Origin of the sequence: Limosilactobacillus agrestis (genome assembly GCF_014145585.1) — a bacterium.
Classification (GTDB): domain Bacteria; phylum Bacillota; class Bacilli; order Lactobacillales; family Lactobacillaceae; genus Limosilactobacillus; species Limosilactobacillus agrestis.
Genome location: NZ_JACIVF010000003.1, coordinates 1 through 57,671 on the forward strand (window position 1 = coordinate 1; position 57,671 = coordinate 57,671).

The 57,671-nt window shown below is 37.3% G+C and carries 50 protein-coding genes (1 of these 50 running past the window's edge); 18 read left to right on the plus strand and 32 right to left on the minus strand.

Features of this window, described 5'->3' with window-relative positions:
* Positions 1-113 precede the first annotated feature (113 nt).
* The 3 genes from H5R88_RS00015 to H5R88_RS00025 all read right to left on the minus strand — a co-directional run bounded on the left by H5R88_RS00015 (position 114) and on the right by H5R88_RS00025 (position 3,652).
* Positions 114-425, minus strand: a complete 312-nt coding sequence (locus tag H5R88_RS00015; RefSeq protein ID WP_182599962.1) for a hypothetical protein — start codon at positions 423-425, stop codon at positions 114-116.
* 122 nt (positions 426-547) lie between these two features.
* Positions 548-706: a hypothetical protein gene (locus H5R88_RS00020; RefSeq protein WP_153705211.1), complete on the minus strand. Its 159-nt coding sequence runs from the start codon at positions 704-706 to the stop codon at positions 548-550.
* Between the two features lie 141 nt (positions 707-847).
* Positions 848-3,652, minus strand: a complete 2,805-nt coding sequence (locus H5R88_RS00025) for an SEC10/PgrA surface exclusion domain-containing protein (RefSeq protein WP_182599963.1) — start codon at positions 3,650-3,652, stop codon at positions 848-850.
* Positions 3,653-3,954: 302 nt separating this feature from the next.
* Here H5R88_RS00025 and H5R88_RS00030 point away from each other — a divergent pair, with 302 nt between their 5' ends.
* From H5R88_RS00030 to H5R88_RS00040, 3 genes are all read left to right on the plus strand, one after another.
* Positions 3,955-4,281 (plus strand): helix-turn-helix domain-containing protein, encoded by a 327-nt coding sequence (locus H5R88_RS00030; RefSeq protein ID WP_182599964.1) that lies wholly within the window; start codon positions 3,955-3,957, stop codon positions 4,279-4,281.
* A 185-nt stretch (positions 4,282-4,466) separates the two neighbouring features.
* Entirely contained in the window at positions 4,467-4,676 is a 210-nt protein-coding gene (locus tag H5R88_RS00035) for a hypothetical protein (RefSeq protein ID WP_182599965.1), read from the plus strand.
* A 224-nt stretch (positions 4,677-4,900) separates the two neighbouring features.
* Positions 4,901-5,326 (plus strand): DUF1643 domain-containing protein, encoded by a 426-nt coding sequence (locus tag H5R88_RS00040; protein WP_375138894.1) that lies wholly within the window; start codon positions 4,901-4,903, stop codon positions 5,324-5,326.
* Positions 5,327-5,484: 158 nt separating this feature from the next.
* Here the strand turns inward: H5R88_RS00040 and H5R88_RS00045 are convergent, their stop codons facing one another.
* The 4 genes from H5R88_RS00045 to H5R88_RS00060 are packed head-to-tail and all read right to left on the minus strand — an operon-like array spanning position 5,485 to position 9,083.
* The gene (locus H5R88_RS00045) at positions 5,485-6,111 is read right to left on the minus strand and encodes a hypothetical protein (RefSeq protein ID WP_182599966.1); all 627 of its coding nucleotides are present in this window, start codon (positions 6,109-6,111) and stop codon (positions 5,485-5,487) included.
* 12 nt (positions 6,112-6,123) lie between these two features.
* Positions 6,124-7,464 (minus strand): hypothetical protein, encoded by a 1,341-nt coding sequence (locus tag H5R88_RS00050; protein WP_182599967.1) that lies wholly within the window; start codon positions 7,462-7,464, stop codon positions 6,124-6,126.
* Between the two features lie 2 nt (positions 7,465-7,466).
* Complete coding sequence (locus H5R88_RS00055) at positions 7,467-8,471, minus strand: hypothetical protein (protein ID WP_182599968.1); 1,005 nt, start codon at positions 8,469-8,471, stop codon at positions 7,467-7,469.
* Positions 8,472-8,486: 15 nt separating this feature from the next.
* Positions 8,487-9,083 (minus strand): hypothetical protein, encoded by a 597-nt coding sequence (locus H5R88_RS00060; protein WP_182599969.1) that lies wholly within the window; start codon positions 9,081-9,083, stop codon positions 8,487-8,489.
* A gap of 331 nt (positions 9,084-9,414) precedes the next feature.
* Here H5R88_RS00060 and H5R88_RS00065 point away from each other — a divergent pair, with 331 nt between their 5' ends.
* Positions 9,415-10,164 carry a LytR/AlgR family response regulator transcription factor gene (locus tag H5R88_RS00065; RefSeq protein WP_182599970.1) on the plus strand — a complete coding sequence of 250 codons (750 nt, stop codon included), beginning with the start codon at positions 9,415-9,417 and terminating at the stop codon, positions 10,162-10,164.
* Positions 10,165-10,199: 35 nt separating this feature from the next.
* Here the strand turns inward: H5R88_RS00065 and H5R88_RS00070 are convergent, their stop codons facing one another.
* Entirely contained in the window at positions 10,200-10,949 is a 750-nt protein-coding gene (locus tag H5R88_RS00070) for a zinc ribbon domain-containing protein (protein ID WP_182599971.1), read from the minus strand.
* Between the two features lie 63 nt (positions 10,950-11,012).
* On the opposite strand from H5R88_RS00070, the gene H5R88_RS00075 reads away from it, so the two are divergent.
* Complete coding sequence (locus tag H5R88_RS00075) at positions 11,013-12,365, plus strand: sensor histidine kinase (RefSeq protein WP_182599972.1); 1,353 nt, start codon at positions 11,013-11,015, stop codon at positions 12,363-12,365.
* A gap of 189 nt (positions 12,366-12,554) precedes the next feature.
* On the opposite strand, the gene guaA is transcribed toward H5R88_RS00075, so the two are convergent.
* Positions 12,555-14,108: a glutamine-hydrolyzing GMP synthase gene (guaA, locus tag H5R88_RS00080; protein WP_182578680.1), complete on the minus strand. Its 1,554-nt coding sequence runs from the start codon at positions 14,106-14,108 to the stop codon at positions 12,555-12,557.
* 515 nt (positions 14,109-14,623) lie between these two features.
* Between guaA and H5R88_RS00085 the strand changes: the two genes are divergently transcribed.
* On the plus strand, positions 14,624-15,814 hold the full coding sequence (locus H5R88_RS00085) for an ATP-binding protein (RefSeq protein WP_182599973.1): 1,191 nt from the start codon (positions 14,624-14,626) through the stop codon (positions 15,812-15,814).
* Here H5R88_RS00085 and coaA read toward each other — a convergent pair.
* Positions 15,811-16,734 (minus strand): type I pantothenate kinase, encoded by a 924-nt coding sequence (coaA, locus tag H5R88_RS00090; protein WP_182599974.1) that lies wholly within the window; start codon positions 16,732-16,734, stop codon positions 15,811-15,813. The genes H5R88_RS00085 and coaA overlap by 4 nt on opposite strands.
* 190 nt (positions 16,735-16,924) lie before the next feature.
* The gene (locus tag H5R88_RS00095; RefSeq protein ID WP_182578677.1) at positions 16,925-19,021 is read right to left on the minus strand and encodes an LTA synthase family protein; all 2,097 of its coding nucleotides are present in this window, start codon (positions 19,019-19,021) and stop codon (positions 16,925-16,927) included.
* Positions 19,022-19,231: 210 nt separating this feature from the next.
* Here H5R88_RS00095 and H5R88_RS00100 point away from each other — a divergent pair, with 210 nt between their 5' ends.
* The gene (locus H5R88_RS00100; RefSeq protein WP_182599975.1) at positions 19,232-20,101 is read left to right on the plus strand and encodes a DMT family transporter; all 870 of its coding nucleotides are present in this window, start codon (positions 19,232-19,234) and stop codon (positions 20,099-20,101) included.
* 133 nt (positions 20,102-20,234) lie between these two features.
* Here the strand turns inward: H5R88_RS00100 and H5R88_RS00105 are convergent, their stop codons facing one another.
* The 3 genes from H5R88_RS00105 to helD form a co-directional block, all read right to left on the minus strand.
* A complete protein-coding gene (locus H5R88_RS00105) occupies positions 20,235-21,593 on the minus strand; it encodes an FAD-dependent oxidoreductase (protein ID WP_182578675.1) in 1,359 nt (452 codons plus the stop codon).
* Positions 21,594-21,668: 75 nt separating this feature from the next.
* The gene (locus tag H5R88_RS00110) at positions 21,669-23,012 is read right to left on the minus strand and encodes an FAD-dependent oxidoreductase (RefSeq protein WP_182578674.1); all 1,344 of its coding nucleotides are present in this window, start codon (positions 23,010-23,012) and stop codon (positions 21,669-21,671) included.
* A gap of 89 nt (positions 23,013-23,101) precedes the next feature.
* A complete protein-coding gene (helD, locus tag H5R88_RS00115) occupies positions 23,102-25,411 on the minus strand; it encodes an RNA polymerase recycling motor HelD (protein WP_267905357.1) in 2,310 nt (769 codons plus the stop codon).
* A gap of 217 nt (positions 25,412-25,628) precedes the next feature.
* On the opposite strand from helD, the gene H5R88_RS00120 reads away from it, so the two are divergent.
* The 3 genes from H5R88_RS00120 to hflX all read left to right on the plus strand — a co-directional run bounded on the left by H5R88_RS00120 (position 25,629) and on the right by hflX (position 28,312).
* Positions 25,629-26,279, plus strand: a complete 651-nt coding sequence (locus H5R88_RS00120) for a DedA family protein (RefSeq protein WP_182578672.1) — start codon at positions 25,629-25,631, stop codon at positions 26,277-26,279.
* Positions 26,280-26,351: 72 nt separating this feature from the next.
* On the plus strand, positions 26,352-27,005 hold the full coding sequence (locus H5R88_RS00125; RefSeq protein ID WP_182599976.1) for a histidine phosphatase family protein: 654 nt from the start codon (positions 26,352-26,354) through the stop codon (positions 27,003-27,005).
* A gap of 29 nt (positions 27,006-27,034) precedes the next feature.
* Positions 27,035-28,312 carry a GTPase HflX gene (gene hflX, locus H5R88_RS00130; RefSeq protein WP_182599977.1) on the plus strand — a complete coding sequence of 426 codons (1,278 nt, stop codon included), beginning with the start codon at positions 27,035-27,037 and terminating at the stop codon, positions 28,310-28,312.
* A 41-nt stretch (positions 28,313-28,353) separates the two neighbouring features.
* Here the strand turns inward: hflX and H5R88_RS00135 are convergent, their stop codons facing one another.
* The 5 genes from H5R88_RS00135 to H5R88_RS00155 all read right to left on the minus strand — a co-directional run bounded on the left by H5R88_RS00135 (position 28,354) and on the right by H5R88_RS00155 (position 33,702).
* Positions 28,354-28,605 (minus strand): GlsB/YeaQ/YmgE family stress response membrane protein, encoded by a 252-nt coding sequence (locus H5R88_RS00135; RefSeq protein ID WP_182578669.1) that lies wholly within the window; start codon positions 28,603-28,605, stop codon positions 28,354-28,356.
* A 2-nt stretch (positions 28,606-28,607) separates the two neighbouring features.
* Positions 28,608-28,793 (minus strand): CsbD family protein, encoded by a 186-nt coding sequence (locus H5R88_RS00140; protein WP_182599978.1) that lies wholly within the window; start codon positions 28,791-28,793, stop codon positions 28,608-28,610.
* Positions 28,794-29,008: 215 nt separating this feature from the next.
* Positions 29,009-30,001 carry a D-2-hydroxyacid dehydrogenase gene (locus tag H5R88_RS00145; protein WP_259393950.1) on the minus strand — a complete coding sequence of 331 codons (993 nt, stop codon included), beginning with the start codon at positions 29,999-30,001 and terminating at the stop codon, positions 29,009-29,011.
* Positions 30,002-30,261: 260 nt separating this feature from the next.
* Entirely contained in the window at positions 30,262-33,129 is a 2,868-nt protein-coding gene (locus H5R88_RS00150) for a YhgE/Pip domain-containing protein (protein ID WP_182599979.1), read from the minus strand.
* 36 nt (positions 33,130-33,165) lie between these two features.
* The gene (locus H5R88_RS00155; RefSeq protein ID WP_182578665.1) at positions 33,166-33,702 is read right to left on the minus strand and encodes a TetR/AcrR family transcriptional regulator; all 537 of its coding nucleotides are present in this window, start codon (positions 33,700-33,702) and stop codon (positions 33,166-33,168) included.
* 316 nt (positions 33,703-34,018) lie between these two features.
* On the opposite strand from H5R88_RS00155, the gene H5R88_RS00160 reads away from it, so the two are divergent.
* Complete coding sequence (locus H5R88_RS00160; protein ID WP_182578664.1) at positions 34,019-34,270, plus strand: PspC domain-containing protein; 252 nt, start codon at positions 34,019-34,021, stop codon at positions 34,268-34,270.
* A gap of 158 nt (positions 34,271-34,428) precedes the next feature.
* Here the strand turns inward: H5R88_RS00160 and H5R88_RS00165 are convergent, their stop codons facing one another.
* From H5R88_RS00165 to H5R88_RS00185, 5 genes are read right to left on the minus strand one after another with little or no spacing between them, the layout of a single operon-like run.
* Positions 34,429-35,268 carry a DUF6681 family protein gene (locus tag H5R88_RS00165; RefSeq protein WP_182578663.1) on the minus strand — a complete coding sequence of 280 codons (840 nt, stop codon included), beginning with the start codon at positions 35,266-35,268 and terminating at the stop codon, positions 34,429-34,431.
* An 18-nt stretch (positions 35,269-35,286) separates the two neighbouring features.
* Complete coding sequence (locus H5R88_RS00170; protein ID WP_182578662.1) at positions 35,287-35,772, minus strand: hypothetical protein; 486 nt, start codon at positions 35,770-35,772, stop codon at positions 35,287-35,289.
* Between the two features lie 59 nt (positions 35,773-35,831).
* The gene (locus H5R88_RS00175; protein ID WP_182599980.1) at positions 35,832-36,269 is read right to left on the minus strand and encodes a Fur family transcriptional regulator; all 438 of its coding nucleotides are present in this window, start codon (positions 36,267-36,269) and stop codon (positions 35,832-35,834) included.
* Between the two features lie 40 nt (positions 36,270-36,309).
* Positions 36,310-36,882, minus strand: coding sequence for a guanylate kinase (locus H5R88_RS00180; protein ID WP_182599981.1), 573 nt, complete (start codon positions 36,880-36,882; stop codon positions 36,310-36,312).
* Between the two features lie 2 nt (positions 36,883-36,884).
* Positions 36,885-37,298: a bis(5'-nucleosyl)-tetraphosphatase gene (locus H5R88_RS00185; protein ID WP_182599982.1), complete on the minus strand. Its 414-nt coding sequence runs from the start codon at positions 37,296-37,298 to the stop codon at positions 36,885-36,887.
* Between the two features lie 128 nt (positions 37,299-37,426).
* Between H5R88_RS00185 and H5R88_RS00190 the strand changes: the two genes are divergently transcribed.
* Complete coding sequence (locus tag H5R88_RS00190; RefSeq protein WP_182578658.1) at positions 37,427-38,818, plus strand: APC family permease; 1,392 nt, start codon at positions 37,427-37,429, stop codon at positions 38,816-38,818.
* 151 nt (positions 38,819-38,969) lie between these two features.
* Here H5R88_RS00190 and H5R88_RS00195 read toward each other — a convergent pair whose 3' ends face one another.
* From H5R88_RS00195 to H5R88_RS00220, 6 genes are all read right to left on the minus strand, one after another.
* A complete protein-coding gene (locus H5R88_RS00195) occupies positions 38,970-40,577 on the minus strand; it encodes an APC family permease (RefSeq protein ID WP_182578691.1) in 1,608 nt (535 codons plus the stop codon).
* A gap of 352 nt (positions 40,578-40,929) precedes the next feature.
* Positions 40,930-42,225 carry a hypothetical protein gene (locus H5R88_RS00200; RefSeq protein ID WP_182578657.1) on the minus strand — a complete coding sequence of 432 codons (1,296 nt, stop codon included), beginning with the start codon at positions 42,223-42,225 and terminating at the stop codon, positions 40,930-40,932.
* A gap of 120 nt (positions 42,226-42,345) precedes the next feature.
* The gene (locus H5R88_RS00205) at positions 42,346-43,419 is read right to left on the minus strand and encodes an ABC transporter substrate-binding protein (protein ID WP_182599983.1); all 1,074 of its coding nucleotides are present in this window, start codon (positions 43,417-43,419) and stop codon (positions 42,346-42,348) included.
* The gene (locus H5R88_RS00210; protein WP_182599984.1) at positions 43,416-44,234 is read right to left on the minus strand and encodes an ABC transporter permease; all 819 of its coding nucleotides are present in this window, start codon (positions 44,232-44,234) and stop codon (positions 43,416-43,418) included. Before H5R88_RS00210 ends, H5R88_RS00205 begins: the two co-directional genes overlap by 4 nt.
* Positions 44,234-45,040: an ABC transporter permease gene (locus tag H5R88_RS00215; protein WP_182578654.1), complete on the minus strand. Its 807-nt coding sequence runs from the start codon at positions 45,038-45,040 to the stop codon at positions 44,234-44,236. Before H5R88_RS00215 ends, H5R88_RS00210 begins: the two co-directional genes overlap by 1 nt.
* Positions 45,040-46,131: an ABC transporter ATP-binding protein gene (locus H5R88_RS00220; protein WP_182599985.1), complete on the minus strand. Its 1,092-nt coding sequence runs from the start codon at positions 46,129-46,131 to the stop codon at positions 45,040-45,042. The genes H5R88_RS00215 and H5R88_RS00220 overlap by 1 nt, the downstream gene beginning before the upstream one ends.
* A 138-nt stretch (positions 46,132-46,269) precedes the next feature.
* Between H5R88_RS00220 and H5R88_RS00225 the strand changes: the two genes are divergently transcribed.
* The 4 genes from H5R88_RS00225 (at position 46,270) to H5R88_RS00240 (ending at position 53,349) form a co-directional block, all read left to right on the plus strand.
* A complete protein-coding gene (locus tag H5R88_RS00225) occupies positions 46,270-48,672 on the plus strand; it encodes a Xaa-Pro dipeptidyl-peptidase (RefSeq protein WP_182599986.1) in 2,403 nt (800 codons plus the stop codon).
* Between the two features lie 106 nt (positions 48,673-48,778).
* Complete coding sequence (locus tag H5R88_RS00230; protein ID WP_182578651.1) at positions 48,779-49,690, plus strand: proline-specific peptidase family protein; 912 nt, start codon at positions 48,779-48,781, stop codon at positions 49,688-49,690.
* A 383-nt stretch (positions 49,691-50,073) separates the two neighbouring features.
* Positions 50,074-52,737: an HAD-IC family P-type ATPase gene (locus tag H5R88_RS00235; protein ID WP_182599987.1), complete on the plus strand. Its 2,664-nt coding sequence runs from the start codon at positions 50,074-50,076 to the stop codon at positions 52,735-52,737.
* 144 nt (positions 52,738-52,881) lie between these two features.
* Positions 52,882-53,349 carry a Dps family protein gene (locus tag H5R88_RS00240; RefSeq protein WP_182599988.1) on the plus strand — a complete coding sequence of 156 codons (468 nt, stop codon included), beginning with the start codon at positions 52,882-52,884 and terminating at the stop codon, positions 53,347-53,349.
* A gap of 57 nt (positions 53,350-53,406) precedes the next feature.
* On the opposite strand, the gene H5R88_RS00245 is transcribed toward H5R88_RS00240, so the two are convergent.
* Positions 53,407-54,762, minus strand: a complete 1,356-nt coding sequence (locus H5R88_RS00245) for an APC family permease (protein WP_220477521.1) — start codon at positions 54,760-54,762, stop codon at positions 53,407-53,409.
* 175 nt (positions 54,763-54,937) lie between these two features.
* On the opposite strand from H5R88_RS00245, the gene H5R88_RS00250 reads away from it, so the two are divergent.
* The gene (locus tag H5R88_RS00250; RefSeq protein WP_182599989.1) at positions 54,938-55,594 is read left to right on the plus strand and encodes an HAD family hydrolase; all 657 of its coding nucleotides are present in this window, start codon (positions 54,938-54,940) and stop codon (positions 55,592-55,594) included.
* A 325-nt stretch (positions 55,595-55,919) separates the two neighbouring features.
* Here H5R88_RS00250 and H5R88_RS00255 read toward each other — a convergent pair whose 3' ends face one another.
* Positions 55,920-56,918, minus strand: a complete 999-nt coding sequence (locus H5R88_RS00255) for an NAD(P)/FAD-dependent oxidoreductase (RefSeq protein ID WP_182599990.1) — start codon at positions 56,916-56,918, stop codon at positions 55,920-55,922.
* 164 nt (positions 56,919-57,082) lie between these two features.
* On the opposite strand from H5R88_RS00255, the gene H5R88_RS00260 reads away from it, so the two are divergent.
* On the plus strand, positions 57,083-57,671 hold the 5' portion of the coding sequence (locus H5R88_RS00260; protein ID WP_182578645.1) for a nucleoside hydrolase. Its footprint extends 374 nt past the window's final position; 589 of the gene's 963 nt are visible here — the first part of the coding sequence; it begins with the start codon at positions 57,083-57,085; its stop codon lies off the right edge, out of view.

The window sequence follows — 57,671 nt, forward strand, 5'->3', positions numbered from 1 at the left end:
ATATTCTTCAACAGCTTTAAGTTTAGTTTTAACGCTAATTTTGGTCATATAAAATACCCCCAGAGTTGATTTCCAACTCTGGGGGTACACGTCAGTCACTAAGTGTTTTTTGCTTATTCAAATGGAGCGTTGTTAGTTCTATTTAATTTTTCTAACAATTCAAGACGAGCTTTAAGAATTTCATTTTCTTTTCTTAAATGCTTAATCTTAAACTGGTCTGCTTGATGAGTTGCTTCCAACTTCTCAATCTCGGCATCAGTTTTTTCAAAAGTATAAGGAGTAAATACGGTAGCAACAATTTTGTTACCTCGCTTAAGAGTGATTGTCTTTTTTGCTTTGTCGTTCATAGCTAACAGATATTCCCAATTTTTTAAGAATTGGATTAATGAAACCATATAGGTTTCGTGTAAATGTTTTCGTAACATTTATCTTACCTATCCTTTTTTAAATTTTTTGTTAAAGTTATTCACCTCAACAAACTTATTCTAATTAAAAAAGATTTATTCAAAAAAATTTTTTAGCGTGAACACATAAAGCAGTAATATTTTTAACCTTTTTTAGGTTTATGAGCACAATCATCAATTTTAATCTGTTGACTACTAACCATATCAAATATTGATATATTCTTATTTTCTAACTCTGTAACTGGAACATCTATCTTATCAGTATTTTTAATAGTTAATTTTTCTTCACTAATTTTATTCATTACTAGTTATCCACCTTACTGAAAACTTGTATTAAATAAAAGCAATGAGATGTAGTGAAAGAACACATAATTCAACATCTCATTGCTCTATTTTAAGAAAGAATAAGTAAGTATATTAAGCCTAATACTTTATTAGTCTAATTAAAATTCCTTTTTGCCTTTAGTCACTAATCCAAAGCCAAACATACCAGCTAATACTCCTAATGCAATCACTGCTTTACTGTCATTATTACCTGTTTGTGGCAATTTAGCTTGTTGCGCTTTGTATTGTTCACGAGTCATAGTTGTATTTTGTCCTTGTGCACCAGAAACTGCTGAATCGTTTTCCTTATCAGTAGTTGGTAATACAATTGTTGGCTTAGTAGCAGTGTTATTAGATACTTCACTACTCTTGTCTGATGTAGCAGGCTTATGACCAGCTTGACCACTAATTGATGCGTTACCGGTATCTGGTTGTGCAGGTGTTGTTGGGTTAGATGGTGTAGTAGGATTGGTAGTTTCACTATCCTTATTTGGATCAGATGGTGTTACATTACCCTTGTTGCCATCGCTTGGCTTAGATGGTTCAACTGGAGTAGTTTGATGATCCTTTTGATCGTCACCCTTTGATGATTCAGAAGGCGTAGTGGTACCTTTGTTACTTTCATCTTTATCAGTATCAGGCTTAGCAGGTTTTTGACCATTCTTGATGCCAGTAATCTTTTGGTTATCCTTATCAAGTTGTACTTGAGCATTACTGATAGTTGCCTTAGTAGTTGCAATAGCATTTTGCAAATCAGCAATCTTACCATTAATAGTATCTAACTTCTTTTGTGCTTCCTTAACTGCTTGATTAGCACTTGCATTAGCTGTTTGTTCTGCATTATCAAGTGCAGATTGCTTGGTAGCTAATATTTGGGTCAAACTAGTTAAACCATCCTTGGCTTGTTGTAAATTAGTTTCATCTTCTGCCTTAATGCTCTTTGCACTTTCAAGGTTACTCTTGGCTGAACCTAACTTGTTCAAGGCATCTTGAACATTACTGTTGCTATCAAGGTTAGACAATTGTCCTTGCTTCCAATCGTTTACTGTAGCTAATGTTTCCTTAGCATTATTGTATTCAGCTTGTTGATCTGAACTCAATTGGTTTAAGTTAAATTGAACATTAGCTTTTTGTGCTTGCAAGTTTTGCAGTTGACTTTGTAAACTTTGGAGCTTAGAAGTTTGACTAGCTAAAGTGTTTTGAAGATTAGTAATTTGGTTATTCAAATCGTTAATCTTAGCACTATTATCAACAGCCTTTGCATCACCAGTAATTGGTCCCATTGCTTGATATTGTGCAATACGATCCATCATGTTTGGAGTATTATTGCGTGCAGGGCCATCGTAATCAAACGTCAGATAATACCTAAGTTCTCCATTATCCATATAAGGTGCGAATCCAAATGCGGCATCATAGTTTAAATCACCAGTATCTTCAAGGAAATTTTCACGGTGCCCACCATGTGCTCCTTCATTATTAAGCATGTCATTTACAGGTTCATCAGCGTCCATCAATATAGCAAACATAGTTAATGGATCATTATCATCGGTATTTACATAAGCATCCGTGGGATTTTCACCTTTATCAAGAGCTTCACGTGAATTCCATCCCCATTGAATATTTGCGGGATTAGTATCAAAAGATCCTAAATTTTCATATTGGTCACGTCCAAACGCAGTAAGAATGTCGTCCTCATTATGACTCCACCTACTTGCACTTAATTTTGCCCTAACTTGTGCCTGTTGATACTTCTGTTCTGTCATAATAAATGGTTTTAGACCACGTTGTTGACGCGCATGATTAATTTGATTCATTAACAGAATTGCTAGCTCTTCCATTTGAGCATCCGTCATGCCTGATTGTTTGTTAACTATATCAGTTTTACGTGCTATAGTCTCATAAAGCTTCCATTCTTGTAATAATTGGGTCTTTGAATAACCGTCATTAGCAGTAGCAAAACTGTCAGCATCTTCATCTGGTGTCACAAAAATATTCTCTGGAACAAACTTACCATCCCAATCACCATCAGAAACATAAGTAGTCTTTTTCCACAGATTATTTCGGGCGGCATTTTCTAATAGACTCTTTGAAGTATCAACGGTCTGTCCATTGAGATGAACAAGATTTGGATCCGTATTTCCTTGGTTTTCTTGATCCTGTAAATCCTTTACTTGGTCTTGTAAATCACTAATCTTTGAATTGGTATTATTTACATTATTTTGTGCGTCTGTTACTTGACCACTAACATTATTAATCTGATTATCTAAGTTTTGACTAGCTTGAGCCTTTCCTTGGTTTTCAAGTTGGTCAATTTTATTTTGGGCTTCATTAGCTTGTTGTGCTGCAGCTTGGTTAATTGCATCTGTAGCAGTTTGGCGTGCTTGATCCACTGCTTGACTAGCTTGACTTACAGCACTCGTAGCACTTTGGATATTTTGGCCATCGTTGTTTAGTGCAGTTTGTGCATCATTAACTACTTGTTGTTGATTATCAACTTGTTGCTGTGCTTGGTTCACATCTGCTTGAGCTTGCTTAACTGCTGGATCATTTTTAGTAGCAGCTTGTTGTGCTTGCTTAGCTTGGTCAAGTTCTTGTTGAGCAGAACTTTGTTGACCTTGCGCTTCACTCAATTGGTTTTGTTGATCCTTTAATTGAGCATTAGCACTATCAATAGTTGATTGTTGCTTTTGGGCATCTGATTGTGCATTAGCAAGTTCTGGATCAGTTGCTTGTTGACTAGCTTGAATGGTACCTGCACTTTGAACTGGTGTTACTTCATCAGCGTTAGCAGTTGTTCCTGATAACATTGCTCCACCAGCAAGTCCTACTGTCATTAATGTGGCGGCCATCCATGTCTTACCTGACTTGTATAGCTTCTTATGTTCCTTAGCAACAGTGTTGAAATTAATGTGTTCTTTCATCATACTAATTACTCCCCCGCCTTCAGAATGAAGGTGTTTTTTTATTTAATTCGTTAATAATTCTACAATTTTCCTAAAAGCTACGTTGCATTGAGTGTAGATATAATGTATTCAACGTAACTTTTTCTTGAATATATCAACTTAATACAGGAGTAATTATAACACCTTTTACCACTATGATTACATTATTTTTGGACTTATATTTATATATGCGTATAAATTGATATAAACAATAAGTACAGTGCCTTATTTTATTAGTATTTCTTCAATATGCTAGAAATAAACAATGAAATGAGGGCTTCAAAATGAATAATCTAGGAGCTAACATCAGAGCCAGGCGTCATGAGCTTGGCATTACTCAGGAACAACTCTCTAATAACACTGGATTGTCAATTAATTACATTTCAAGACTAGAAGTTGGAACAGCTAATAATGTCAGTGCTAAGACGCTATCACATATAGCGGAGGTACTTAAGACAAGTATGGATAAACTAATGCATGGCTCAACTGATGAAGCTGAAATGGGATTTTATCAAAAGAAACTTTGGCAAGCATTAAATGCAATGGATGAAAAACAAGCTGAACAAGTTTCAAAAAATGTTTTAGGATTAATAAACCTTAACATAGAGTAATAATTCCACTAATAAAGCAGGTACTACACTTTTCGAAATTATGTAGTACCTGCTATTATTTTTATCTCGTTAAAGTTAACCATCCCTATTATGCTTATTCAGGTATAAACATAGTGTGATAAGATAATGGCAGTAAACGAGATGGATGAGTGTATAGGACTTTTACTGGAGGCGGAAAAGAAGAAATGGATTGTAAAAAGATAGACATCAATAGAAATGAATTATTTTCGAGCTGGTGGTATATAAACTCATTACCAGGCAAAAATCCAGCGGCAGAAAAATGGCTTAAAATATTAGAATCAAAAGTTAATGATAAGGCCATTTCTATTATGCCCTTAAAAGATAGTGGAGTAACTATTTTAAGCGTAGGAATTAATCCCAGTACTTATAATTAGAGAAGATTACAGACACAATTAGAGAAGAAGAAGGTAACCCAAATTCTAAGAAAATTTATATCTATGAAAAGATTCAACAAGATCAAGCAAGATATCATCGTAAAAATGAGTATAAAGTAAAAAACGGAGGAGGTCTAGATCCCACCCGTTCTAATGTACTTAGAGCCTTTCTAAATAATCGATTCGAAGATGATCAAAAACACATAAAGAATATTAAAACCTTTATTCAAATAGATATTATTCCTACACGGACGAATAAGATAAGCTCACTAACTAATAAAGAAATAGATATAGAGTCAATGGAAACTAACTTATGCCTATTAGAAGCATATTTCAAAAAAGCAGATTATATTTTCCTAGGTTGGGGCAGTAAGGTCAAAGGATTAGGAAATAAGAGGAGTAAAGAGCGATATAAGATGTGTAATAATAAGCTTAAGAAACTGATAAAAGATAATTATGAAAAATGCTATTGTTTCTGGCTAAATAAGGATCATATCCCCGTTCACCCAGTAGGAGGAGGGTTCAAAAAAGCATGTAATCCTAGAGTTCATGCTGCAAGGACATTACGACGATTAGACTCAAAAGAATTAAGATATGGAATAGAAAAAGAAGAGGTAATGACAAAGCTACATACTACTGAAAAATCATAATACAGGCTTAAAAAGATATTCAGGTAAAGCATAGAAAATTCACTACGTAAAAACCACTTGGTAATAATCGGTTATTATTACCAAGTGGTTTTATTTTAGGCCTTTAGTGTCGATTATTAACAAATAAGGCGTTCAAGTTGTAGCACTTCTTTTATTATCTATTCTTTATTACTGTCATCATCTTGAGAGTTTGAGACATTTTGTTGGTTCTGATTAATTTTTTGAATCGCTTCATTCAATTGACTCTTGTAACTATTATATTTTTCTTCAATATCTGATTTATTAAATGACTTACTTGAATCTTGCTCTCCATGTGTAAAATGCTCAACATCAATTGAATCTTCATTAAAACTAATAACATACCAAGCAAATCCCATGTCACCTTCATTTATTTGAAAGGTAGGATCATTATGTTGTTCAAAAGATGTTGGTTGTTCAGTAGCTGGATTAGAGCTTTCCCCATTCACACATTCATTAAAGGTATTTATCTTCTCCTCAATATTATCTCCTCGCAAAGTATTAATATATGCGGCTACCGCTAATTGTTGATAGCTTAATTTTTCTTTTTTAGGCTGAGATGATGAGCTGCTAATAACTGACTCATTGTTTTCTTTTGTGGACGAAGCTGCTTTTTGTGATACTTGTGTCGTCTTAGTTTCTCTTATATTTTTATCACTTTTAATAGCTTTTTGTTGTGTACTGCTACCTAATATGAAAAATAAAGCTGCAACTAAAATAACAATTATTCCAGATAAACTCCAAACAATTTTGTTGTGTTTTTTCATAGTAATCCCTCATTACCGATAATACCCTTGACGAGGATGATTTCTACTCCATTTTGGATGCGTACGACGATATTGTTCTTCCTCTTCTTTAGTTCTAAATCCCTTTTCTACCCAACGATCATGATCTTTCTGTTCTTTATGAATATCATTAAGTTGAATATTTTGAAGAATGGATGAAGCGCCAATGATCTTACCAATCCTTGTATGTTTCCGTAGCTCATCAAGTTGTTTTCCTTGGCTAGCAGTTTGTTTACGAGCTTCGTGTAATTGATCTTTCTGTATTTTAGATTGATTAGCCATCTCATCAAGTTGCTGGTGCTGAAGAGTAGACTGCTTAATATTTTCATTAAGCTGTTCTTGTTGAATAGCAGATTGTCTAACACTTTCGTTAAGCTGTTGCCGTTGAAGATCTGATTGATGACGTTGTTCCCATAGTTCTTGTTGTTGAAGTTCACTCTGTTGACGATTATGCTCTTCTTGCTCACGATGATGACGAATATTTTCATCAAATTGAACATCTTGATGATATAAATTCACACATTCTTTCCAAGAGTCTGCACGTCCATCTTGTAAAAATGTTTCAAATAATTGTAAAAACTCTAGACTTCTAAATTTAACTGGAATAAGTTTCAAACCATCTAAATCAATTGTCGCCAACTGTTCACGAATTTTTTCAGTATTTTCTTTTGCCTCTTTCATTATCTCAATATTATTTGGATCATTTTTCCACTCATTTAGGGCTTCATCAAACATCTTCTGTAAATATGGTAAACTTATCTTCTTCATTTCAGAAGCGACGGTATCTTTTTCCTTCATAACCTCTTCAGTTTTTGTCTCATATTTTTTGAACTTATAAGTACAATAAAGCAAATATATAGAACTGATAAAGAAGAGCATCATTAAAATCTTTAAAAGGGGAATCCAGTTATATAGAAACGACATAATTAAAAAAGCTGTACTCAAAATTAGCAGAATAATTGATCCAAAGTTCTCATATCTTGAACCAAAGCTAAAATCAGCTTGTTTTTGAATATAGTTATTCTCTAATTGATCTAAAAGGTTAAACTTTTTAAGTAACAATCTATATGTCGTAGAAGTAGGAGATTGCTTAAAAGTAGTTGCAAAATGACTATTAAAAAAACTATCTTTATCTCCATTTAACATTCCCTGAAAAGTAATCATTGATTCATCGTATTTATCACAAAAGCGCTGATTTAATTCTTCTTGAGCTTCATTAATATAAATATTATTATATAAAATTTGTTCTAATTCATTTTTATCGTTAATGTTACTAATTAGACGTTTGAGAAAGTCATTTAGCTCTTCCCGTTTCATATCAAATAAATCTTGCATTTCTAATCTCCCATTGCTTCTGAATTCTCTGCAACTTTCTTAACTTGCTCATATGCACCATTTTGATTAACTAAATCACATATTTCTTGCCAAGTTGTCGTTAATACTGGCTGATCAGAATCATCGCTTCCTTCTCCAATCGCCTCTGATGGCATTGCACTTGGAACATAGAAATAAACATTATCGTTGTCTGTAGTATAGAAAGGTACTGCCCCCGACCCAGTATGGAGAGGCATTAAACTTACCGGATCAGTTCCTTCTTGATAATCTGCACCAGTTTCTTTTCCAATTGCTAAACCATTTTGTTGAACTGCCATTTTAAACTCAAACATTTTTTGATGATGTTCAGAGGCATAGTAATAAGCGGACGCTGCTTTCAGCTTATCATCCATATTTGCTGGCGAAAGTTGTTGTGTGTGTTGCGTAGTAGATACAGGCTTTTTATTGCTTGAACTAATTTTCTTTTCACTAGAACTTCTCTGAACAGTAGTTGACTGGGCATGAGAATGAGCTGAGTTAGTTGATTTTGTTGAGGTAATAAAAAAGATAATCAAAGAAATAAGAATTATAATCACTATGATTAATGCTGAAACAATGATTTTATCCTTATTTGGACTTGGCTTTTTTGAATGCTCCGTTTCTTGCTTATCCTTTAACTTTTCTTTTGTTTTGTGAGAATGATGGTTTCTTCTTAAATATTTTTCCCATGGATAATAACTATGATTAGACAATAATGGATAAGCATATGTAACTAAGACAATTAAAACAATTGCATACCACCGAATAGCTGAAAAAATAATAGCAATTAGTATTAGAACTACGGTTGTTATTAAATTATGTGTTAAAAATCGAAATACTTGTGCAAGGTGATCCTCAGTAAAGGCCAAACGATGAATGATATTAATATCTTTGTTTTTTTCTTCATCTTGAAGCCTATTTTCTAATTTTTCAATTTCTTGTTCTAATTCTTTATTTTCATTAATATGTTGGTTCTCAGGTTCTTTCATTTTTCTCTCCCATTATTATTGCAAGTGAATATGTTGAGCCTTATCTTTTATCTGGTCTACTGCTCCCTGATCGTTTACATAGTTAATAATGTCACGTAGATTTACAGTAGCATATGGATCTTTATCGTCATCTTTATTTACTGCAGAAACATCATAAAAGGCAACCTCTCCATCAGCTCCTACTGTATAAGTGGCCATGTGACTTCCACCTTCTTGACTTGGATGAAGCATCCACGAATTTCCTCGACCCTTAACATTTAGCCCATCAGCATTATCATTTTGATAAATATCTAAATCATCTGCACCATCAAAAATATCTTTCCAAATTGTTTTTCCAACTTTATGTTGTCCATAATAAGCAATAGCTGCTGCTGTTTGCATCGGAGTAATAGTCTCGTAATCTAGTTTTTCTTCACTTTTACTAGATGAAGAAGCAACTGACTTTGTCTGACTGGAAGACTCAGAAACTCTATCCTTATTTTTGGCCATCTTTTTCGAACTAACTTGTTCAGTTTGTATTGATGACTGCTTGAATACTCTCCCAGCAAAATATGAACAAATAAATAGACACAGAACTACAATAATTAATAAGATCCATTTAATCTGTTTCATTTATATGACACTCCTTCCCAAATAAAAAGGCTTCTCTCCATCAAGGGAAAGAGACCTTTAGTTTTTATAGCCCAATAGTAAACCAAAATAGTAATTAACTATCGAATGCCAATTACTTTGTTATTTTATAATTTTTCATTTTTTTGCGATGCATTGAATGTCGCTATTTGGGAGCGAACGAAATAATATATATTTATTTTTAATGACTATAAAATTTAATCAAAATTCATTACATTGAGCGTCGATATATTGTATTAAATGAAAATATTTTCACACACTTATCAATATTACTTATCTTTTTTAGTAATATTGACTATCGAGAGGTGACAATATGCTAAATATAATTACTTTAGAAGATCATCTTGAAGAACAAAAGTTATTAACCAATGTTATCCATAATATTCAAAATAAATTACATATTCGTAATATCAACATTCAAACATTTAATAATTTAAGAGACCTTAATCGGAATCTTCTTTTTCCGTCTCCTGACAATATCTATATCTTAGATCTTGAGATAAACGGAGATTTAAAAGCTGGTCTTAGAGTTAGCAAATTGATTAGAGAAAATGATGATTTAGCCTCCATCATTTTTCTTACTGTTCATGAAGATCTTCTATATACTACTTATAAGTATCAAGTTGAGGCCCTTGATTTCATTAACAAAAATTATCATACAATTGAAGAGGATTTAACTAGAGATTTTCGTAAGATTTTAAGTAAACAAGCCACTAATCGTGATGAAATAATTACTATTAAAAGCAATAATCTTTATACAAGGATTTCTACTCGAAAGATATTATTTTTTCAAAGTAGTCCCACTAGTACACGCCAGTCTTTAATGTATACGATTGATAACCGTCAAATAAATGTTAATTCCTCTCTAAAAGAACTCGAAGAAACTTTTCCAAAACTATTTCGTCCACAAAGAAGTTATTTGATAAATCTTAACAATATTCAAGATGTCGACATTAAGAAAAAAGAAATTCATTTTCTTAATAGCCAGCTGATTGTCCCAATTTCACGGCTAAAACTTCATAAACTTATTAGCATTCTTGATTCACAAAATATTAATTGGTAACTAAAAACCACCCTTACAAAAAATAAGGGTGGCTTTTAGTATTGGGACAAAGTATTAAGCTGGTAATATCGAATTTGCGGATTATTGGGAAAATAGCACTGACCCCAATCTCTATATTGGTCTATAAATTTTACTGGATCTTTTTGAGATGAAATAAGTTGAATCGTGACTTTTGGTTTTTCTTTTTTTATCTCTATTAAATTTTCGCTCTTCTTAATACGTTGGATCATTATATATTTTGCTAAAGGTTTAGTGTTATTTTCTTTCCACAAGCGATTATAACCATTTTGATTCTTTCCATAATAATAAGCCTCTTCCCTAAAAGATTTGTTCTTATGCCACAAACTCTCCTTTCCACCAAAATAATTTGCATAATTCCGATTCAATGGCCGGATATCGTAATATTCACTAAAAATTGTTTCATGATCACTATTTTGATAATTAATTTGAACTTTTCTGGAGGCAGATGCATGGTATAAGTAAGTAGTAGACTTTAAAGAAGCAACAATACAAAAAGTACTAATTATTGCTATTAAAATAATACCGAGCCTTATCATTAACTTTTTGTTTCCTAACCAACTTTTAGGATAAAAAGTTAATGATAATTTTTTATTTATTATTGGTAATTTTGCTCCACAATTAGGACAATATTTTCTATCTAAAGAGCATAAACGCCCACATTTAGGACACTTAATAGTTAAATTTTGATAGAGTTTATTTCCGCAAAAATGGCAATATTCTGCTTTATTATCATTAATTCCATTACATTTAGGACATATTTTCATTACTCTTTGATCTCCTTATGGTTTACACTAAAAAGGTATTTCATTGTTCATAGGAGGATTTTTATGCAATTTTTTAACGTTCCTGCATTACTACCACAATTTTTTCCATCGCCACTATACTGGCTTTCAAGCGGACTTATTTGGAATCTATTGTATGGTAGTGCTTATTTATTACTTTTTAGTCGTTTAAGCAATATTCACTTTAAATGGTGGTATTTTATTATTGCTGGCTTTATTTATTCTTTTGCAATCAGTTTAGTCGGCAATATTTTAGTTATCTTAATAATGCTATTAATCATATATTATTTTGTTGTCCATCGACAAATTTCTTTTAACATTATCGGTAATCAGTTTATCTATGCCAATTTTATTCTTTTGATAACGTTTGGCTGCTTCGGTTCTCTTATTACTTTTCTATATAATCTTCTAGTTAAAGTTCCAAACTATAATTTTGTCTATTATGTACTCGGAAATTTAAAAATTATTGTCTCATTCTGCGTTGCATACGGAATAATAATATGGACAAAGAAGCTATTCAACAGTTACATTAACAATGTCGTTATTCCTTATCCTATTTTAGCTTGGATTATTAGTATATTAATGCTCACATTCTTACTTTACGAATTTAGAGTAAATGGAGGAGGACACCCTAATAAGCTTCCTATAACAATTGCTGTCACCCTCTCTTATGGTATTATCGCATTAATTGCCATTAAAGGATTTACAAATTATTATCGACAAAAAGCACTTGCCACTACATTAAAATTTGAAGTTGATAACTTGCAATATTATACTAGTCACATTGAAGAAATGTATGATGAACTACGTCGTTTTCGTCATGACTACAAAAATGTTTTATACAGTCTGACTGGTTCTTTAGAAAATAATGACGTTACAGAAGCGAAAAATATTTTAAACCGTGTTCTGATTCCATCGAAAGATAGCATTACACAAAAGACTAGTGTATTAAGCCAACTAGAAAACGTCCAGAACTTAGATCTTAAAAGTTTAATTTACAATAAAGCAATGACCGCTTTAAAAGATAATCTTAAACTCACAATAGAAATTGACGAACCAATTAAGTTTTCTAATGTAATTGAACCACTTGATTTAATTCGAATTTTATCAAATCTCTTAGACAATGCTATTAAAGCTGCTAAACAATCTAAGGATCGTCAAGTAAGTATTTCCTTATTCACCAAAGATAATAATCAGTGGATCATTGTTGGTAACTCTACAAAAACTAAATCCTTTAATTTACAGCAACTTTCAAATAACCACAATAATTTAGAGAGTACTCATGGACTAGGATTAAAGAATTTACGAATGATTCTCGCTCGTTATCCTCAATTACAACATGAATTAAGCTCAAAGAATTATTGGTTCCAACAAGTAATTGTTATCCCAAGTAAATAAAATATTAAAATCAGTTACAAAAAAGGTACTACGTAGTTTGAATTTACGCAGTACCTTTTTCATAATATCCTTAACAATTTTTGGTAGGATTTTGGTAGGGAACAATATTACTTTCACTTATTTTTAGATTGAATTTATTCCATTAAATACCGTTATATTGGCTTTCCGCAACCATATTAAAAAGTAACATTATTCGTATTCAATCGTCGAAGGTGGCTTACTCGTGACATCATAAAGGATCCGGTTAACATGGTCTACCTCATTAACGATTCGAACTGAAATCTTTTGAAGAACATCCCATGGAATCTTAGCAAAATCGGCTGTCATCCCATCGATTGAGGTAACGGCCCGAATTGCAACTGCATAGTCGTATGTCCGCCCATCACCCATAACACCGACTGAACGAATACCTGGTAATACAGTAAAGTATTGCCAAATTTCTTCATCAAGCCCAGCCTTCTTAATCTCTTCACGAAGGATTGCATCACTTTCCCGGACAATCTCAAGCTTTTCTGGTGTGATTTCACCAATAACCCGAATTCCAAGACCTGGACCTGGGAATGGTTGACGCCATACTAATTCATGCGGAATACCAAGCTTTTCACCAAGTTCACGGGTTTCATCCTTAAAGAGTTTCCGTAATGGTTCAATTAACTTGAAACCTAGCTTCTTTGGCAATCCGCCAACGTTATGGTGAGACTTAATTGTCTGGGCAGTATCCGTTCCAGATTCAATTACATCTGTATAAAGTGTCCCTTGAGCCAAGAAATCAGCGTCATTAATCTTCTTGGCTTCTTCGTTAAAGACTTCGATAAATTCCTTACCGATAATCTTTCGCTTTTGTTCTGGATCAGTAACCCCTTCAAGCTTACCTAAGAAGCGATCTGCTGCGTCAACCTTAATGATGTTAACACCAAGGTCGCGACTCAACGCATCCATCACTTGGTCAGCTTCGTTCTTCCGTAACAGTCCGTGGTCAACAAAAATACAAGTGAGTTGGTCACCAATTGCCTTATGGATCAAAACAGCGGTAACACTGGAATCAACCCCACCAGAAAGGCCTAGAATGACCTTTTTGTCACCGACTTCTTTGCGGATTTCATCAATCTGCATATCAATGAAATCATCCATCGTCCAGTTTGCTTTAGCGCCACAAACATCAAAAGCAAAGCGACGTAAAATGTCTAATCCGTATTCGGAATTACGAACTTCTGGATGGAATTGAACACCATAAAACTTACGGTCATTATCAGCAATCGATGCGATTGGACAGTTCTTACTAGTAGCAGTAACTTCAAAACCAGCTGGGGCTTGCGTTACTAAATCACCATGACTCATCCATACATATTGCTTCTTTGGCAAACCTTTGAATAATACAGCCTCGTCATCAAGTACTTCAATATCTGCTCGTCCGTATTCAGAGTTATCAGCTTTTTCAACTTTTCCACCAAGATCGTATGACATTAACTGCATTCCATAACAAATACCTAAGATTGGAATACCAAGCTTAAAGATTTCCGGATCGACCTTGAATGCGTTGGGGTCATAAACACTGTTAGGACCACCAGAGAAGATAATCCCTTTAGGATTAATCTCTTTGATCTCATCAGCAGTCAACTTATGAGAAAGCAGCTCAGAATAAATCCCGAAATCTCGAAGCCGACGAGTAATCAATTGATTGTATTGGCTACCAAAATCCAAGACAATAATCTTATCAAACGCATCTAAATTGATGTTTGCCACAATGACACTTCCTTTGCTCAAATTTTTATTCTTAAAGGCTAGTTTACAGGCTGAGTATTGCATGGTCAATGATTATTTAATATTCCATAACAAAAAAGACGGGAGCATATTTTCTCACGCCTTTTTCATTAGATGGAATTTTATTGAGGATATTTAATTAGTGTTCTAAGTCAATATTTAATAGACGTAATTCTTCATCAACCGCTTGTGTCTCAAGTGTTTTAGTATCTTTATCAGTTTTTATCATTTCGCCAGCCTCCTCATCTCATTTAATCTGTATCTTTCTTAAGTGGTCTGGGAATAATTGTCAATAAAAATGAGTCATAAATATTATGCGCAACCGTTTCGAACACTGATAAATTAGGATTAAAAAGGTTCATTTTTTTTACTTTTACTAAGAACTTTAACTAAATTTTCTAGTGCAGGATTTGTAATCCATTCCAAATTCGGTTAATTTGAATGCGCTTTCTACATTTGATAAAATTTAAATAATTATTTTTTACTTGAGGTGCGATATGTTTATTCGGACAAAATATCTTAACCAACTAATAAACAACATGGACCAACCAACAATTAAAATCCTCGTAGGGGTTCGTCGGTGTGGCAAAACGACTATCCTTGACCAGTTCCGAGCAACTCTCCGGCGTCAAGAAATCTCCCCAAGTCAAATTCAGGTGATCAACTTTGAATATCTTCTAGAAAATGAATTATGCAATCCTGAATACCTTTTACAATTTATCCTTGATCGCCTTAGTAAGCACCAAATGAATTATATCTTCCTTGATGAAGTCGAAGTAGTTCCTCAGTTTGCCCGCGTTGTAAATGCCTTAAATTCACTTCCGAATACTGATATCTATATTACAAGTTCCAACAAAACTATTTTGGAGAAAGAAAATCTTCAACAAATGACTCCTTACACCATCATTCCGGTTTTCCCTTGTAGTTTCCGTGAATATATCAAAAGGAACCAGCAAGAAGCTGATTCCCAAACGTTATATCAATATTTAAATGATGGCGGTTTTCCTTACACTCACGAAGTTCATGGCCCAATTAACCTCCGTAATTATGTAAATGGAATTATCAATACGATTATCATTACTGATTTCACCCAGCAAGCGACCCTTTGTAATCCCGGACTGACTAAGCAACTTGCCCATCACCTAGCTCATCATGCTGGTACCACGCAAAATATTTCCCAGATTGTTGATAGTCTTAAATGTCACCACATCACTACTTCTAATAAGACGGTCAATTTCTATTTACAATTCTTACAAACATCCTTTATTTTTTATCCGTGCAAGGAATATGATTTTTCTCGTCGCCGTGTCAAAAGTACCAATATTCGTTACTACCCTGTTGATCCTAGTATCCGGCAGGCACTTATCCTTAAAAAGAATGTCCTTTCTCAACGGATCCTTGAAAATATCGTTTTTATTGATTTGCTGAGTCAAGGCTACCAAGTATATAGTGGTCGCATCAAAGACAATGAGATTACTTTTGTAGCAATTAAAAATGAGATCTTTACCTGTATTCAGATTGCCTATTCACTCACTGATGATGCCGGATATCGTCGGGCGATCAATGGATTACGCCAACTTGCTCCAAAATATAGAAAGCTCCTCATTACAGTAAAACCAGCGCTCAATTACGCTGGTTTAGATCCTGATATCGAAATCATTGACTTGTATAGTTGGCTAACCAATTAGCCGCGTCGTAAGTAAAGCTTATCCACAATATGTCCTGTTGTTTTATGTAAAATTACGTCCGCGCGACTCTTAGTTGGTAAGATAAATTCTCGTAAATTAGGAAGGTCGACGCGTTGCCAAACATCCTTTGCCATTTTAAATGCTTCTTGACGGTCACCCTTCGAATAAGGATAGTAATAGTTTGAAGGATCGGTAAAGGCTGTCTCTAGTAGCATTCCAAACCGTTGAAGATACCAATGCTCAATTAGATCGGGATTTGCATCAACGTACAATGACCAATCGAAATAATCACTAACATACAGTTGCTGATTACTTGGTAATTGCAGAGTATTGATCCCTTCTACAATTAATATATCCGGGTGTTCAATCACTAGAGGCTTATCTAGTTGAACATCATACACTTGATGCGAATATGTAGGGGCCTTAATAACTGGTTCACCCGCCTTGACATCATTAAGAAATTTAAGAAGCCTTTCCATATCATATGATTCTGGGAAGCCTTTTCGATCCATGATTCCCCGCCGTTTTAATTCCGCATTAGGATATAAAAAACCATCTGTCGTCATCAATGCTACTCGCTTATCTGGTAGCATCTTATTTAGTAAAATACTAATCAACCGAGCAATTGTGCTCTTCCCCACTGCAACTGATCCCGCAATTCCAATGATATATGGAATGCGGATCGTTGAACGCTGTAAAAAGTTTGCCTTTTGCATCTGCCATTCCAAAAAATTCTGATAGCGCAGTTGAATTAATTTTATTAACGGTAAATATACATCCTGCACGTCCTCAATTGAAATTCGGTCATTCAATGATTTAATCTCATCCAAGTTTCCTTGAGTTAACCGAACTGAATCAGTTGGAAAAAAGCCGTGCCATGTTTGCCGATCAAATTGTTCATAGTTCATCCATTCATCCATTACGCAAAATCCTTTATTTCACCCGTTAATGAAAACGGTTACTCACGTTTAATAGTAACATATTATAAACATCATTAAAGCTTAATTCAACTTGTGAACACCTAAACATTTTACCAGATAATTACTGCAACGCAACTATTTGAAATAAAAATGGAGACTAGTGTTACTACTGGCCTCCATTTTCATCTTATTATGGTTTAGGGAAGTTTAATTTCGGATAATCCTTTAACTCCGGTGCATCGGTGGTGTAATCGTTGATGGTACTTTGATTATCATTTTCCGACTTTAAACTTGTCTTCTGTTTCTTTTGCTGCTTTTGTAAATTCTTCAAGCTCTTCTTAAGGTTATAAGTATATTGTTTTTTATCAACTTTCTTAAAACCTGGAAGTTTGTAGAAACGAAGCAAATCACCGTTAACCACCTTGTCTGATAGTCCAAGGTCAGTTGTAACGTATTTTTGAATCTTTTCAAATTCTTTACGTTGGGCCGCAGTTTGATGCGTAATTTGCTTACCATTCTTCGTGTAATAGTAGTCACCATTATACTTAGTGTATTTTGGTGTTACCCAATCACCATTTCTAAACGGTACAATTTGTTTATTTTCAGGTGAAAGCAAGTCTTGGCCGAATTGAATATAATTCTTAGAACTAATTCCTAGCAAGTCCTCCAGCGTAGGTAAAACATCAATTTCACCACCATAAGTATGATCAATTCCACCCTTTAGGCCAGGCATATTAATCATAAATGGTACTTTTTGGAACATTGCTAAATCATAATTAGTTACTTTCTTCTTACCTAAGATTTGAGCAATGGCTGGTTGGTGGTTGTTAGAGATTCCATAGTGGTCACCATAAAGGACTAACACACTATTCTGCCGTAACCCCGTCTTATCAAGGTAATCAAGAAATTCGCCAAGTGATTCATCTAGGTAATGAGCTGTTTGAACGTACGGATCAACAGTATCATCCCCTGTTTTCCAGGCTTCAATATCTTTATTTTGCTTATCAAGAATATATGGGTAATGATTAGTAACTGTAATGATCTTTGCGTAGAAAGGCTGCGGAAGTTGCTCGATATAGTGAGCCGATTCTTTCATAAAGATCTTATCCTTCATTCCATAGCCGGCATCATAATCCTTGGTTTTTGGATAATATTCTTTACTAAAGAAGTATTGATAACCAAAAGATTTATAAGCATTATCACGGTTCCAGAAACTAGGAACGTCCCCGTGGAACGATGCTGTAGTATAACCTAGTTTTTGATGAAGAAGTGCTGGTGCTGATTGGAAGGTATTAGTCGTCCCATCAGTAACCATTGCTGATCCTTCCGGAAGACCAAATAGCGAGTTCTCTAGCATTGTTTCCGCATCCGCAGTCTTCCCTTGACCAACTTGGTGGAAGAAGTTATCAAATGCCAGAGTATCATCGGCATGGTACAACTTATTCAAGTTTGGCATTACTTCTTGACCATCCTGCTTATAGTCGATCATGAACTGCTGGAGACTTTCAAGGTGAATAATAAAAATATTCTTTCCCTTAGCCTTACCATAATATTCAACATTTGGCGCAGCATAATTACTATGAATGAAATGCAAAACCGGTTTTAATTCATCACGGTTAGCACGCGCTTTTACTACACTGTTATTAGTTGTCTTAACTCCATCATAAATTGTATATGCTTCGAGTCCCAGATACTTAACAATATAGTTATTATCAAAAGTTCGCGTAAGCAATTGTGAACGATCACTTTCTGCCATTCCTAAGTTAGCTCCAAATAGAACAAAGCCAAGGGCAGTAATTGTCATCGCGTATCTAATCTTAAACCGTCGCATGTCAACACGGACAAAGTGGAAAAGTAAGATAAGTGCTAAAATGACAACATCCAAGTAAACTAAAAAGTCTTCGGGACGTAATATTCCCATTAAACTTTTACCAAGATTATTTGAAGCCGCTCCAGATCCTTTTATTACGTTAAAGGTAATAAAATCTGAAAATTCTCGATAGTACAAAATATTTGCAAAAAGCCATGTTGATAATGCTGCATTAATTATCAACATCATCCAATAGGACAAGCGTCCCCGGAAATATAATGCAATTCCCAAAAATACAAGGGCACTTGGAATCGTATTAAATGCTAAAAGGAACTGTTGCATACTTCCTTTTACACCTAAATTAAATTCATTTTGATAAGCCCAATAGCTCTTTAAACAAAATAAAAGTACAACAAGCAGAAAAAAACCGAGCTTGGTATTCAAGACACGGCGGAGCTTCTGCAACGCTGTTTTCATAGTCGTTCCTCCATAAAAAAATATCATCATTAACAATAATACACTAACTGGCTAACCGCAACCGTACAATCTTATTTTTCCAAAAAGTTAAAAATTCTGTCACTTTTTTGTCGTAGTTGAGCTTTTACAGACAGATCTTAAATGTTATGATTGAGTATCATCAATTAACAGAAGGGACTGAGCACCATTTCAAAGAAAAAAGCAAATTTAATGCTACTGCTAGTTGCTATTTTATGGGGAAGCAGTTACGTATTTGCCAAACTAACGATTCAAGCCGGAATGCATTCTGGAGTCATCAATGCTTGCCGGGGAACGATGTGTGTAATTGCCGGCTATATTATCTTTCACAAACAAATCAACCAAATGACCTGGCAAGATTTTAAGCTCGGGGCCATTATGGGAACAATTAATTTCCTTGGTTATTTTTTGCAGACTGATGCGCTTCGCTACACTACCCCGGCTAAAAATGCCTTCCTGACGACCTTATATGTTGCAATTACTCCTTTAATCTTGTGGTTGTTTTGGCATGAGCGTCCCCAGCAGAAGACGTATTTTGCGGTTGCCCTCGCTATTATTGGGATGGCAGTCATCACTAATGTTGCTAATACCGGTCTACAATTAAATTTTGGTGACTTTCTAACCGTTGTTTCTGCCGTTTTTTGGGCCTTACAACTAATCTTCTTTGGAAAGTACGCGCCGAAAGTTTCCAGTCCCTGGGTGGTAATCTTTATGATTGGTTTATGTCAAGGTACGTTCGGCTGGATTACGACTGGATTATTTGAACGAACCAACCTGACACAAATCCATTGGGTTCAAGCTTTGATTCCCTTAGCTATTTTAGCTATTGTCGTAACTTTCTTAGCGCAAGGAATGCAAATTACAGCCCAACAATATACCGATGCAACATCAGCGGGCTTATTATTGATGCTGGAATCATTTTTCGCCAGTACCATGTCAGTCATCATGGGTTATGATCCCCTTACACCTCAACTAATTTGGGGTGGTTTGATCCTACTTCTTGCCAACGCAATTATGCAAGTTAATTTTCAAGATGTGCCATTTTTAAGAAAGCAACATTAAATACAGCGAGAGGCTGAGAGAAAACAAATGTTTTCTCTCAGCCTCAACTGCTTTCACTAACAATAGTAAGATAACATGGGGCCAGCTTTGCATCATCACAAAGCAGTTATTTTCCCACACTCTCTTCCACTTTCTATTTATTTACTTGCTTATCTTCTTTTGCAACCGCTGCTTGGGCAAGCAAGTTGACATAGTTAAATGGCCGATCAAAGTTTGGTTGGAATAACGTATCAACATAAGCAAGAAAATCAATTGAATTACGATTTTGAATACATACAGACACAAGGTTAGCAGACTGAGAAACATCATGCTTACTCATAAATTGTGCTCCAAGGATCCGCCGGGTACCCTTTTCCCATACTAGGGTCATAAAGACTGGCGTAGTCGTAGGCATAAATTCTGGACGGTAATTATCCTCAATCGTGACTGAATCGGCATCAATTCCCATCTCTTTTGCTCGCCGTAATGTTAAACCAGTACATACCATGGTATTGCCAAACAAGTGTAAACCAGTTGTTGATTGGGTTCCCATGTACTTCATCGTATTACCAAAAACATTAACCCCCGCAATCGTTCCTTGACGAACAGCATTAGTAGCTAATGGCACGTAACGGTCAGTATTAGTTGGGTTAAAGTGGACAGAGGTTACATCCCCACCGGCATAGATATCAGGATTAGATGTTTGCATATATGCATTAGTTTTAATCGTACCATCAGGATGAAGTTCAATTTTCCCACGAACCAGGTCACTGTTTGGGCGGAACCCAACACAAAGAACCGCCATGTCAGCATCATAAACTTTACCATTATTGGTAATAACCTTAACACCGCCATTACCATCATCTTCAAATCCAGTAACTCGTTGCTGTAATTCAAGATGGGCGTTGTGGTCCTTAAAAATTCGACCAATTCGTTCGGAATACTGCTTATCAAAATACTTGAGCAACATTTGATCCGAGCTATCAATTAATGTTACTTCACGTCCCTGACGAAGATACGCTTCTACTAATTCAACACCGATATATCCACCACCAACGACGACAATCTTTTTTGAATCCTTGGCAACATTAAAAAGTTTCTTAGCGTGGTAATAAGTTTTACACAAGTATAAATTCTTATTTTCCAATCCAGAAACAGGTGGAATAACTGGCCATGATCCAGTTGTAACAATTAATTTATCATAATAATCTGCCGTTAATTCACCAGTTTCTTGGTTTTCAACTTCAATTGTCTTTGTATTAGGATCAACACTTAAGACATTATGCTTAACTTTAACAGTGGCCCCCATTTCTTCTAGTTGCTTAGGGCTAGAGTAAAACATTGCATCTGGATCTCCAACTTCACCACTCAAATAAACGGCAATTCCACAAGAAAGGAAAGAAACATTATCATTTCGTTCATAAATTACTACTTCGGTATCCGGATGCGCGTTTAAAATCTGGGTTGCTGCTATCGTGCCCGCGTGCGTACAGCCAACAATAACTACTTTCATATCTACACCTCATTTTATCAGGGTAAGCTTTTTACTCCCATAATCAATTAGCTAGCTACCTATTATTTTAACAGATTATTCAGTCCCTGCTTTAGCCATTGCTGCTTGTCCCAAAATATTAACGTAATTGAAAGGACGATCAAAGTTAGGCTGAAACATAGTATCATACATTCCAAGGAACTCAATTGTATTTTTGTTCTGAATACATAACGAAATTAGACTTAAGGTTTCTGAAATATCGTGCTTACTCATCAGCTGTGCACCCAAAATCTGTTGAGTATTCTTATCCCAAATCAACGACATCAGGACAGGCGTAGTCGTTGGCATAAATTCCGGACGATAATTATCCTCAATTGTCACAACATCAGCATCAAAGCCAGCTGCCTGCGCCCTTTCAAAGGTTAACCCTAAGGAAGCCATATACGTTCCATCAAGGTTCAGACTCATACTAAGTTGCGTTCCTGAATCTTTCACCTGTCCCCCATTGACATTCTGGGCAACAATTGCCGCTTGACGAACGGCTTCAGTCGGCTGAGGCTGATAAATATCCTCATTAGTAGGATTATAGTGAATCGTCGTTGACCCACCAATCGCATATATTGCAGGATCAGATGTTTGGATAAACTCATTGACCGCAATTACCCCATTTTCATCCATATCCACTACACCATTAAGAATCGATGTATCTGGCTTTTGACCAGCAGCAACAATTGCTCGACTAACGCTATATGAGCCACCATCAGTAACAACCGTAATGCCAACCCCATTATCATCTAATTCAGTCACATGTTCAGCAGTAACGACTTTAATATTATCTGCCGTTAAAATATCAAGGGCTCGTTTAGAATACTCTTCTTCAAAATTATGGTGCAAAACTGGCTCACCATTTGTAAAAAGAGTCACTTCTTTCCCTTTTTGCCGATATGCATCAACTAATCCTAAACTAAGGGGATCATTCCCGATCACAGCAATTCGTTGGTCAAGGGTAGAGAGCAAAAGGGCGGCTTTGGCATCTTGTGGATCCTTTATTAAGGTTACATTGCTACTGTCAATTCCTTTTAAGGTTGGTGCTTCACTTTTTGAGTCGGTAGCAATAATCAATTTGTCGTAATGCTCTTCTGAAGTAGCATCATCTAACATCTTCATAACTTTAACCAATTTTTGCTCTGGATCAATATTCATTACAAGAGAGCCCATTTTTATGTCAGCACCCATAAGGGATAATTGATCCGCGCTTAATTCAGTTCGTAGACAAGGTTGTTCCGCTCCTTGGTCAGCATAATCATTGATATCATACGTTATTGAGGGAACGACTGCATTGCGGTCATAAATTGTAACCTCTGTCTCTGGATGACTTCTTAAAATCTGTGACGCGGCTGTCATCCCCGCAAAGGTACAACCGATAATAATAACCCTCATATGAACTACTCCTCATCGAACTTATTCTTCACTTTTTTATACATAATTAAATTATAAATCTAATATGATAAAGTGCAATATTACTCTTACTATTTATTATCAACATTAACCTTTTCATATTCATCTGTCGGTACTTGGTCTAGCAAACTAGTTATTCTGCCAACCGACACTAAGCTTAATTCATGCATTGCTCGAGAACAGATTGTATAGAGTAATTGCCGCTCATCATTCCCGTGATATTGCTGAGCATTAGTATTCCAAACAATCACTGCATCAAATTCTAATCCCTTTGCCAAATACGACGGTACAACAATTGGTCCCTTTACTAACCGTTGATTTTCTGTCCGAATAAGGGTGGCCTTGACGTTGTTAGCATTTAACTTTTGAAATAATTTTTCACTATCTTTGAGATCTTTACCAATAATTGCAACGGCATCATGGTCATTCTGATACTTATTAAGGATATTAGTAACTGTCGCCACCCCTTCTTGCTCATCCTTAGTTTGATAAACTAGGGGCTTATTACCTTCTCGCTCAAATGCCTCAATTGCTTCCCCGTCAATTAAAATATGTTTAGTAAAATCTGTAATTTGTTTTGTGGACCGATAAGACTTAGTTAATTGAACAACCTTCGTCTTTTCAGGATCAAACATTGTTCCTAATTGTTTTAATAATGACCGGCTATTTTCGTGAGTAAAAATTGCCTGGTTAAGGTCTCCTAACAGGGTAAACTTGGCACGTGGAAAACGATACTTAAGGTAAGCTAACTGATAAGCATCATAATCCTGAACCTCATCAACAAAAACATAGCGGATATCACGTTGACCACGTTTTCCAGTAATTAAATCGTATAGGTACAGGTAGATAGTGATTCCGTTAGCACTGATATTCCCCTTCTTTAATTCTTCTTTGACCCCATCAACATAATTTTTCCACTGTTCGGTAGAGATCCCATATTCAGTAATATTGACAAGCTTAGGCGTTACCCGGAGAAGATGTAAAAATTGCCCATTGATATTAAGCCATTGATTATGATCAATCGCCTTTTTTATTGGCATAAATGCCCGCATAACTATTTGACGCGCAAGAAACTTGTATTCTTTATCTTCATCCTCAAATTCACGTGGTTGATTATTGAATAGATTATCGATTTCTTCTTTGCTTAGGCTTTGAATTTCATCTTCTACCCATTTATTGCGCATTTCAGTGCTTACACGGTGATTAAGGTATTTGATCAATTCTTCCTTGGTCCCATCCAGTCTATTTCCCAGGTTATAGTTATTGTTAAATGAGTAGTAAATTTCCTTAATCTTTTCTTTGCTCAAAAAGACTTTACCATTAAACATAAGATTGCGGAAACGCATATTAGCATGTCCAAGATGGTTGGCATAACGCTCTGTTGCTTTGAAATATTGCAAGCTAGTTAATAGTTGTTGCGCATTCTTGGCCGTTTCATCTTGATGACTTTCAAATCGTTGTTCTAGGTTCTGGACATGCAGCTTTGGTACCCGCCGATTAGCAAACTGGAAGTAAGTCATCTGGACCATATTATGCTCACCCAATTCTGGTAAAACCTGGTCAATGTAATCATTAAATAATTGGTTAGGCGAAAACAAAACAACTTGCGAAGATGTCAAATTACCACGATAACGATAAAGAAGCCAAGCAACACGCTGCAGAACCGCAGCCGTCTTTCCTGATCCAGCAGCCCCCTGAACAAATAACAATTCATTTTTCGTATCACGAATAATCTCATTTTGTTTTCGCTGAATTGTCGTCACAATACTCTTCATCTTGGTACTTGAATGGTTGCCAAGAGCATCAAGAAGCATCTGGTCCCCCACTTGTTCATCGGTATCAAAGATCGTTACAATTACCCCATCTTTAATTTGGAATTGACGCTTAAGGGTAAGTTCAACTTCTTGCTCGCCCACTGGGGTCTGATATTTGACTCTTCCAAGTTTTCCTTCATAGTAAACAGACGAAATCGGTGCTCGCCAGTCATAGACAAGAAAGTGATCTGGCTTATCGGTAAAGGAAGCGAGCCCGATATATACACTTTCAGATTCGCTGGCCCCTTTTTCACGAAAATCAATTCGCGCAAAGTAAGGTTTCTTTTCAAGTCGCTGTAAAGTTGCGAGCCGATCCGCAGCATGTTGCCAACTATTTTGCCGTTCATCTAACATCTGTTGTTGAGCACGAAAAGACATGGCTGTATCCATCATGCCTGAATAAGTAGTAGTGTTTAAGTGAATATCATCAATTTGCTTATTAATCCCCTTAATATCATGCTGAGCCGTTTTAATCTTTTTTTCGGCTTTTTGTTCGGCCTGTTTTACTTTATCAATCACATTATTAAGGTACTTCTGCTCTAATTCTTTTTCATTTTCTGTAGACATTCTATACTCCCTACCTTTCATCTTCAGGTCGACCTATTTACTAATTTTTCTTGAAATCATCAAATTATTATATCATTTTCGTTAATTAGTCTGTTAACTTTCCGCCCGCTATTTTCAAATTATTAAATGTCGCTTAATTTTAATCCTAAGATCATCAAAATAATTAAAATGACGCTACAATATATTGAAGCCATAGTACAAAAGGAGGAAAGCAACAATGAGCCATATCTTTTATATCCTAACTCATATTGCTGAAACGATCATTCCAATGTTTGAGTGGATGGGCGCTTGGAGCTATATTCTCCTTTTTATCCTAATTTTTATGGAAACTGGATTAGTGATCTTCCCCTGGCTTCCTGGTGAATCACTCGTCTTTTTAACTTGTTCTTTTATTGCCTTTAACCCCATCCTAAAAATGGAAATCGTTATTCCCGTTTTCTTTTTTGCTGCGCTAAGCGGTGATACGGTTAATTATTATATTGGTCATTCCCTCTCGCATTGGCAGTGGCTCAAAAAAAGAATGGTCGGTCCCCGTTTTGAGCAAGCTCAAAAATTTTTGAACCATCATGGAATCAAAGCTGTTGCGTTAGGACGATTTGTGCCGCTTATCCGAACATTCGTCCCCCTAATTGCTGGAACAATGCAGTTTCCTTTTCATCGTTTCACAGTCGGTAATATTATTGGTGTTACATTATGGGTAGCGATTGGCGCTGGATGCGGTTATTACTTTGGAACAATTCCATTTGTCCGGGAGCACTTCTCACTTATCATCTTAGTATTTGTTGGGGGTTCACTGTTAGGAGTGGGCCTATTGGCACTTATCAAAACGATTCGTCAACGAATTATTAAACGAAACCGAATGCTATAATTGCTTTTTCTTCAGCAAAATCATGTTAAAATATAATAAGTATTTTATTTCGCTTAAAGGAGTGCTGTAACTATGGCAATCAACGTTTATTTTGTACGCCACGGACAAACCTATCTTAATCTCTACAATCGGATGCAAGGTTGGGCTGATGGTCCGCTAACGCCAAAGGGTGAAGAAGACGCCAAACGAGTAGGACGGGCGCTTGCTCCTATTCAATTTGATTATGTATTTTGCAGCGACCTCGCACGAACAGTTTCAACTACCCGTTTCTTGCTTGCTGAACATCCGGGCAACAACCCTAAGCCAATCCCAGAGCCAGCATTTCGTGAAGAATTTTTTGGCTACTTTGAAGGAGAAGATGGCCAACATTTTGCTGACTTTCTTGGTGGGCCAGAGGGTTATCATAGTTTTGCAGAAATGGTTGCCGGTTGGGGACCAGACAAATTAAAAGATAAGATTGCAGCAGCGGATAATTATGGTACTGCTGAAGACCACGTTGCTTTCTGGAAACGGGTTGATAAAGGCTTTGATCGCTTACGGGCATTGCCAGATGGATCAGAAGTACTAGTAGTTTCACATGGAGCCACTATTCGCTCAATCGTCCAACGGTATTCTGACGCTTACGATCCGGGTGACTCACCACGTAACGGAAGCATCACTAAGCTAACTTTAGATAAAGATAATACTACTGTCGATTTTTACAACAAACTTGAATTACCAGAATAATATCCATAAAGGGGGAACACTATTCTTCAATGGAGACTAACATACAAACTGTAGAACCAGTAATTATAGCTGGCTTAAATACCGGGCAAGAAGACTTTGACTACTCAATGGTTGAACTTGCTGAATTAGCACAAGCAAATCACATGGAAGTTATTGATCGGATTGATCAAGTCATCGATCGTCCTAATCCTGCTACTTACTTTGGAAAAGGAAAAGTAGAAGAAATTCGCGATGTGGCTGATGCTAATCACATTCCTACTATTATTACTAATGATGAACTATCACCAAGCCAATTACGTAACCTTGAAGAAGGAACTGGATGTCGTATCCTAGACCGAACTGCTCTTATTTTAGAGATTTTCGCCACCCGTGCTCAATCTAAAGAAGCCAAACTCCAAGTACAAATTGCTGAACTTCAATACCGCTTGCCACGCTTGCAAACTAGTGCAAGCGAGCGTTTAGATCAGCAAACTGGTGGAGGGAGTGGCTTTACTAACCGGGGTGCTGGGGAAACCAAACTTGAAATGGATCGGCGAACAATCCAACATCAAATTTCTCACCTTCGTCAAGAATTAGCAGACATTGATAAGTCCGAACAGACAAAACGAAAGCAAAGGGCAAAAAGTGCTATCCCAACAGCGGCCCTCGTTGGTTACACTAATGCTGGTAAATCAACTATTATGAATGGCCTTGTAAGAAGGTATGGAGCTGCTGAAGAAAAAACCGTTTTTGAAAAGAATATGTTATTCGCCACCCTTGATACAAGTGTCCGACAACTAACGCTTCCCGATCAAAAACGGTTTTTACTAAGTGATACGGTTGGATTTGTTAGTAAGTTACCTACTCACCTTGTTGAATCATTTAAGTCCACACTTGCAGAAGCCGCTAATGCCGACTTACTAATCCAAGTTATTGATTATTCTGATCCACATTACAAGGAAATGATGGAAACAACTAACGAAACCTTGAAACAAATTGGGATTACTGATATTCCAATGATCAATGTATTTAATAAGGCAGATAAAACTGAGATTGAATTTCCTATTCTCGAAGGTGACGATCAAGTTGTTATTTCAGCTAAACAGGATGCTTCATTAGACCTTCTTGTTGATGTTATTAAGAAACACTTATTTAAAGACTATGTCACCACTACTCTTTTAATTCCATTTACTGATGGTCATGTTGTTTCTTACCTTAATGAACATACTAATATTTTAGAGACGAAGTATGAAAGCAATGGAACATTATTAACAGTCGAAATGTCAGTTCAAGATTATCAACGGTTGGGAAAATACGAAAAAAATTAACAAAAAGCAGCGACTAAAATAGTCGCTGCTTTTTGTATTATCTATCTCTCTGCCTTTACCCCGAAAATCAAAGAGACGATCATTACTAAGATCACTGCTCCAATAATCGATGGAACAATTGCCATTCCGGCCACTTGTGGTCCCCATGCCCCTAATACTGCTTCACCGATTGACGATCCTACTAGTCCAGCTACAATATTACTGATAACACCCATTGATCCACCACGACGGGTTAATGCACCAGCAACAAGGCCGATTAATCCACCAACAATTAAAACCCAAATCCAATACATAATCATCCCTCCTTATTATCTTTCAACGTTTCTTTAAGGTCAGTTGCCTTATCCTTAGCTTTCTGTAATTTTCCTTCAGTTTCGCGGGCCTTATCGTTAGTTATTTTACCTTCAACTTCTTTTAATTTACCCACTAATTTATCTTTGATTCCATGTTTATCGCTAGCCAATATCATCAGTCCTTTCATCTATCTTTGGCTACTAGTGGCTGACAACAATTTATTGCTTTCGCTCCCTTCTGTAGTGACTAGTGTTTTTCGATAATTTAATTCTAACAGTTATCTCATAAGAAAGCGATATCTTAGTTGCTTGTTTACGTTTTCTTTAATAATTTTATTTATATCTTAATCAAAAAGAAACTTTACCGTCAAAAATTGGTAGAGTTTCTCTTGCTTAAAATCAATTACATTCTAATTTCATTACGTGAATGTTTTCCTTCTAGGATAGTCACCGCATCATTCAAACTAATCTCAACCATATTGCGAATAGATGTTTCAGTTAGAAATGCAACATGGGGAGTAACAAGAACATTGGGCATTGCCACTAACTTCTTATAATCATCTGGAATTTGATCTGGGGTAACTTTCTTACTAAAGAAAGAAGTTTCATCAGCTAATGTATCTAATCCAGCACCTGCAATTTCTTTATTCTCCAAAGCAAAAATTAAGTCTGCAGTATTTACCAGTTTTCCCCGAGCCATGTTAATCAAGTAGGCACTGTCTTTCATCATCCTAAATTGTGGTGCTGCAATCATATTTTCCGTACTTGGTAATAACGGTGTATGTAATGATAAAATATCCGCATTCTTAACAACGGTATCAAAATCCGTATATTCAACGTATGGTTCATATTCAACATTTGATGATGGATCATAAGCAAGAACTTTTGCTCCTAATGCTTTATAAATCTGAGCGGTGGCCCCGCCAATATTACCAAGACCAACAATTCCCACAGTTAAATTATAAATTTCATTACTAATTAGGTCATCACTCCATCGAAAGTCACCATGACTCATTCGTTGTTCAAATTCGCCAATCCGCCGCAATAAGTACATTGCCTGTGCAACACCCATTTCCGCAATTGCCCGTGGTGAATAAACAGGGACATTAGTTACAATAATGCCATTTTCTTTACATGCATCTAAATCAAAAATATCAATACCAACCATTCGAGCGGCTAATTGCTTTATTCCCATGGCTGCTAATTGCTCATATAGTTTTTTATCCCCCAATTTAGTTGTCTGTTGAAGAGATACCCCATCATATCCTTCTGCAAGCTTAACTGTATCAGCATTTAACGGTTTAGTAACCATCTTGACGTCATTACCTGTCTTCTTTGCCCATGCTTCAACATAAGGCTTTTCAGCGTCACGAACGCTATACATAATTAATTTCATCAGTTTTCCCATTCCTTTCATAAAAACTGCTTACATTAATAGCTTAGCACTCTCTTAATTAATCATCATTAATTTCAGGATGATATAAGTCCAGTTCCTTTCACAAAAGACAAATAGTGCAGTACAACAATGGCCTCCAACGCTCGATAAAAAGCCGAGCATTGGAGGCCTATTGTTGCTTGCGAGAGTTCCCAGAGACTAGCTTTGCGTCGAAAAACGAAGTCACAACTAACTTCTGTCGCTCTCGCTGTTATTTTTAATTATTGTTCACCGTTATCTCCTTGGTTTGGGCGACGTTCTTGAAGGTGCATACCGTCATAATCGCCTTCCGGTCCAAGCAGTTCTTGATTATTATCCAATTCGGATCGGCCGGCATAATGATGATGTTGCAGCCAAATCATACCGACTAATAACAATGCATAGAAGACAATTGCGATTACGATAAGAACCGTATTACAGAACATCGTGTAATGTGCTCCCAAACCACCAGAAATTGAATCACGGAGTCCTAAGATTGAGTAAGTCATAGGTAAGTACCAGTGAATTACGTTATAGAACTTCATTGTAATTTCCATTGGGAAGGTACCACCAGATCCACCTAATTGAAGCATCAAGAGGACCATGGCAAAGAATCGACCTGGGTTATCAAAGAGCATTGAAAGGAACATAACAATTGCCATTGAAGCTAACCCGAAGCATATCGTCGTCACAAAGAATGAGACCGGGTGAATAACTGTAAGTCCACAAGCCATCATAATTGCGTCTTCTGCGATCGCCATTGCGGTTACCACAAGTGAGCCAACTGTTACCTTACTTGCCCACCAAGCAATTGGAGCTTTACCAAATTCAGCAATCCGGCGAATTGGGTAAACAAAGTTAAATACAAGTGCCCCAACATAGATTGCTAATGATAGAACGTATGGTGCTAAGGCATGACCATAGTTTGGTACATAACTGTAATCTGTATGCTTAAGAGCGGTTGGTTCTGCAAACATCTTGGCAGTCCGTGGTGAAGTCTTAATACCATTGATTTGCTTTGCACCACCTGCAAGAGATGTAGCCAGTTGAGAAGCACCAGCATTCAACCGTGCAATCCCTGAAATAAGAGCAGGAGAATTATCTTGAAGTTGTTGAGTTCCAGCAGCCAATTGGTTTACACCAGCAACCAACGCAGGAACTTGACCGTTTAGTTGACCAAGTGCTCCAGCTAATTGAGCTGCCCCAGAATTTAGGGCCCCACTATTAGCATTAAGTTGGGCAATTCCGCTACCTAATTGACCAACACCGGCTGTATATTGACCGATTCCACTAGCCAATTGACCGGCACCGGCTCCAGCTTGGGCTACACCAGCTGTGTATTGACCGATTCCGCTAGCTAGTTTATTGGCACCGGCTCCCGCTTGAGCGACACCAGCTGTGTATTGACCAATTCCTGAATTAAGCGTACCAGCACCGGCAGCAGCACTATCAACACCATTAGTGTATTGATTTACACCACTATTAAGCGTGCTTGCTCCAGAAGAAATCTGACTTGTTGCTTGTTTAAGTTGATCAACAGCACCTGGCATTGCAGCTAGGGTCCCTTTGTAACCATTTAAGGTTGCTAATAATGAGTTAGCTTGACGAATAGTTCCATCTGCATTATCCAACACAGCGGACATTTGCGAAAGTTGACCCAATTGTCGCTGCATGCCACTCAAGCTTCCCTGAAGGTTACTCAATTGGCCAAGCGTGCCACTTAATCCTTGAATAGTAGAAACATTAGCACTAGCTTTTTGTGCAATTTGTTGAGCAGCCTGCTTAGATTGTTCACTGGCTTTATCATCACTAAGAATTTGTTGTGCTAATCCAGCAATTTGACCATCGTTAGTTGCAACACCCTTAAGCTTGTCACCAGCACCAGCAGCACCAGATAATGCTCCCGAAGCTTGTTGAAGACTAGTGGCACTACTTTGAACGCCAGCAAGCGCACTCTTGGCAGTTGCCAAACCGGTCTGAAGTTGACCTAATCCTTGCTGAAGATTTTGCGCTTGATCCATGGCACCCATAATACCGTTAAAGTTAATATTTCCTAATTGACTGTTAACGGTTGAATTTAGCTGGTTAGCACCAGATGCCAATTGACCGGAACCGTTTCTTAAGTCCGTCGAATTACCACTTAACGTATTCAAACCAACACTTAATTTGTTAGCACCGGAACTCAACGTACCAGAGTTAGCCATTAACGTATTTAATCCCGCATTCAACTGACTAGCGCCGGAATTTAACGCACCAGAATTAGCCATCAAAGTACCTAATCCACTACTTAACTGGTTAGCACCAGAATTTAATGCACCAGAATTAGCTATTAATTGACCAACGCCACTGCCAAGGAGACTAACACCACCAGTATATTGCATGATACCATTTGCCAAGGTTTGGCTCCCGGTAGCAAGTTGTTGAGCCCCAGAAGCTAATGGTGCAACACTAACACGCAAGGTTTGAACCCCGTCATTTACTTGGGAAACCCCTGCCACATAGCGATTTACACCATCACTTAAGGTCACCATTCCAGTACCAATTTGTTGGGCACCATCAGCAGCCTTGTCCATCCCTTTGCCTACAACATGTAATTGTTTAAACATTACCGTTGCATACGCATTAGTAACCTGGGCACGAATTTTTTCATTTAGTCGTGTCATCCCAGTTTGAACAATTACCTGACCAATGAAGTTTAAAGAACCATTAGTTTGGTAATGTAACTTCATCGTCTTAGGATGCTTTTGTAAAACAGTCGTTGCATTTTCAGAAAAATCTTTAGGAATCGTAACAACAGCATAGTACTTACGATGACTCATACCATACTTTGCTTCTTTAGCTGATACGAATTCCCATTTTAATTGATGATTTTTCTTCAATTCATCAACGGTCTGTTTCCCGACATCCATTTTCCGGCCTTGATATTCAACCGGAATGTCCTTATTTACCACCGCAACCGGTAAGTTTCGTGTACTTCCATACGGGTCCCATACGGATTTTAAGAAGAAAATACTATATAGGAAAGGTATAAAGCAAATAACCGTCACTGATAAAAGTAGTAGACGGTTATGAATAATATGACGAAATTCGCCTTTAATCATGCTCCACATTTAATACTTCACCTCAAAATTTATCCTTTCGTAATTTTAGTTTGTTAATGATTTAGTAGCTGCTCTTGCGAACTTAATGACGTCTTCAGTTGGCACATCATAGTTATTACCTTGCCACCAATAAAAAGTCCCGATAATAGCCCCACTCAATACATAAGCAAGCATCTCAGGATTATCAGACTTTTGCAACGCTATTACAATCGGATCATTAGTTTCAAGATTACGCCGCTCTAAAAGAACCTGACTTAGAATATTTAAAATTTCGGTATACAAAGAGCTTCGTGCACTATTAGGTGCTAAATGACGGATAACATCTTTATTTTTATCAATGTATGATAATAATTGCTTAATAATGTCATCTTCAGAATCTGTATTCTCCGTCAATTTATTAATTTGTGCATTTAACGTTTGCTCTAAGAGGTCGTACTTATCACTAAAATAGCGGTAAAAACTACTCCGGTGCATTAACGCTTCTTTACAAATTTGATCAACAGTCAAACTTTCAAAAGCATTTTTCTCTAACAACGTTATCAATGCATTCTCAAAGTCACGAATAGTTCTCGTAACACGCATAACTCTTCCCTCCCCAAATAATACAAATTTAACATGATTATTCTAACTTGTTGCAATTCAGTACAACAGGGGTAATTAAAGATGATCATTTCACAATAAGACAAAAACAGGATTTTGTTCGCAAAAAAACTTCTATCTGTATCTTAATCAAACGAAAACTATCATATGCTCCTAGATTTAAATAGTCAAACGCGTCGGTAACAAGTTTATCTATCTTTTAAAAGTCAACGTATTAAATAATTATTAACTTTCCAAATTTTCTTTCTAAAATACGGTATAATAAAGATACTAAAGTTATACGATTGGAGGCTTCGTAATGGCAAAACCTAAAAAATATTTAACTAAATCCAAAGATAAAGTATTTCTTGGTGTCTTTGGAGGTATCGCTGATTACTTTGGACTTGACGAAACTCTCGTTCGGGTAATTGGAATCCTTATCTTCGTCTTTACCGGCTTTTTTCCACTAGGAGTCTTCTACCTCTTAGCCGCCCTCGTAATACCTGAATATAATGGTAATAAGACTAATAATGATGATAATATCGTCAACGGTGAATTCAGAGAAAAATAATATTGATTGCGAAAAAAGAAACTCTGAAATAAAGCGGGTTACATTCATAGGCTCGAACAACATAGTACAACAATGAGGCTGGGAGAAAGCAAAAGTTTTCTCCCAGCCTCATTGTTATTTGCGGGGGCGCCGAGTAACTAACTTCACGTTCCCCTTCATTAAGCGTTATTTCGTTGTTTATATGCTACTTGAACTTGGAGTCCATAGTCTTCTTCCGTCAAGATTGTTGAACCACTTCGGCCAGCAATCTTATTCGGACCACCAGTAACAACCACCGTTGCCAAATATAATTGATACTTATCATGAGCAGTATGGACATCAGTTAGGCCGATTTTTGTAATATGACCAACCGCGCGCCGTTCCATTTGGTTTATACCAATATATATTTCAAGGCGATGACGCAATTCATCATGAACTAACTCAAAGTATGGTGGAACAGATTGTGAATTCAGGGCAGTAACTGGCTTGTCAGTTGCCTGATATTGTTCGACGATCTCTTTTTCACTCAAGCCATTATAGCCATTAACAAATACGCCTTCCATCAATAATTGATCAACAACACGCTGTAAATTATGTTGCTCATATTCATCAATCGCTACTACTGCTGGTATCACGTCTGCATTATCAAATAAGCCATTTGACCGGTTTGCTAATTCTGCTGCTAACCGTTGTTGTGCATTGAGTGGGATCTTAATATTACCATCATCAAATTTTTGACCAGTAATCTTAGCTAGACGAGGTGAAACAAAATCAAATTTTGAGGTTTTCTCAAGAAAATAAAAGACAAAATTAAGATAAATAAAATATGTTAATGCGATTACTGCTAAACAGTATAGCAATCCCCGTAACCAAACATGATTCATAAAGAGTCTGAAAGTAACGTAAATTAAATAAATATCACCTAAGGAGGCAATAATAATATAAATACGACTCTTTAATTTTGCATCAAGATTAAAATAACTCAATGACGAGTTAATCATATCAAGAAAACTAAACATTAATAACCCACCTCCTTATTATTCAGTCGTAGTTGTTCCGGTAGTATTACCACCGGTCGTATTTTGTGTTGTTGCATTATTGTTAGTTGTTGTACCGGTCGATTGTGATGTACTATTTCGATTAGCACTCGAACTTTCATTTGTATTTGCTGATCGATTAGTTGATGTATCGGTATCAGTGCCTCCTGCTGGCCGTGTAGTCTGATTTGCGTCTCCAGTATTCCCAGTACTGCCCGTTATATTGTTGCTATTACTTGTCCGGGTAGTTGAAGAACTACTTGCACTTTCATTATTATCATCACGATTACTTTGTGAAGTCTTACTTGATTGATCGCTTTCGTCATCATTTGATTGCCGAAACTGGCGACTTGTTGATACTGATGTTACTTTTGCACCTTCAGAAGTATTTGTTGCTTTATTAACCACTACATTGGTGGCACCCAACGCAAGTACTAATGATACAAGTGCAAATGGGGTTACTAACGGCGGTATCTTTGCTCCCATATCTCATTCTCCTTTTCCAGAGTATATAATACACGAAAACTGGCCCGATAAATATGAATTTATTGTAAATATTTTTTCTGACATTGGGCACATATTCCGTGTAATTCAAATCGATGCCCAGTGATTTTAACTCCAGGCAACTGTTTTTCAAAAAATTTCTTATCAATTGGTGGCATTTGAATCTCTTGAACTCGTCCACAAACATCACAAATAAAATGATGATGATGAGTAGAATCGCATGAATATTTAACCTGCATCTGATCACGATGTTGACGCAATTCAACAATGCCCAGTTTCTCAAATTCCTTAAAATTTCGGTAGATAGTATCGTGGCTTAATCCAGGGAATTGTTCTCGAAGATATTGGTCAACTTCTATAATATTAAAGTAACGATCAGGATGACGTGCAACTGATTCAATCATCATTTTACGTTGCTTGGTCCACCGTAAATGATGAGCTTTAATAATGGTCTGTGCTTGATCAATTAATTTCTCCAATATCTTCCCCTCCTGATTAAAAGTGTTATTGTATCATATTTTAATTCTTTTTGGATAATATTTGCCTAACAATTATATCTATTTGTTGTTTAGTATTTTCCCACTGATCATTAATCACGACATGGGCAATCCCTTTTAAAGCAGGTGGCAGGGCCAGATCGCGATGGTACTCTTTGCTATGTAAACGGGAATGAATCGCACTCAACTGATCACCCCGCAGTACCATTCGCTTAGCTAAAGAGGCAATATGAGTAACGGTCAGGAAAATAATCACTGCTTGGGCACCAAGTTGTTGATGGTAAGTAATCGCGCCAGCTGTATCAAGAACGATCACGTCATTTTTCCCTTGTTTCCATCCTTCTTCTAAGCCTTCTAATGAAGAACCATATTGAAATTGATCATAAGTTACTTGCTCAAGTAAATGGAGTTTTTTCAAAGAAGTCGGTGTTTCAAAATGATAGTCTACCCCATCTTGTTCTCCTGGACGCGGTAGCCTAGTCGTATGGGTGATTACCCGGTGCATATCATAATGATTTTGAAGATAGTTAGCGACAGTTGTTTTGCCTGATCCAGCTGCTCCGGTCACAATAAATACATACTTATTATTTTTCATAATTACTTATTTAAATGATCGTTAACTTGATCCAATAACTCTTTTAAATTCTCATATGTTAGACGTTCGCGAGCATCTTGGTAATTAAACCATCCGCAATTCTTAATCTCTTCTGCTTGTAAGTGAATATCTTCCTTATTATCTAACTTGGCAGTATAAAGCGTCATCTGTTTCCGATTGCCATTTGGTAAATCATATTCGGTATAAACCTTGAAGCTCGTATCAATTGGTAATTCTAATTGTGTTTCCTCTCTTATTTCACGACTCGCTGTTTCTTCTAGTGATTCATTGCCTTCAACGTGACCTTTCGGGAATCCCCAAAAGTGTCCCTTGTTCTGACTTTCTAAGAGCAAATACTCAATTCCATTTTCGTCTTGACGATATACAACTGCTCCACTAGTAACTTCAATTGCCATTTTTATCCCTCTTTCGTAATTAAATTTCTCTAATTTACTTTTAATATTAACTAAGGTATCATTATTAATTATAAACGTGACGAACCCTTTCGGCACGTACAATTTATTATAGCAAAGGTGGGTTAAAGATGAGCTTAAACATTATGCGAAAAGAAAGTCTTGATCGGTATCTTGGTGAAGACAAACTTTTCGTTAAATCAATGAACGCTCGTGATCTCATGGCAATTGGGATTGGTACTGTTATCGGTACTGGGATTTTCATTCTCCCAGGGACAATTGCCGCAAATTCAGCTGGACCAGGAGTGTCATTGTCATTTCTGTTCTCAGCGATTGTCTGTGCGCTAGCCGCAATGTGTTATGCTGAGTTTGCTTCTGCATTACCAGTTGCTGGGAGTGCATACTCGTACGGAAATGTAGTGTTTGGTGAATTCCTTGGCTGGTTGCTTGGCTGGGCATTAGTTCTTGAATACATGTTAGCCGTCGCATCTGTTTCAACAGGGTGGGCTGCTTACTTCAATACATTGCTTGAAGGAGTTGGTATTCACCTTCCTAAACCACTATCAGGTCCCTTTGATCCAGCTCATGGTACCTACATAAACATCGTGGCAGTTGTAATTGTTCTTTTAATTACAGTAATGCTTTCACGGGGGATGCAATCCTCACTGCGCATCAATAATATTGCTGTTTTCCTTAAAATTGCAATTATCTTGATCTTTATTATTGTTGGTTTCTTCTTCATTAAGCCTCAAAATTACCACCCATTCCTCCCATACCACATGAAGGGAGTTATTCACGGGGCAACAATCGGCTTCTTTGCTTACCTTGGTTTCGACTGTGTTTCCAGTTCAGCAGCCGAAGTTAAGAATCCTAAGAGAAATATGCCACTGGGAATTATCGGAACACTTGCGGTTGCAACAATCTTATATACTGGTGTTGCCGTAGTCCTAACTGGAATGGTTAAGTACACCAAGCTTGATGTTGCTAATCCAGTGGCGTTTGCCTTACAGATGGTTCATCAAGACTGGTTGGCAGAATTATTATCAATTGGGGCTTTGATCGGAATGTTCACAATGATGGTTTCGATGATTTATGCTAGTTCACGTTTAATTTATGCAATTGGTCGTGACGGTTTACTTCCTTCATTTTTAGGAAAGCTTGATAAAAAGAGTCATACTCCACAAGTAGCATTATGGATTGTTACAATCATTATCGCCATCATGGGAGGACTTATTTCCCTTGATCAACTTACAAGTTTAGTTAACATTGGAACTTTGTTTGCCTTCATGCTTGTTTCATTTGGGATTATTCCTCTTCGCAAGCGCAAGGATATTGGTAATCGCGGTGGCTTTAAGGTTCCCCTCTATCCTGTTCTACCAATTCTTTCAGGTCTGGCCTGCCTTGGTATGATGACCCAATTGCAAAAAGAAACTTACATTGGTGCAGCGATTTGGTTTGGGATCGGAATTATCATTTACTTCACTTACGGCTACTGGCACAGTAAGTTAGCCGTAAGTAAATAGTCACTAACATAAAGAAAAGAGTGGGAAACGACTTTCTCAACTAGGCAATTCACTAAGCTAGTTCCACGTTATCCTGCTATTGCTCGTAAAAGCAGTTGAGGCTGAGAAAAAACTTTTTGTTTTCTCTCAGCCTCTTTAGTTATTTTTACAATCATTCATCTATTTTTACTTTAGCATTAATCTTATCAGCCATTGGCAAGTCAGGACTATTTAACATTTTACTATTAATTCCCCACCGATAGAACAAGTAACTAACCATAATGATTACAACAAAATCCCACGGGTAAGGGAGATAATTTTGTCCTTTAAACCCAGCACTACCAATATATGACATGATTGAAATAAAAATCAGGTAAACAATCATCCAACTACTACTTTTTAGCTGTTGCTTAATTGTGGTCCGACCATTCTTATAGTCATAATAAATATAAATTGGCAAGCCAATAATTATGACCCCAATCACTTCTACAGTTGTCGGCCACATTGCCCAATAAATTGCTAAACTAGCCAGAATAAAGGCCAATGGTGCAATAACTGGCAATAATTTAGACTTAACTGGTCGCCGATAGTGCGGACGCAATTGCCGCATTGAGACAGCAGTTACTGGTCCCGTTAAATACGCAATTAGGGTTGCTGTGGAAATAACACTTGCTAAGACCGACCAATCGCGAAAAATTGTAACTAATAGGGACCCAATTACCAAGTTAGTAACATAAGCTAACCGAGGATTACCATAGATACCATCCGTTTTTCCAAGCCACTTTGGAATATGACGATTTAAGGTCATTGCCGCTAAGGTCCGACCAGAAGTAGCAACAAACGAAACTCCTGTCCCAAATGGCGAAACAAAGGCATCTAAATACAAGAGGACGGCTAGCCAATACATACCGACCATAATTGCTAAATCAGCAAATGGGGAATTAAAATTTAATCCCTGCCAACCATCCTTAGCCAAGGTTCCTGGTTCAATAGCACCGATAAAGGCTACTTGAAGAAGAATATAGATAACTGCCGCAATGGTTAATGAAATAATTATTCCCCGGAAAATATTTTTCTGAGGGTTAGTGATCTCGCCACCAATATTAATGATCGTCTGAAAAGCATTGTAGGAGAAAATAATCCCAGAAATAGTAGTGGCTTCAAAAATTGCACTAGTTCCATTAGGCATAAAAGTATGGATTGAATTTCCAAAATTAGCGGGATGGAAACTGCTGCAGATCAATAAGACAATCGTTAATAGCGGCATCCCTAACTTAAAAATTGAAATAAAGTTAGTAAATTTAGTCATCAATTCTACTGACCAGAAATTTAATAGGGTAAAGATAAGCATGAATAGAAAAACAACCCACAATCCCTTTGTACTAATATGACCATTAACCATAAAGTTATTAGTCCAATTAGCCCATTTCCACGGCCATGAACTCATATACTGAACGGCGGCCACCGCCTCAATAGGAATAATTGCCACTAAAGAAACCCAGTTGGCCCACGCTGCAATAAACCCTAAGAGTGGTCCGTGACTATATTGGGCATAACGGCTCATTCCGCCACTTTCTGGTAGCATGACCCCTAACTCCACATAGTTGGCCGCAATTAGCCCCATAATAATAGCCCCAACAATCCACGAAATAATGGCCGCTGGTCCAGCAGTTGCGGCAGCTTCACTAGCACCGAATAGCCAACCAGAACCAATTAACGAACTGATTGCAAGCATTGTGGCAGAAAATAATGTAATCTTTTTTGATTTTGTTTGCAAAATTTCACCTCAAAATTTTAGGTTTCATTTTATGCAAATAGTGCCTAGCCGGTACCAGACAAAAATATTTAACCGATTTAATCTCTTAATTGTGTTCCAAACAATTAATGTCTACTTACACAAAAATTCAATTGTCATCATGAAATTGCACTGTTTTTCATGCTAGCATAAGAATTTTCGTGATTCAAACTACAAGTAACTAAATTAGCCATTGATAGCGATCACAATAAAAATTGTATTTTTATGATAAATATTTATCTAACAGCTAAAAGTAAACATACAATAATAAAAAGCAATTTTTTTGATTTAACTTTCAAGTTAAGAAGTCTTTTACCATTTTGTGATGTATTGAACATTACGCATTTTTCATTACTAAATACTTACGATCATGATAGACAACAAAAATACCCGTAATAACAAATAAAGTAATCATACTAACCCGTAGATAAAACATCTCACGACTATATTGCAACTCCTGTTGGTGATCGATATATGGGATAAGAAGTGCACTTTTATTATCAAGCTTGAAATACGAAATTAATTCCAGAACACCAAATAAGATAATTTGATTACAAAGCGAACCAAATACGGATAACTTTTGGTCAATACTACTATACCTATCAGGAACTTGTTCGCGCGCCCACTTCCCTAACAGGATTGCACATAGGACAGTTACTGCCGTTCCAATTAAGTATAAATAATCAGTATAAGTCAAGAATAGGCCAATAATAAGCAAAATAAGGGTAAAACGATAACGAGTCGCTAGGTTAATTTTTTGCAACTTTTTATTCAAGAAACCAACTAGCATTCCCGCAAGCATCAATTCAATAAAAACAACAAAAATCCAATAAGCTTTATTCTGTTGAAAAGCAAACAATAAAGTATAGATAATGACATAATTTTTGATCGCCCCGAGCCAAATACGAAATAGTTTAAAGGGTTGTCCCAGAATATTTCGTAATTCAAGAATAATCCCAATAATTGCTAAAACGATTAGGGCCCAACTAAAGTCAGAAATCCGCCCCGTCTTCTTAAAGAAACTAATAATAAAAACAACCGTAAGTACCGCAATGGCCGGAAAAGCAGTTTTTAAATTAAATGAGAATTTTAAATCAAGCGGTGTCTTATCGCGTTTAACGACAACATAAGCATAAATAACTTCCAACCCGAGAAAAAAAGTATAAAATACAAAACCGACAACTAGTGGCATCTTCATTAACAAAAGTCCTAAAGTAATAAGACCGATAATTACACTAAAACCGGCGATAATATTTACACGCTTTAAATTAATACCAGAAATGTCCTTATTAGGATCCCCGAGCAAATTTAGCCCCGTAACACCAAAACCGATTAAGATCGCCGCTAAGCTAGCAAGCCACTCCAAGCGAAAGTATATTCCGATAGATGCGAGGACGCCTCCAATAAAAGCAACGATCGAGCAAAACTTAGTAATCCCTGACCAGGAAGCTAAATTTAAGCGTCCATCGAGAATAAAAGGCATTACTTTTTCAACGGTATAAACAAAAATAAACGGCCAAACAAATGTAATTACATTTGCATGTGCAATGATCGAAAATGCAAATAGCAACGTTGGAAATAGAATATAGCTTCGTGCAACGAATTCATGGTTAATTGCCAAAATTTTCTTCATAAGTGGCCTCCGATCATTTTACCTTTTATTTTTAGTAATAACACATCCCCTCTTAAAATAAAAAGAATAGGACCTCTAACACTATTTTTCATGTAAGAAGTCCTATTATCTTTTTTATCGCTATTTAGCAAACATCTTAAATTCTAAAAACAAATCATTGTATTCGCCTAAAACACGTAATGGCAAATCACGATATATTTGCAAATGTTTCATCGTTGTTTCAGGCGGGTAAAAAGCCCGATCACTGGTAACTTTTTTAGGCAATTCTTTTTTAGCTGCTTTATTTGGTGTCGCATATCCAACATATTGAGCATTTTGAGCTGCATTCTGTGGATCTAACATAAAGTTAATAAATTCGTAGGCTGCCGTTTTATTACGCGCTGCCTTAGGAATTACCATGTTATCAAACCAAATATTACTTCCTTCGCTTGGCACAACATAGTGCAGGTGCGGATTAATACTCATCATTTCGCGTGCATCACCAGAATAAGTCACCCCCACGGCTGCTTCATTTTGTTCCATATACATCTTCATCTCATCAGCAATAATCGCTTTTATATTGGGCGTCAACTGTTTTAAATGCGCCTGTGCAAGCTTTAATTGATGGTAATCAGTTGTATTAACAGAATGGTGCTGTGTAATAAGGGCGACCGCAAATACATCCCGCGCACTATCAATTAACATGACATTATTTTTTAAGCGCGGATTCCAAAGCTGTTCCCAATGCTGAACGTCTTTTCCGTTTACTTTTTGATCATTATAGATAATACCTAATGTTCCCCAAAAGTACGGAACAGAATAACGATTATCAGGATCAAAAGAACGATTTAAAAATTGCGGATCAATATATTTAAGGTTAGGCAATTTACGATGGTTAAGCGGTGCAACTAAATGCTCTTTTTTCATCCGTTGAACGGTATACTCGCTTGGCACAACCACATCATAATTTGTTCCTCCTTGTCGAATCTTAGTTAACATTGATTCATTACTATCAAAGGTTTCATAATCAACATGATAGCCTGTTTGACGTTCAAATTTTGTTATCAACGCTGGGTCAATATAGTCTCCCCAATTGTAGATTGTCAATGTTTGTTTACTACCACCAGTTTTTTGCTGGGTAAAAGCAACATCCCCAAGCGCCAATAAGACACAAATAATGACAATTGCAAGGAATGCGGTGAATATCTTTTTCATTGTGCATCCCCCTCTTTAACAGCAACAATTCGCGTCCGCCGACCACCACGTTTACTAATAAAGTAATAGCCGATTACTAACAGCAGTGAAACAATAAACATCAATGTCGATAGGGCATTAATTTCAAGGTTAATTCCTTGCCTGGCCCGAGAATATATTTCCACAGATAATGTCGAGAAGCCATTTCCAGTAACAAAGAAGGTCACTGCAAAGTCATCAAGTGAATAGGTAAAGGCCATAAAATAGCCCGCAAAAATTCCGGGTGCAATCGATGGTAGTATTACCCGGGAAAGTACTTGCCAGCGACTAGCTCCCAAATCGTAGGCCGCATCTACTAATGTTGGTGACATTTCATTTAATTTTGGTAAAACCATTAAAACGACAATTGGGATACAAAATGCAATATGGCTTAAGAGGACTGATACAAAGCCAAGTCTTACCCCCAGCATGGTGAAGAAGATTAAAAAACTGGCACCAATGATTACATCCGGTGAAACCATTAAAACATTATTTAAGGATAACAAACTATTTTTCCACGGGCGCCGAGCATCCTTAATCGCTAAGGCTCCTAATGTACCAATAATCGTTGCCAATAGTGACGCCAAAAACGCTACTAACAATGTATTGATAACAATGGTAATCATTCGCGTATCAGCAAACAAATCCGCATAATGTTGCCAAGAAAAGCCGTGATATTTTTCCATTGTTTGTCCACCGCTAAAGGAAAACACAACCAAATATAGAATCGGCGCATATAAGATCACAAAAACTAAAGCAAGATATGCCTTTCCCCATGACCATCGCTGTTTCTTCATTAATGGCCTCCTCCTTTCTGTTGCTTATCACCAGTAACAAACATAATAATAAACATTGCGATAATCAGAACAACCCCAATCGTTGAACCCATTCCCCAATTTTGCGTTGTGAGAAAATGTTCTTCAATTGCAGTCCCTAAAGTAATTACGCGATTTCCCCCAATCAAGCGGGTAATCATAAAGAGTGAGAGCGATGGAATAAAAACGGCCTGAATACCAGCCTTGACTCCCGGCATGGAAAGAGGCCAAATCACACGGCGAAAGGTTTGCCAATGGGTAGCACCTAAGTCATAGCTGGCATTTATTAGTGAAGGATTGATTTCAGCTAGATTATTAAAAATTGGCAAAACCATAAATGGAATTTCAATGTAAGCAGCCACAAACATGAAACTGGCATCAGTGAATAAAAGCTGATGACTCCCCAGTCCCATGAACTGAAGAAATCCATTAATTGTCCCGGTTCGACTAAACAAGCCAATAAATGCATAAGTCTTCAATAGTAAGTTGATCCACGTTGGCAAAATTACCAACAACAGCCAAAACTGCTTGTTAGGCAAGCGATTTAAAACATAGGCTGTTGGATAACTAATCACTAATGTAACAAGCGTAATCAAAAGGGCGTACCACACAGAATTAAGTGTCATCTTAAGATAAACACCTGATGTCAGGTATTCAGCATAATTATTAAGAGTTAACTGACCATTGATATTAAAAAATGATTGATAAAGGATCAATACCAATGGAGCAATTACAAATAGAATAATCCACAATGCGTATGGAACGATAAACATCGCTTTTTGCCGCATTAGTCCCCCTCCTCGTAGCTATCAAGGCGAGCATCAAAGTCTTCTTCACTTTCGTTATAGCGCATCACATGAATATCTTCGGGATCAAATGTAATTCCTACTTTCGCTCCGACCTTTGTTTTATGAATGGAATTGATCTTCCACTTATGATTACGTTGGTCAATCACCGTAATTTGATAATCAACGCCGCGGAAAAGCTGTGTTTCAACAGTGCCGACTAATTTTCCTTTTTCAACTGTCGTAATATCAAGGTCTTCTGGTCGGATAACAACTTCAACCTTTTCGTTTGGCTTCATCCCCGCGTCGACACAATCAAAGTCTTGACCATTAATTGAAACTACATAGTCTTTTTTCATAATGCCAGGGACAATATTACTTTCACCAATAAAATCAGCCACAAAATGGTTAAGCGGTTCATCGTAAATATCAACGGGAGTTCCACTTTGCTGGATCTTACCGTCATTAATAATCATAATCTGGTCACTCATGGCAAGAGCTTCTTCTTGATCATGGGTAACAAAGATAAAAGTAATTCCCAGTCGTCGTTGCAATTGGCGCAATTCAGTCTGCATTTGAACCCGCAACTTATGGTCAAGGGCAGACAAGGCTTCATCTAACAATAGTACTTTAGGCTTATTAACTATTGCCCGGGCAATAGCAACGCGTTGTCTTTGTCCACCAGACATTGCCGTAATTTCACGGTCGTCATAGCCATCTAATTGAACAAGGTGTAAAGCTTCTTTTACCCGTTGTTTAATTTCGGCCTTTTTTACCCCTTTAATTTGTAATCCAAAGGCAACATTTTCGGCCACATTCATATGAGGAAAAAGAGCATAATCTTGAAAAACGGTATTAACTTGTCGTTGATTGGCTGGAATATCATTGATTTGCCTTCCATCAAAATAAATTTTCCCCCTACTAGGATGATCAAACCCAGCGATCAATCGTAAAATTGTTGTCTTTCCTGATCCCGATGGCCCTAGTAAGGTATAGAATTTACCGGCCTCAATTTCAAAGTTTATATCACGCAACACAACGTTATCATCATATTGTTTACTTACATGCTGAAATTCCATTATGTTTTTTACCATCAGCGTTTCCCCAATCATCATTTTTAAACTAAGTCTTAGTATAAAGTATACGCCTTAAATCGCAACACTGTTTATCCTAAGCAAATTATTGTAAAAGTGCGATAATTAATATATCAAATTTTATACGAGGTGTTCCAGATGAAAATAAATCAATTTAGTATTACTTCAACGACACCACAAACACGGCGTCAAGAATTAATGCAAATTCACTTACTCCGGAAAAATGAAGAACAATCTTTGACCCCAAAGGCAATGTTTGAAACTTTCTTAGCACGAATTCATATGGCGAGCGCCCAGCCAATCGTCACTAAGCAGTGGTTTCATGACCTATTAGCTACTCCTGATCTTGCTCTTGATGACTGGTTCGACCAAAATCTAACGTTAACCGATGAAGTATTTTACCTTGTAGCCCTTCAGCTACTCGACTTTGAAGCAGCCGTTGATTTCGACATTACAAATCCGCTTGCCACCATAAAAAAAGTTGGCTTACCAGTTAAGCATTATCAACAATGGACAACCGCCAACGTCATTGATGCATTTTACCTTCTGTTAAATACTCATAATAAAAATGGTCAGTCGCTTCTTGACCATTTGACATCAGAAGGATTTTTGGCGTGGACTTACCAACTTCCCGCTGAACAAAAGCCCTTATTCTTTAACGGTAAACCACTTGCCAGTTTCGACCCGGCCAAATTCATCCGTGAAGTGGTCTATATTGAAGCTGATATGGATACTGATTTTGATGGTAAAGCTGATTTAATCAAAGCTGAGATTATGCGTCCTCTTGAGTCTAACCATGGCTTAAAAGTTCCCGTCGTCTTCACCGCTAGTCCTTATAACCAAGGAACAAATGACGAATGGGGGGAAAAAGCAACTCATAATGTCAACGTTCCTTTAAAACATAAAGATGCTAATCATCATGCCCCTGCTGAAGAAACATTCCCGACTAATTTTTCGCGTCAAAAAGTTACTGGTGAAACCAAGCATGCAACAGAAACATTCAGTACCACGCCAGCATATACATTAAATAATTATCTTGCTGCCCGGGGCTATGCAATTGTTTATTCGGCCGGAATTGGAACCAAGGATTCGGACGGGCTCCAAACATGCGGCTCGCCAGAACAGACTGATGCGATGAAGGCGGTCGTCGAGTGGCTGCATGGTGATCGGCAAGCCTTTACTGACCGTCATAGCGGAACCACAATTAAAGCATGGTGGTGTAATGGTAAAGTAGCAATGACTGGTCGTTCATACTTAGGGACATTAGCTACGGCAGTCGCCACTACTGGTGTACCAGGACTAGAAGCAATTATCAGTGAAGCGGCTATTTCTAGTTGGTATGATTATTATCGTGAAAATGGCCTAGTACGCGCTCCTGGTGGTTTTCAAGGAGAAGATGCAGATGTTTTAGCCGATGAAACATTTAGCCGTACAAAACGACCCGCTGATTATCACCGCATTGAAAAAGTTAATGATCAATATATTGCCCACATGCAAAAAGCAATGGATCGAACAAGCGGAAATTATAATGAGTTCTGGGATCACCGTAATTACCGGCATAACCTCGAAAATATCAAGGCTGCCGTAATGATGGTTCATGGCCTTAATGATACTAATGTCCGACCTAGTAATGTTAAGGCGCTTTATGATGGCATTCAAGATCTTCCTATCACCAGTAAGCTCATCCTCCACCAAGGACAACACATTTATATCAATGCTTTCCGTTCATTAGATTTTTCTGACATGGCTAATTTATGGTTAGCTAATAAGCTTTGGGGGCAAGAAAATCATGCAGATGATACCTTGCCAAACGTGCTCGTGCAAGATAATAGGACCCCTGAAACCTGGATTGCATATGATCACTGGACTGCAGGTGAACAGAAACAGTATCAATTCAATGACCATCGTCTAACGAATTTACCAGGGCTCGGCACTCAAGGCTTCAATGACCAGCAACCGGAAGAAAAGTATCTCCAATGGTGTAAGCGACCACAGGATTGGGCAAAGGCACTTGTTAACGATCACGGTCAATTTAGTCGTCGCTTTGTAACGGAAGTGTTTAATGATGATACGCTTCTTCGCGGTACCCCTACTGTTACATTAAAAGTAGCTTCTTCTAAAAATTATGGAATGATTAGTGCCCGGCTAGTTGACCTCGGTAGCAGCAAACGCCTAACAATATCACCAGTACTTTTTAACCGCAACGGTCTTGAATTAGGTTATCACTGGAAGACAGATGACCTTCGCGAATTTAAATTAGCAAAAGAAGCAACTAACTATAAAGTCATATCAAGTGGCCATATTAACTTACAAAATCGTAATAATCCGGCCCAAGTTAATGAACTAAATGCTAATCAATTTGTTACTGTTAAATTTGATCTCCAGCCGCTCTTTCATCACATCATTGCTGGTCACCAATTGGGGATCATTATTTATAGTACTGATTATGAATACACGCTTCGTGGTAATGAACGAATTGAATACCAATTAGAACTTGGCGGTTGTCAACTTACTATTCCGGGTTTTACCATTTTATCTTAAACGTATGCTAAAAAGACACTAAGTAGAAACTAGTTTTAGCAGAATAAATGTAAATGCGTTAAAATAGTTAGTATTACAAATAACAAATAAAAGGAGAGATTCGAGAATGAAACAAGGCACTAAAATTATTACCCTTGATAACGGCTATCATCTATGGACAAATACCCAGGGTGAAGGCGATATTCATTTATTAGCTTTGCATGGCGGCCCTGGTGGTAATCATGAATACTGGGAAGATGCTGCTGAACAATTAAAGAAGCAAGGTCTTAACGTTCAAGTAACAATGTATGATCAATTAGGTTCACTATATTCTGATCAACCAGATTATTCTGATCCTGAGATTGCTAAAAAGTACCTTACTTACGAATATTTCCTTGATGAAGTAGATGAAGTACGAGAAAAGCTTGGTTTAGATAATTTCTATCTTATCGGTCAAAGTTGGGGTGGCCTTTTAGTTCAAGAATATGCTGTTAAGTATGGACAACACCTAAAAGGCGCAATTATTTCATCAATGGTCGATGAAATTGATGAGTACGTTGATCGGGTTAATGAATTGCGAGAAAAGACGCTTTCTCCTGAAGCCGTTGCATTTATGAAAGAATGTGAGGCCAAAAATGATTACAGTAACCCTAAATACCAAGAATATGTTCAAGTTATGAACGAACAATATGTTGATCGTAAGCAGCCATCTAAGCTGTACCATCTTAAGGACCTTGGAGGAACAGCTGTTTACAATGCTTTCCAAGGAGATAACGAATTTGTTATTACCGGTAAACTCAAGGACTGGCATTTCCGTGACCAGTTGAAGAACATTAAGGTGCCAACTTTAATCACATTTGGTGAACACGAAACAATGCCAATTGAAACTGCTAAGACAATGAATAGTCTCATTCCAAATTCACAGTTAGTTACTACTCCAAACGGTGGTCACCACCATATGGTCGACAACCCCGATGTTTATTACAAGCACCTCGCTGACTTTATCCGGGATGTTGAAAATAATACATTTAATAATTAATAACGATGAGGCTGGAAGAAAACTTTTGTTTTCTCCCAGCCTCAACTGCTTTCACGAACAATAGCAAGATAATGTGGAGGCTCGAGCCTAAGTACAAACGATGATCAGCCTGTGCCGTGCTAACCATCATTCTAGCTTGGCCCACCGCCTTGGCGAGAAGGTTATTGCCCACTCTCCTTTTTATTTAACAAATAATGAATCATCTTTTAAAAAATTATTAATTAGATCTAAAATAATAAGGAGATATGGTACGATATTAACACGATAAATACGAAGGAATGATTAAAGCAAAAACTTAATATGGCTTCACTGATGTTGTTGGCTTAAGGTGTGGGAACTTTAAGCATAGTTACTTTACTTAATTCATATATTTAAGGGGAAAAATGAAAGAAAATTATCAATTAACAACTGACGAAATAAAGAAAGAATATCAACTAACTGATTTTACTCAAGGTCTATCAAAAGCGGCTGTCGAAAAACGGCTGGCTGAAGAGGGGCAAAACCTTATTGAAGTAAAACCAACTCCTAAATGGAAACTATTCTTACGCCAGTTCAACAATATTGTTATTTATATTTTGTTAGCTGCTACATTACTAACGATTTTAATTGGTCACTATACTGATGCGATCGTTATCGGCGCGGTAGTTATCCTAAATGCGCTCATTGGCTATTTCCAAGAATCAAGTGCGGCGAATGCCTTGGCTAAAATTAAAGAGATGATGGCACAACACGCTACAGTCTACCGGGATGGAAAACGTCAAGACATTGACGCAGCTGATCTTGTTCGTGGAGATGTTGTTTTCCTTGAGGCTGGTGATAACGTCCCCGCTGATTTACGGATCGTCTCTGCTGATAATTTACGAATAGAAGAATCAGCTTTAACTGGTGAAACTAATTCGGTTATCAAAACTGATGAAGCAATTACTGATCCAGACGTCCCACTAGCGGATCGTGTTGATATGGCCTATGCTTCTACCTCAGTTACTAGTGGAAGTGGACTAGGAGTTGTCGTTGCAACAGGTGAACAAACCGAAATTGGTAAGATCTCACAAGAAGTTGCTCAAATTAAACCTAAAAAGACGCCATTAACTAAAGAAATTGACCATGTGGGAAAGGTTGTTTCTTACATTACGATTACCGCCTCAGTGATTGTTTTCGTTGTCGGTTTCTTCCTCAAAATCTATTCCTTACCAGCCCTTGCACTTGCGGTGGTTGCTATGTTGGTTGGTGCCATTCCAGAAGGGTTACCAGCCATTACCTCGGTTATCTTGGCTTTTGGTATTAGCAAGATGGCAAAAGAGCATCAAATTATTATTAAATCAATGCCTGCCGTTGAAACATTAGGCTCGGTCGATGTCATCGCTACTGATAAAACAGGAACCCTTACTAAAAACGAAATGACCGCTATCGAGTTATGGGTCGGTGACAAACACTACACGGTTACCGGAACCGGTTATGCTCCTAATGGGGAGATTCTCTTAGATGGAAAACCAGCCCAACTGACCGATCAACTCAAGCTTTTCTTAGAAGCTGGATATCAAGCCAATGATACGGTGTTAACGGATGAAGATGGTACTTGGCATATCAATGGAGAGCCAACCGATGGCGCTTTCTTAACCCTTTATCACAAGGCATTTGGTGCTAAATATCAATCACCGTATAAAGCAATTGACCTGCTTCCGTTTGACTCTGATTACCGTTATATTGCTGAATTAACTCGTGATCCGGAAGATAAGCAACAGATTATCTTTGTTAAGGGGTCTCCAGATAAGCTCTTTGAAATGGCCGCAAAAGAAGATCCACAATTTGATACTGCCAAGTGGCAACAACGGGTAGACGACTGGTCAAAAGCTGGCAAACGAGTTATTGCAGTCGGCTATCAACCCGTTAATGGCGAAAACCTAATGGAAGTCGAACATGACCACCTCTACAAGGGCATCCACTTGCTTGGCCTGGCTGCTCTTCAAGATGCACCACGTGAAGAAGTTATCGTTGCCTTAAAGCAAATGAACCGTGCTGGGGTTGCCGTTAAAATGATTACGGGGGATGACCCGCAAACAGCCCGTGCAATCGGTAAACAACTAGGCTTGTCGACTGGTCCAATCAACGCAATCACAGGAGCAGAATGGGATAAGCTGTCTGCCAGCGAGCGAGAAGCGGCGGCCTTAAATAATCAAGTCTTTGCACGTACTACTCCACAGAATAAGCTTGAAATTATTGAAGCTCTTCAAAGCCAGCAAAAGATCACTGCGATGGTAGGAGATGGAGTTAACGATGCTCCGGCCTTAAAGAAAGCCGATATTGGAATTTCAATGGGCATCAAGGGAACGGATGTTGCTAAGGATGCTGCTGATATGATCTTAGGAAACGATAACTTTGCGGTAATGGCCGCTGTTATCAAAGAAGGTCGCCGCATTTACGACAATATTAAAAAGAGTATTTTATTCTTATTACCAACCTCCTTTGCTGAAGGATTAGTGGTTGCCTTCTCTATACTTACTGGTCAACAAGTTCCCCTCCAACCTGCTCAGTTATTATGGATTAACTTAATCGCGGCAATCACCATCCAGTTCGCATTCGTCTTTGAAAAAGCAGAAAAGGGCATCATGGATCGCAATCCTCGTCCAGTAAGCCAACGATTAATGAATCGCCATGATTTAATCCAGATGGGCTATGTTTCCGCTTTAATGGCCCTGTTTGCCTTAATCGGTTACGAATGGTTCATCAGTGCTGGGGCCGATGTCGTCAACGCTACCACAATGATGGTTAATACAATTGTTATTAGTAAGGCCTTCTACTTCTTCAGCATTCGAACGGAGCAATATGGCCTAAAAGAAGTTGGAAATATTGGCAAGAGAGCCTGGGGAGTGATTGGATTGATGATTCTATTCCAATTGATCTTCACCTACGTTCCATTTATGCAGGCCGCCTTCCACGTGACTGGAATAAGTTTGCTGGAATGGCTAGCAGTAATTGTCTTCTCCTGCTTAATCTTCCTATGTACTGAATCCGACAAAATGATTCGTTTCCGTCTAAATCGGCGCTAAAATTAACGACACTGAATTAGAGATTTTATCTTCTTCAGTGTCGTTTTTTAATTTATAAGCTTTCGTAATGTTTTGTTCAAATTAATGTAAGCGCATTCTAAAATTTGATATGATACACCTAACACATAGAAAAGGAGCTTCATCATGAAATATCAAGAAACCAAAGAAACACTTAATCAATTAGTCGCTGATCTGAGTCAAATGGCAATGATAATTCATCAAACTCACTGGTATATGCGTGGCACTAACTTTCTAAAGCTTCACCCATTAATGGATCAATTCATGGATGAAATCAACGATCAACTTGATGTAATATCTGAACGATTATTAACGCTGGACGGTAATCCTTATTCTACCCTTAAAGAAATTGCAACCCATACTAAAATTAAAGACTGGCCAGGAAACTTTGATAAAACAACCCCAGAACGACTTACACATTTAGTCGCTGGCTATCGTTATCTTGAAGATCTTTATCAGCATGGAATTGAAGTGACTGATATTGAAAAAGACTATTCTACTCAAGATATCTTTATTGGTTTTAAGACTGCAATTGAAAAGAAAATCTGGATGCTGCAAGCAGAATTAGATCAGGCACCAGAAATTGATAATTAATGTTAGGAGGCTAAGAGAAAACCTTTATTTTCTCTTAGCCTCCCATATTTTTAAAAATTAATTTTTCTGGACTGCTGACTTATTAAGTTGTTCCTCTTTCTTATCCCTATTTCTTAAATCTTCAAGCCATTTTATATGCTTTTCTTCATAACTACGATCTTTCTTGATAAAGAAGTATGCCGCCGCGGCCAGAATAGCGATAACAGTTCCAACAAACAAGGTTTTAGCCGTAAAATTAGTAACCATGTAACAAGAAACTAATAATGCAAAGCTGGGGATAAGGTATTTCCCAGGTAATTTGAAACCGTGTGTTGGGTACTCATTACTATGTTCAAATTTAATAACGGCAAGAATCGAAGGAACATATTGAATAAAGGAAGCTAAGACGGTACAACTAACTAAGAAAAGGTAACTTTGGGTAGCAAACAATGCTGAAAGGATGGATGTTAATAAGATTCCAACCCATGGGGCATCATGTTTATTCTTCTTCCCAATAAATTTTGGTAACATCCCATGTTCATTTGCCATTGAAGCAATTAATGATGGCGTGTTAAATGAAGCTGAAAAGGCAACCCCAAAGATACTTACAAGCATCCCAAAGATAATAAATGCATATCCCCATTTACCAATTGCTGTCCCTAAAGCATTAGCTAATGGTGTAGAATATCCACCCAATTTAGTACCAGAAAGTCCAACGGCAACGGTCATCATTAAAGCATCCAGAATAGTTACACTAACCATTACTGCGATCAATACCCGCGGAATGTTTTTCTCTGGATTATTCATTTGCTTAGCAGCAATTGGTAAAAACGAGAATCCAGTAAAAAGATAAAAGATCGGGGTAAATGCCTCACCAAAATGACGGATGAATGGCATTGGACCTTTTAAAGCAGCCTGTGGAATTACTGGTGAAAAATTAGCTTTATGAATGAAGAAAACACCCACAACGATAAAAATTATCAACGTAAGAATCTTAGCAGCGGCCGATACATTATTAACAAGCTTAACAAGGCTTCGACCAAAGAAATTAATAATTGCAAAGAGAATAATTAAACCGAGTGCAGCTACTCCATAAATAAGCGGACGGTTAAAAATTGGCAAGAAGCTCTTTAAAGTAGTTAATAAAGCAACAATTTCAGCTGAAAGAGTACAACAGCCTAAAAACCACGTAAAAATGCCTAATTCATAACCTGTAAAGCGACCAAAGGCATGATAAGAATATAACCATGCTGCTCCTGAACCGGCAAACCGACTAGAAAGGTCTGCATAACATAAGGCAATCAGTGAAACAGTAACTGCTGTACACAATAGCACTGCAACAGCTGATAAGTTCATATACCGATAAATAACAGATGGCAATAGGAACGTTCCTGAGCCAATTACTCCGTTGATGCCTAAAAAGTAAATTGACATAAAGGACAACTTTTTAGGCGTTGATTTTTGATTACTGATGTTGACCACCCCACATAAATTTATAATTCCATTTATATTGTAGTCTTTTTCAAATAAAAAGGTAAATTATTAGCTATTCTAATCAATGTTTTCTTAAATTGTTATACAATAAATTATGGATTTATTTTAATAAAGGATGAATAAAATGGTACAGAAGATTGAGAATTTTATTTTTGATATTGACGGCACTTTAATTGATACTATTGATATGTATATGCCAGCAATGATTGATACCTTAGCTAAGCATGGTCACCCCATTGCTCCTGATAAAGTAGAACAAACTAAGCATGATTTATTCGGAATTACTGGACGTGATGCCCTTCGCCTCGCTGGAATTAGTGAGGAAGAAATTCCTGAAATGTTAAAAGACTGGTTTGACCTTGCTTACCAACGTGCTGATCGGGCAAAAGTGATTGAAGGAATTCCTGAAATGCTTAATACCCTTGCTAATCGTGAAGACACAAAGATTGCAATCGCCACTTCAAAACTCGCCGATGAATACCAGGAATACTTTGTTAACAAATATGACTTTGCAAAGTTGTTTAAGGTTGCTATTACTTCCGCGGACACTAAAAAGCATAAGCCAGCCCCCGACCCGATTTTAGCAGCGATGGATAAAATGGGTGCTGATCCTGCTACTACAGTCTACGTTGGTGATACAGTCAACGATATGAAAGCCGCTCATGCCGCCGGTGCTAAGTTTGCCGGCGCCCTATACTCTTCCGCAAATCCCGATAGTATTAAAGATGCGGACTTTCCATTAATGAAGCCGGCTGATTTGTTAGTAATTTAAACTAATAAAGTAAGTGGAAAACAATCTTCTCAATAGGCGGTTGGCTAACCTAGCTGGTTATCATTCGTACTTAGACTCGAACATTGTAATTATTTTCTACGTTATCTTGCTATTGTTTATGAAAAGAGGGGTGAGAAAAAGCCAGAACTTTTTCTCACCCCTCTTTTCATATTTCTTATTTGTTACTTAACGCTATAATGTTTACTTTAGCTTAACTTCGTATGACATACGGAACATTCTCGTAACCCTAATGCATTAACTTCTCCATAATTCTTACAGACTTCGGAATTGTCTAGATTTAATGTATTACAGTAGGGACATTTTTTCATTTAGTAATCCCCATTGAAGAGCTGTGCATTGCCATTCGCTTATCAGGGTAGAGTTTCTTAGCCAAGGCGGTCACCGCCGTCGGTGCTTCCCCAAAGCCAGCTGCAATCAATGCTACTTTCCCGGGATAAGTAACACCATCCCCAATCGCATATACCCCGTCAATATTGGTCTCCATCATCGAATCAACTTTGATCAAGTTGCGTTCTGCTGCTAAGTCGAGTGACCATTGTTTCAATGCTGCATTGTTAGAGGTGAATCCATAGTTAACCACCACCTTATCCACATTCAACTGTGCTTCGTCGTCACTCCGCATCTTCTTAAGGTCAAGCGTAACCGTTTCATCATCTTCCACTGTTAATGCACGTGGTAAGAATGGGGTATCCAGTTGCACGGATGACTGTTTAAGCTGAGTCACAGTATGTTCAAGACCGCGGAACTGGTCCCGTCGATGGACAAGGTGCACTTCCTTGGCAGTAGGTTCAAGCATCAAGGCAATATCAATCGCAGAGTCACCCCCGCCGAGAATTGCAACCCGCTTGTCCGCGTAATCAGCCTTATGATTAACAAAATATGAAAGCTGCTTACCTTCAATCTCAGCCGCTCCCTCTAAGGCAAGTTTGCGAGGAGTAAACGCCCCGTTACCAAGAGCAATAATTACTGCTCGAGACCGTGATACCCGCTTAGCTGCTTTAATAGTAAAAATCCCATCATCTTCTTTGATGACGTCCTCAACAGTTTCACCAAGGAATTGATCAATCGGGGCAACTGCCATTTGTTCTTTCAACTTCGCGATCAAGTTATGTCCCGTTACGCCTGGCATTCCCGCCACATCCCAAATTTGTTTTTCAGGATAGAGCGCCCCTACTTGTCCCCCAAGTTGTGGAAGGCTTTCAATCAGCTGGGCATCTAATTCATGAAGGCCGCAATAAAATGAAGCAAACATCCCCGCTGGACCTCCACCAATAATTGTCACATCATAAATTTTCTCTGCCATTTCTCCTTTAATCCTTTCCTTTTCATCTCTAGAAGTATTATATCATCTTTATTTTTTCCAAAATTTCGTAAGCGGTCTCAAATTTTAATTGTAATTATTCCAAATTTAAATTAACATAATATATACAGAAATTGATTTTGCTTAAAATTGGAGGAATAAATACTATGGCAAAACGTAAAATGATTCTTGATTTAGATACTGGTGTGGATGACGCTTTAGCTATTGCCTATGCGCTCGCTGACCCAGAAGTTGATCTAATCGGAATTGTAAGTTCATATGGTAACAACCTATTAGATGTTTGTGCCGAAAACAGCCTTAAGTTATTAGAATTATTAGGTCACACTGATATTCCAGTATTTAAGGGTCTTCCACATTCATGCACTACCGACCACTTTGATGTAATGCAGGTTTCAAAGGATATCCACGGTGATAACGGTATCGGTGATGTTGAATTACCTGCTCCAAGTCGGGCTCTTGAAGAACAATCCGGTGTTGATTTCTACATTGAAGCTGCTCACAAGTACGGCAAGGATTTAATTATCATCCCTACTGGTCCAATGACAAACTTGGCTGCTGCCTTGAAGAAGGATCCTGAAATTGCTGACTTGATTGGTAATGTCACATTCATGGGGGGAGCCTTAACTGTTGAAGGTAATGTTACTCCTGTTGCAGAAGCAAACATTAACCAAGATCCAAAGGCTGCTGATGAAGTAATGAAGTCCAACTTGCCACTTACGATGGTTGGTCTTGATG

Excerpts from the sequence above, each read along its gene's own strand:
- H5R88_RS00055 (WP_182599968.1), bottom strand. The coding sequence starts at position 8,471 with ATGAAAGAACCTGAGAACCAACATATTAATGAAAATAAAGAATTAGAA.
- H5R88_RS00180 (WP_182599981.1), bottom strand. The coding sequence starts at position 36,882 with ATGAAAAATAATAAGTATGTATTTATTGTGACCGGAGCAGCTGGATCA.
- H5R88_RS00120 (WP_182578672.1), top strand. The coding sequence starts at position 25,629 with ATGAGCCATATCTTTTATATCCTAACTCATATTGCTGAAACGATCATT.
- H5R88_RS00245 (WP_220477521.1), bottom strand. The coding sequence starts at position 54,762 with ATGTCAATTTACTTTTTAGGCATCAACGGAGTAATTGGCTCAGGAACG.
- H5R88_RS00060 (WP_182599969.1), bottom strand. The coding sequence starts at position 9,083 with ATGAAACAGATTAAATGGATCTTATTAATTATTGTAGTTCTGTGTCTA.
- hflX (WP_182599977.1), top strand. The coding sequence starts at position 27,035 with ATGGAGACTAACATACAAACTGTAGAACCAGTAATTATAGCTGGCTTA.
- H5R88_RS00190 (WP_182578658.1), top strand. The coding sequence starts at position 37,427 with ATGAGCTTAAACATTATGCGAAAAGAAAGTCTTGATCGGTATCTTGGT.
- H5R88_RS00235 (WP_182599987.1), top strand. The coding sequence starts at position 50,074 with ATGAAAGAAAATTATCAATTAACAACTGACGAAATAAAGAAAGAATAT.
- H5R88_RS00170 (WP_182578662.1), bottom strand. The coding sequence starts at position 35,772 with ATGGGAGCAAAGATACCGCCGTTAGTAACCCCATTTGCACTTGTATCA.
- helD (WP_267905357.1), bottom strand. The coding sequence starts at position 25,411 with ATGTCTACAGAAAATGAAAAAGAATTAGAGCAGAAGTACCTTAATAAT.
- H5R88_RS00240 (WP_182599988.1), top strand. The coding sequence starts at position 52,882 with ATGAAATATCAAGAAACCAAAGAAACACTTAATCAATTAGTCGCTGAT.
- H5R88_RS00100 (WP_182599975.1), top strand. The coding sequence starts at position 19,232 with ATGCTACTGCTAGTTGCTATTTTATGGGGAAGCAGTTACGTATTTGCC.
- H5R88_RS00215 (WP_182578654.1), bottom strand. The coding sequence starts at position 45,040 with ATGCGGCAAAAAGCGATGTTTATCGTTCCATACGCATTGTGGATTATT.
- H5R88_RS00085 (WP_182599973.1), top strand. The coding sequence starts at position 14,624 with ATGTTTATTCGGACAAAATATCTTAACCAACTAATAAACAACATGGAC.
- H5R88_RS00250 (WP_182599989.1), top strand. The coding sequence starts at position 54,938 with ATGAATAAAATGGTACAGAAGATTGAGAATTTTATTTTTGATATTGAC.
- H5R88_RS00125 (WP_182599976.1), top strand. The coding sequence starts at position 26,352 with ATGGCAATCAACGTTTATTTTGTACGCCACGGACAAACCTATCTTAAT.
- H5R88_RS00015 (WP_182599962.1), bottom strand. The coding sequence starts at position 425 with ATGTTACGAAAACATTTACACGAAACCTATATGGTTTCATTAATCCAA.
- H5R88_RS00220 (WP_182599985.1), bottom strand. The coding sequence starts at position 46,131 with ATGGTAAAAAACATAATGGAATTTCAGCATGTAAGTAAACAATATGAT.
- H5R88_RS00045 (WP_182599966.1), bottom strand. The coding sequence starts at position 6,111 with ATGAAAAAACACAACAAAATTGTTTGGAGTTTATCTGGAATAATTGTT.
- H5R88_RS00105 (WP_182578675.1), bottom strand. The coding sequence starts at position 21,593 with ATGAAAGTAGTTATTGTTGGCTGTACGCACGCGGGCACGATAGCAGCA.
- H5R88_RS00225 (WP_182599986.1), top strand. The coding sequence starts at position 46,270 with ATGAAAATAAATCAATTTAGTATTACTTCAACGACACCACAAACACGG.
- H5R88_RS00210 (WP_182599984.1), bottom strand. The coding sequence starts at position 44,234 with ATGAAGAAACAGCGATGGTCATGGGGAAAGGCATATCTTGCTTTAGTT.
- H5R88_RS00030 (WP_182599964.1), top strand. The coding sequence starts at position 3,955 with ATGAATAATCTAGGAGCTAACATCAGAGCCAGGCGTCATGAGCTTGGC.
- H5R88_RS00160 (WP_182578664.1), top strand. The coding sequence starts at position 34,019 with ATGGCAAAACCTAAAAAATATTTAACTAAATCCAAAGATAAAGTATTT.
- H5R88_RS00110 (WP_182578674.1), bottom strand. The coding sequence starts at position 23,012 with ATGAGGGTTATTATTATCGGTTGTACCTTTGCGGGGATGACAGCCGCG.
- H5R88_RS00075 (WP_182599972.1), top strand. The coding sequence starts at position 11,013 with ATGCAATTTTTTAACGTTCCTGCATTACTACCACAATTTTTTCCATCG.
- H5R88_RS00145 (WP_259393950.1), bottom strand. The coding sequence starts at position 30,001 with ATGAAATTAATTATGTATAGCGTTCGTGACGCTGAAAAGCCTTATGTT.
- coaA (WP_182599974.1), bottom strand. The coding sequence starts at position 16,734 with ATGGATGAATGGATGAACTATGAACAATTTGATCGGCAAACATGGCAC.
- H5R88_RS00205 (WP_182599983.1), bottom strand. The coding sequence starts at position 43,419 with ATGAAAAAGATATTCACCGCATTCCTTGCAATTGTCATTATTTGTGTC.
- H5R88_RS00095 (WP_182578677.1), bottom strand. The coding sequence starts at position 19,021 with ATGAAAACAGCGTTGCAGAAGCTCCGCCGTGTCTTGAATACCAAGCTC.
- H5R88_RS00255 (WP_182599990.1), bottom strand. The coding sequence starts at position 56,918 with ATGGCAGAGAAAATTTATGATGTGACAATTATTGGTGGAGGTCCAGCG.
- H5R88_RS00035 (WP_182599965.1), top strand. The coding sequence starts at position 4,467 with ATGGATTGTAAAAAGATAGACATCAATAGAAATGAATTATTTTCGAGC.
- H5R88_RS00020 (WP_153705211.1), bottom strand. The coding sequence starts at position 706 with ATGAATAAAATTAGTGAAGAAAAATTAACTATTAAAAATACTGATAAG.
- H5R88_RS00185 (WP_182599982.1), bottom strand. The coding sequence starts at position 37,298 with ATGGCAATTGAAGTTACTAGTGGAGCAGTTGTATATCGTCAAGACGAA.
- H5R88_RS00200 (WP_182578657.1), bottom strand. The coding sequence starts at position 42,225 with ATGAAGAAAATTTTGGCAATTAACCATGAATTCGTTGCACGAAGCTAT.
- H5R88_RS00135 (WP_182578669.1), bottom strand. The coding sequence starts at position 28,605 with ATGTATTGGATTTGGGTTTTAATTGTTGGTGGATTAATCGGCCTTGTT.
- H5R88_RS00165 (WP_182578663.1), bottom strand. The coding sequence starts at position 35,268 with ATGTTTAGTTTTCTTGATATGATTAACTCGTCATTGAGTTATTTTAAT.
- H5R88_RS00150 (WP_182599979.1), bottom strand. The coding sequence starts at position 33,129 with ATGTGGAGCATGATTAAAGGCGAATTTCGTCATATTATTCATAACCGT.
- H5R88_RS00065 (WP_182599970.1), top strand. The coding sequence starts at position 9,415 with ATGCTAAATATAATTACTTTAGAAGATCATCTTGAAGAACAAAAGTTA.
- H5R88_RS00070 (WP_182599971.1), bottom strand. The coding sequence starts at position 10,949 with ATGAAAATATGTCCTAAATGTAATGGAATTAATGATAATAAAGCAGAA.
- H5R88_RS00025 (WP_182599963.1), bottom strand. The coding sequence starts at position 3,652 with ATGATGAAAGAACACATTAATTTCAACACTGTTGCTAAGGAACATAAG.
- H5R88_RS00140 (WP_182599978.1), bottom strand. The coding sequence starts at position 28,793 with ATGAAAGGACTGATGATATTGGCTAGCGATAAACATGGAATCAAAGAT.
- H5R88_RS00155 (WP_182578665.1), bottom strand. The coding sequence starts at position 33,702 with ATGCGTGTTACGAGAACTATTCGTGACTTTGAGAATGCATTGATAACG.
- H5R88_RS00050 (WP_182599967.1), bottom strand. The coding sequence starts at position 7,464 with ATGCAAGATTTATTTGATATGAAACGGGAAGAGCTAAATGACTTTCTC.
- H5R88_RS00230 (WP_182578651.1), top strand. The coding sequence starts at position 48,779 with ATGAAACAAGGCACTAAAATTATTACCCTTGATAACGGCTATCATCTA.